The organism is Terasakiispira papahanaumokuakeensis (genome assembly GCF_001709345.1).
GTDB classification, from domain to species: Bacteria; Pseudomonadota; Gammaproteobacteria; order Pseudomonadales; family Halomonadaceae; genus Terasakiispira; species Terasakiispira papahanaumokuakeensis.
In genome coordinates, this window is record NZ_MDTQ01000001.1 from 3,980,765 (window position 1) to 4,038,435 (window position 57,671).

Annotated in this window: 49 protein-coding genes (1 of these 49 cut by a window edge); 25 read left to right on the forward strand and 24 right to left on the reverse strand. The window is 51.3% G+C overall.

Annotated features, from left to right (window positions below; translation table 11 throughout):
* Both BFW38_RS17295 and BFW38_RS17300 read left to right on the forward strand, forming a co-directional pair.
* Positions 1-5,257, forward strand: a 5,257-nt coding sequence (locus BFW38_RS17295) for a DUF5801 repeats-in-toxin domain-containing protein (protein ID WP_218186451.1), incomplete at its 5' end; no start/stop codon positions are given.
* 127 nt (positions 5,258-5,384) lie between these two features.
* Entirely contained in the window at positions 5,385-5,723 is a 339-nt protein-coding gene (locus tag BFW38_RS17300) for a tryptophan synthase subunit beta like protein (RefSeq protein WP_069000049.1), read from the forward strand.
* 59 nt (positions 5,724-5,782) lie between these two features.
* On the opposite strand, the gene BFW38_RS17305 is transcribed toward BFW38_RS17300, so the two are convergent.
* The 4 genes from BFW38_RS17305 to BFW38_RS17320 form a co-directional block, all read right to left on the reverse strand.
* Entirely contained in the window at positions 5,783-7,684 is a 1,902-nt protein-coding gene (locus tag BFW38_RS17305) for an EAL domain-containing protein (protein ID WP_069000050.1), read from the reverse strand.
* An 11-nt stretch (positions 7,685-7,695) separates the two neighbouring features.
* A complete protein-coding gene (locus tag BFW38_RS17310; RefSeq protein WP_245686187.1) occupies positions 7,696-8,418 on the reverse strand; it encodes a transglutaminase-like cysteine peptidase in 723 nt (240 codons plus the stop codon).
* A gap of 202 nt (positions 8,419-8,620) precedes the next feature.
* A complete protein-coding gene (locus tag BFW38_RS17315) occupies positions 8,621-9,199 on the reverse strand; it encodes an acyl carrier protein phosphodiesterase (RefSeq protein ID WP_069000052.1) in 579 nt (192 codons plus the stop codon).
* Between the two features lie 56 nt (positions 9,200-9,255).
* Positions 9,256-10,176 (reverse strand): hypothetical protein, encoded by a 921-nt coding sequence (locus BFW38_RS17320; protein ID WP_069000053.1) that lies wholly within the window; start codon positions 10,174-10,176, stop codon positions 9,256-9,258.
* Between the two features lie 205 nt (positions 10,177-10,381).
* Here BFW38_RS17320 and BFW38_RS17325 point away from each other — a divergent pair, with 205 nt between their 5' ends.
* Positions 10,382-11,236, forward strand: a complete 855-nt coding sequence (locus BFW38_RS17325) for a M48 family metallopeptidase (RefSeq protein WP_245686188.1) — start codon at positions 10,382-10,384, stop codon at positions 11,234-11,236.
* Between the two features lie 40 nt (positions 11,237-11,276).
* Here the strand turns inward: BFW38_RS17325 and BFW38_RS17330 are convergent, their stop codons facing one another.
* Complete coding sequence (locus BFW38_RS17330) at positions 11,277-12,611, reverse strand: MATE family efflux transporter (protein WP_069000054.1); 1,335 nt, start codon at positions 12,609-12,611, stop codon at positions 11,277-11,279.
* Positions 12,612-12,883: 272 nt separating this feature from the next.
* On the opposite strand from BFW38_RS17330, the gene BFW38_RS17335 reads away from it, so the two are divergent.
* Positions 12,884-13,192 carry a DUF4190 domain-containing protein gene (locus tag BFW38_RS17335; RefSeq protein ID WP_245686189.1) on the forward strand — a complete coding sequence of 103 codons (309 nt, stop codon included), beginning with the start codon at positions 12,884-12,886 and terminating at the stop codon, positions 13,190-13,192.
* A 49-nt stretch (positions 13,193-13,241) separates the two neighbouring features.
* Here the strand turns inward: BFW38_RS17335 and gabT are convergent, their stop codons facing one another.
* Positions 13,242-14,519 carry a 4-aminobutyrate--2-oxoglutarate transaminase gene (gene gabT / locus BFW38_RS17340; RefSeq protein WP_069000056.1) on the reverse strand — a complete coding sequence of 426 codons (1,278 nt, stop codon included), beginning with the start codon at positions 14,517-14,519 and terminating at the stop codon, positions 13,242-13,244.
* Between the two features lie 641 nt (positions 14,520-15,160).
* Between gabT and BFW38_RS17345 the strand changes: the two genes are divergently transcribed.
* The gene (locus tag BFW38_RS17345) at positions 15,161-15,742 is read left to right on the forward strand and encodes a cupin domain-containing protein (protein ID WP_069000057.1); all 582 of its coding nucleotides are present in this window, start codon (positions 15,161-15,163) and stop codon (positions 15,740-15,742) included.
* Between the two features lie 185 nt (positions 15,743-15,927).
* On the opposite strand, the gene prlC is transcribed toward BFW38_RS17345, so the two are convergent.
* Positions 15,928-18,018 (reverse strand): oligopeptidase A, encoded by a 2,091-nt coding sequence (gene prlC / locus BFW38_RS17350; protein ID WP_139116664.1) that lies wholly within the window; start codon positions 18,016-18,018, stop codon positions 15,928-15,930.
* Between the two features lie 502 nt (positions 18,019-18,520).
* Between prlC and BFW38_RS17355 the strand changes: the two genes are divergently transcribed.
* Positions 18,521-19,900, forward strand: coding sequence for a sodium-dependent transporter (locus BFW38_RS17355; protein ID WP_069000058.1), 1,380 nt, complete (start codon positions 18,521-18,523; stop codon positions 19,898-19,900).
* A 55-nt stretch (positions 19,901-19,955) separates the two neighbouring features.
* Positions 19,956-20,498, forward strand: a complete 543-nt coding sequence (locus tag BFW38_RS17360) for a gamma carbonic anhydrase family protein (RefSeq protein WP_069000059.1) — start codon at positions 19,956-19,958, stop codon at positions 20,496-20,498.
* 83 nt (positions 20,499-20,581) lie between these two features.
* Here the strand turns inward: BFW38_RS17360 and BFW38_RS17365 are convergent, their stop codons facing one another.
* Positions 20,582-21,190, reverse strand: a complete 609-nt coding sequence (locus tag BFW38_RS17365) for a LysE family translocator (protein WP_069000060.1) — start codon at positions 21,188-21,190, stop codon at positions 20,582-20,584.
* A gap of 158 nt (positions 21,191-21,348) precedes the next feature.
* Here BFW38_RS17365 and BFW38_RS17370 point away from each other — a divergent pair, with 158 nt between their 5' ends.
* Together BFW38_RS17370 and BFW38_RS17375 are read left to right on the forward strand one after the other, a co-directional pair.
* On the forward strand, positions 21,349-21,822 hold the full coding sequence (locus BFW38_RS17370) for a YbhB/YbcL family Raf kinase inhibitor-like protein (RefSeq protein WP_069000583.1): 474 nt from the start codon (positions 21,349-21,351) through the stop codon (positions 21,820-21,822).
* Between the two features lie 150 nt (positions 21,823-21,972).
* Positions 21,973-22,617, forward strand: coding sequence for a YjaG family protein (locus tag BFW38_RS17375; protein WP_069000061.1), 645 nt, complete (start codon positions 21,973-21,975; stop codon positions 22,615-22,617).
* Positions 22,618-22,773: 156 nt separating this feature from the next.
* Here BFW38_RS17375 and BFW38_RS17380 read toward each other — a convergent pair whose 3' ends face one another.
* Both BFW38_RS17380 and BFW38_RS17385 read right to left on the reverse strand, forming a co-directional pair.
* Positions 22,774-23,757, reverse strand: coding sequence for a homoserine kinase (locus tag BFW38_RS17380; RefSeq protein ID WP_069000062.1), 984 nt, complete (start codon positions 23,755-23,757; stop codon positions 22,774-22,776).
* Positions 23,758-24,001: 244 nt separating this feature from the next.
* Complete coding sequence (locus BFW38_RS17385; protein ID WP_069000063.1) at positions 24,002-24,283, reverse strand: DUF2782 domain-containing protein; 282 nt, start codon at positions 24,281-24,283, stop codon at positions 24,002-24,004.
* Between the two features lie 160 nt (positions 24,284-24,443).
* Here BFW38_RS17385 and polA point away from each other — a divergent pair, with 160 nt between their 5' ends.
* Positions 24,444-27,194, forward strand: a complete 2,751-nt coding sequence (polA, locus tag BFW38_RS17390; protein WP_069000584.1) for a DNA polymerase I — start codon at positions 24,444-24,446, stop codon at positions 27,192-27,194.
* A 63-nt stretch (positions 27,195-27,257) separates the two neighbouring features.
* Here the strand turns inward: polA and BFW38_RS17395 are convergent, their stop codons facing one another.
* Together BFW38_RS17395 and BFW38_RS17400 are read right to left on the reverse strand one after the other, a co-directional pair.
* Entirely contained in the window at positions 27,258-28,061 is an 804-nt protein-coding gene (locus tag BFW38_RS17395; RefSeq protein WP_069000064.1) for a hypothetical protein, read from the reverse strand.
* A gap of 222 nt (positions 28,062-28,283) precedes the next feature.
* Positions 28,284-28,994, reverse strand: a complete 711-nt coding sequence (locus BFW38_RS17400) for a class I SAM-dependent methyltransferase (protein WP_069000065.1) — start codon at positions 28,992-28,994, stop codon at positions 28,284-28,286.
* An 83-nt stretch (positions 28,995-29,077) separates the two neighbouring features.
* Here BFW38_RS17400 and BFW38_RS17405 point away from each other — a divergent pair, with 83 nt between their 5' ends.
* On the forward strand, positions 29,078-29,692 hold the full coding sequence (locus tag BFW38_RS17405) for a DNA-3-methyladenine glycosylase (protein WP_069000066.1): 615 nt from the start codon (positions 29,078-29,080) through the stop codon (positions 29,690-29,692).
* A 48-nt stretch (positions 29,693-29,740) separates the two neighbouring features.
* On the opposite strand, the gene BFW38_RS17410 is transcribed toward BFW38_RS17405, so the two are convergent.
* A complete protein-coding gene (locus tag BFW38_RS17410) occupies positions 29,741-30,445 on the reverse strand; it encodes a 2OG-Fe(II) oxygenase (protein ID WP_084004751.1) in 705 nt (234 codons plus the stop codon).
* Between the two features lie 447 nt (positions 30,446-30,892).
* Here BFW38_RS17410 and BFW38_RS17415 point away from each other — a divergent pair, with 447 nt between their 5' ends.
* Complete coding sequence (locus tag BFW38_RS17415; protein ID WP_069000067.1) at positions 30,893-32,335, forward strand: MFS transporter; 1,443 nt, start codon at positions 30,893-30,895, stop codon at positions 32,333-32,335.
* 108 nt (positions 32,336-32,443) lie between these two features.
* Here BFW38_RS17415 and BFW38_RS17420 read toward each other — a convergent pair whose 3' ends face one another.
* On the reverse strand, positions 32,444-33,250 hold the full coding sequence (locus BFW38_RS17420) for a FadR/GntR family transcriptional regulator (RefSeq protein WP_245686190.1): 807 nt from the start codon (positions 33,248-33,250) through the stop codon (positions 32,444-32,446).
* Between the two features lie 150 nt (positions 33,251-33,400).
* On the opposite strand from BFW38_RS17420, the gene BFW38_RS17425 reads away from it, so the two are divergent.
* The 3 genes from BFW38_RS17425 to BFW38_RS17435 all read left to right on the forward strand — a co-directional run bounded on the left by BFW38_RS17425 (position 33,401) and on the right by BFW38_RS17435 (position 37,862).
* Complete coding sequence (locus tag BFW38_RS17425; RefSeq protein WP_069000587.1) at positions 33,401-34,585, forward strand: acyl-CoA dehydrogenase; 1,185 nt, start codon at positions 33,401-33,403, stop codon at positions 34,583-34,585.
* A 102-nt stretch (positions 34,586-34,687) separates the two neighbouring features.
* Positions 34,688-35,989 (forward strand): CaiB/BaiF CoA transferase family protein, encoded by a 1,302-nt coding sequence (locus tag BFW38_RS17430; RefSeq protein WP_084004752.1) that lies wholly within the window; start codon positions 34,688-34,690, stop codon positions 35,987-35,989.
* A 235-nt stretch (positions 35,990-36,224) separates the two neighbouring features.
* Positions 36,225-37,862, forward strand: coding sequence for a methyl-accepting chemotaxis protein (locus BFW38_RS17435; protein WP_069000068.1), 1,638 nt, complete (start codon positions 36,225-36,227; stop codon positions 37,860-37,862).
* 73 nt (positions 37,863-37,935) lie between these two features.
* Here BFW38_RS17435 and tcdA read toward each other — a convergent pair whose 3' ends face one another.
* Both tcdA and BFW38_RS17445 read right to left on the reverse strand, forming a co-directional pair.
* A complete protein-coding gene (gene tcdA, locus BFW38_RS17440; RefSeq protein ID WP_069000069.1) occupies positions 37,936-38,778 on the reverse strand; it encodes a tRNA cyclic N6-threonylcarbamoyladenosine(37) synthase TcdA in 843 nt (280 codons plus the stop codon).
* A 14-nt stretch (positions 38,779-38,792) separates the two neighbouring features.
* On the reverse strand, positions 38,793-39,572 hold the full coding sequence (locus tag BFW38_RS17445) for a pseudouridine synthase (protein WP_069000070.1): 780 nt from the start codon (positions 39,570-39,572) through the stop codon (positions 38,793-38,795).
* 539 nt (positions 39,573-40,111) lie between these two features.
* Here BFW38_RS17445 and BFW38_RS17450 point away from each other — a divergent pair.
* From BFW38_RS17450 to BFW38_RS17465, 4 genes are all read left to right on the forward strand, one after another.
* Positions 40,112-40,342: a hypothetical protein gene (locus BFW38_RS17450; protein WP_069000071.1), complete on the forward strand. Its 231-nt coding sequence runs from the start codon at positions 40,112-40,114 to the stop codon at positions 40,340-40,342.
* Between the two features lie 630 nt (positions 40,343-40,972).
* Entirely contained in the window at positions 40,973-41,443 is a 471-nt protein-coding gene (locus BFW38_RS17455; protein ID WP_069000072.1) for a Dps family protein, read from the forward strand.
* A gap of 180 nt (positions 41,444-41,623) precedes the next feature.
* The gene (locus BFW38_RS17460) at positions 41,624-42,778 is read left to right on the forward strand and encodes a glycerate kinase (protein WP_069000073.1); all 1,155 of its coding nucleotides are present in this window, start codon (positions 41,624-41,626) and stop codon (positions 42,776-42,778) included.
* A gap of 118 nt (positions 42,779-42,896) precedes the next feature.
* Positions 42,897-43,424 carry a DUF501 domain-containing protein gene (locus tag BFW38_RS17465; RefSeq protein WP_069000074.1) on the forward strand — a complete coding sequence of 176 codons (528 nt, stop codon included), beginning with the start codon at positions 42,897-42,899 and terminating at the stop codon, positions 43,422-43,424.
* A gap of 41 nt (positions 43,425-43,465) precedes the next feature.
* On the opposite strand, the gene BFW38_RS17470 is transcribed toward BFW38_RS17465, so the two are convergent.
* The 5 genes from BFW38_RS17470 to BFW38_RS17490 form a co-directional block, all read right to left on the reverse strand.
* Positions 43,466-43,825, reverse strand: a complete 360-nt coding sequence (locus BFW38_RS17470) for a hypothetical protein (protein WP_069000075.1) — start codon at positions 43,823-43,825, stop codon at positions 43,466-43,468.
* A gap of 227 nt (positions 43,826-44,052) precedes the next feature.
* On the reverse strand, positions 44,053-47,154 hold the full coding sequence (locus BFW38_RS17475; RefSeq protein WP_069000076.1) for an efflux RND transporter permease subunit: 3,102 nt from the start codon (positions 47,152-47,154) through the stop codon (positions 44,053-44,055).
* Positions 47,142-48,242, reverse strand: a complete 1,101-nt coding sequence (locus tag BFW38_RS17480; protein ID WP_069000077.1) for an efflux RND transporter periplasmic adaptor subunit — start codon at positions 48,240-48,242, stop codon at positions 47,142-47,144. Before BFW38_RS17480 ends, BFW38_RS17475 begins: the two co-directional genes overlap by 13 nt.
* A gap of 79 nt (positions 48,243-48,321) precedes the next feature.
* Entirely contained in the window at positions 48,322-49,254 is a 933-nt protein-coding gene (locus BFW38_RS17485) for a LysR family transcriptional regulator (RefSeq protein ID WP_069000078.1), read from the reverse strand.
* A 166-nt stretch (positions 49,255-49,420) separates the two neighbouring features.
* Positions 49,421-50,425: a cytochrome-c peroxidase gene (locus BFW38_RS17490; RefSeq protein WP_069000079.1), complete on the reverse strand. Its 1,005-nt coding sequence runs from the start codon at positions 50,423-50,425 to the stop codon at positions 49,421-49,423.
* Between the two features lie 374 nt (positions 50,426-50,799).
* Here BFW38_RS17490 and BFW38_RS17495 point away from each other — a divergent pair, with 374 nt between their 5' ends.
* The 6 genes from BFW38_RS17495 to BFW38_RS17520 all read left to right on the forward strand — a co-directional run bounded on the left by BFW38_RS17495 (position 50,800) and on the right by BFW38_RS17520 (position 55,200).
* Positions 50,800-51,402: an FMN-dependent NADH-azoreductase gene (locus tag BFW38_RS17495; RefSeq protein WP_069000080.1), complete on the forward strand. Its 603-nt coding sequence runs from the start codon at positions 50,800-50,802 to the stop codon at positions 51,400-51,402.
* 326 nt (positions 51,403-51,728) lie between these two features.
* Positions 51,729-52,322, forward strand: coding sequence for an imidazoleglycerol-phosphate dehydratase HisB (gene hisB / locus BFW38_RS17500; RefSeq protein ID WP_069000081.1), 594 nt, complete (start codon positions 51,729-51,731; stop codon positions 52,320-52,322).
* Positions 52,322-52,993 (forward strand): imidazole glycerol phosphate synthase subunit HisH, encoded by a 672-nt coding sequence (gene hisH, locus BFW38_RS17505; RefSeq protein WP_069000082.1) that lies wholly within the window; start codon positions 52,322-52,324, stop codon positions 52,991-52,993. The genes hisB and hisH overlap by 1 nt, the downstream gene beginning before the upstream one ends.
* A 123-nt stretch (positions 52,994-53,116) precedes the next feature.
* A complete protein-coding gene (gene hisA, locus BFW38_RS17510; protein ID WP_069000083.1) occupies positions 53,117-53,860 on the forward strand; it encodes a 1-(5-phosphoribosyl)-5-[(5-phosphoribosylamino)methylideneamino]imidazole-4-carboxamide isomerase in 744 nt (247 codons plus the stop codon).
* Positions 53,861-53,869: 9 nt separating this feature from the next.
* On the forward strand, positions 53,870-54,643 hold the full coding sequence (hisF, locus tag BFW38_RS17515; RefSeq protein ID WP_069000084.1) for an imidazole glycerol phosphate synthase subunit HisF: 774 nt from the start codon (positions 53,870-53,872) through the stop codon (positions 54,641-54,643).
* A gap of 26 nt (positions 54,644-54,669) precedes the next feature.
* Positions 54,670-55,200 (forward strand): hypothetical protein, encoded by a 531-nt coding sequence (locus tag BFW38_RS17520; RefSeq protein WP_069000085.1) that lies wholly within the window; start codon positions 54,670-54,672, stop codon positions 55,198-55,200.
* Between the two features lie 47 nt (positions 55,201-55,247).
* Here the strand turns inward: BFW38_RS17520 and BFW38_RS17525 are convergent, their stop codons facing one another.
* The 3 genes in view from BFW38_RS17525 to ydiJ are tightly spaced (at most 50 nt apart) and all read right to left on the reverse strand, a layout consistent with a single transcriptional unit that may run on beyond the window.
* Positions 55,248-56,390 carry a GNAT family N-acetyltransferase gene (locus tag BFW38_RS17525; RefSeq protein ID WP_069000086.1) on the reverse strand — a complete coding sequence of 381 codons (1,143 nt, stop codon included), beginning with the start codon at positions 56,388-56,390 and terminating at the stop codon, positions 55,248-55,250.
* Positions 56,391-56,401: 11 nt separating this feature from the next.
* The gene (locus BFW38_RS17530; RefSeq protein ID WP_069000087.1) at positions 56,402-56,965 is read right to left on the reverse strand and encodes a DUF1415 domain-containing protein; all 564 of its coding nucleotides are present in this window, start codon (positions 56,963-56,965) and stop codon (positions 56,402-56,404) included.
* Positions 56,966-57,015: 50 nt separating this feature from the next.
* On the reverse strand, positions 57,016-57,671 hold the 3' portion of the coding sequence (ydiJ, locus tag BFW38_RS17535; RefSeq protein WP_069000088.1) for a D-2-hydroxyglutarate dehydrogenase YdiJ. Its footprint extends 2,449 nt past the window's final position; 656 of the gene's 3,105 nt are visible here — the last part of the coding sequence; its start codon lies beyond the right edge, outside the window; its stop codon occupies positions 57,016-57,018.

Below are 57,671 nucleotides of genomic sequence, written 5' to 3' on the forward strand. Positions count from 1 at the left end.
GATCGCTGTCGATAACAATGGCGAAGACGTCACCGCCCAGGATACCGAAGTGGTACTCAATACCAATGAAGCACCTAGCTCGTTGGGCGGCAGTGTCGAAGGCGCTGAGGATCAAGCGCTCTTACTGGACTGGGACGATCTGAATATCTCGAACCGAGAAGCGGATCAGTCTCTGAGCATTAAGGTTACGGCGTTAGCGGGTGGCGGTGAGTTACAAGTGCAAGATGATTCGGGGGCCTGGCAATCAGTGGCGGTAGGTGATCAGCTGACTCAGGCCCAGTTTGAGGCGAATCAAGTACGCTTTGTCCCGGATGAGAATGAGTCGGGTGTCGATGGTTATGGCGGTAATGGGGTTGGCAATCAGCAAGCCAACTACGCAGAACTGAAATTTACACCCAATGACGGCATTGCTGATGGGCAAGAAACTTCGTTGGCCATTGATATTCGACCGATTGCTGACAGGCCTGATCTGTCTATTTCAGTCGGTGAGCAAGTCAGCAGTGAATCGTCTTCTACTGTGGTTGTTCATGGTGACATCACCATTACGATTGGCCAGGGGGGTATTGAAATCTCTGGAAGCGGTGAAGTGATTACCTCCATTGCGGGCTCTAGTGGGAATTTACATGGCGATGCGGATGCGGATGTCATTGTGCTGGATGGGCCTTTCAGTGAAATCAAAGACGGCACTCAAAGCTTGCACTCCGTGGATGGTGGCAATCTGGATTACTTGTATCTGACTGGTTCAGCGAGTGATTACACCGTTGACTGGTCTGAACAGCATCTCGGTTCAGGGATTGACGGTGCGATTACTGATAGTCAAGGCAATACGCTGTCATTCAATAATGTGGCAGGCATTATCTTTGGCGATGGCACTTCACTGTACGATGACTTGGATATTTCCACTTCCAATGGTAGTGAAACGTATGAGCTGAATCTGGCCGCCGCTTTGACGGACACCGATGGCAGTGAGGTACTCAGTGGCGTGACGTTGTCGGGCGTTCCTGACGGCGTGACGATCCAAGGTGATGGGGTGAGCCAGCTCGACAATGGGGATTGGTATGTGGATAACCCCACAGGCCAAGATCTGGACAGCCTGGATTTGTCGATGACAGTCCCTCAAGGGACCGATGAATTCACGATTACCGCAGAAGTGACGGCCAAAGAAATCGTGGGTGAAGATGAGGTCGTGGTGAGTACGAAAAATGCATTGGCATCGGCTGATTTTGTCGATACCGATACCACGCCAACGATCACTGTCGACCAGGACACCTTGTCTGGGCTGGAAGTACAGACGGATGAGTCTGGCTTGCGTACGGCTGACAGTGTGACGTCGACCACTGATTTCTCGCAAGCCTTGGGCTTTGATTATGGTACTGACGGTGCGGGACAGGTGACTTATCAGCTTTCTTTGGCAGGGACTCAGCCGGTTTCTACCGATTTGACCGTGTCCCAGACCGGAGAGGCGATCAGTCTGGTCATGCAAGATGGCCACCTGATTGGGCAAACGGTGAGTGGCGAGAAGGCCTTTGAGGTCTCTGTCGATCAGAATGGCCAAGTGTCGATGACGCAGTATCAGGCGATGTCACATCCCGATACGACGCGTGCCGATGAAGTCAACTCGCTGGATGGATTGGGTATTAAGCTGGTCGTCACAGCAACCGATGCCGATGACAACACTTCAGCCGGTGACATGGGTCGTACCGAAATTGACTTAGGGGCTCATCTGAGTGTTGAAGATGATGGTGTGACCTTGTCTCAAACGCCGCCTGCTTCCGGTTATCAGGCCGTGACGGATGGTATTCCTGAAGCTGTGACTGGTAGCTATGGGTTTGAGACTGGGGAAGGGTGGTCTTCCTCATCCAGCTTCGATCCTTCTCATGTGATTTCAGGTTCTGAATACTCAAGTGCCGGGTTTACAGTGCAAGCCATTGGGTTGAATGCGGATGGCTCCGGTCAAGTTCCGGGCCAAGTATATCAATCATGGCGTGGGCTCTCGGTTCGCAGCAGTGAAGCCGATGGTTCAATTGAAGAGTTGCCCCAAGAAATTTCTTATCGAAATGGCGCCTCAGAAGAGCTCGTGTTCAAGCTTGAGCCTGGTCATATCGCCTATGGGTTAAAAGCGGAGCTCAGTTCTCTGTTTGTCGATGGTGTGATGGGTGATGGTGATAATGAAGTCGCCAAAATGGTCTTCTATCGCGACGGTGTGAAGATTGCGGAAAGTGATGACATCGTCTCTTTCTCTCAAAGTCCAAGTGGCGATTGGCAGGCCGATATGGCCTCGGTTCCTGGTGGCTTTGATGAAGTGCGCTTTATGGCCGTTGATAATGGCGCAGGTTCAAATGCTCAGAATAGTGATTTTGCTGTGAAGGCAATTGAGTTCCTGGGCAGTGAGGATGGCGATTCGACTGAGATTGCTCATTCTACAGGGCAAGTGGATGCGCAAGCGGCTGACGGCGTGACGTTTGAACTGACCGGTCTTGAGAGTCATCCTGAGTATGCGGTCACCCTGGCGGATGATAATCATACGTTGATCGCCCGCGATGCTGAGGGCAATAAAGCCTTTGAAGTGAAATTGAGCCAGAACACCGGCACCTGGGACTTCTTGCAGTACCAAGCATTGCCAGAAGATGTGAAGTTTGGGGTGAAGGCGACCGATGGTGATGGTGATACCGCCAATACGACAGTCGCGTTAGATGCCTATAGTGGCGTAGAGCCCTCTGTTACGGTTGATGTGGAAGCCGCGACCCATTACGACACCATTGTTCAAGGTGATATTGATGACCTGGGCTTTGATAAAAATGGGACTGGCTACATCAACGATCCCCTGCCACCGGCTTCAACCCAGACCGTCACGTTTGATTATGGGGCTGAAAATGCGAATAAAGTCATCACCGTGACCTGGAACCAGCAAGCCTTTGGCGGTTGGGAGGATGGCCGTTGGGCCAGTCAAGGCTATACCGAAGACACGTTTGCGGTGTATGTGAATAATGCGCTGTTGCAGAAGTACAACTTCCAGTCCGATCCCTTTAATGATAATAGCTGGGTGTCTGACGTGTATGGCCAATCCTTCCAGGTTGTGTTGGATGCCAATGGCCAAGCGACACTGCGCTATGAGGTACGCTCGACCCATCCGGAAGAAACCGTTTCAATCACCGACTTACAGGCCGCATTGCCGACCTCGGGGACTGATTATCCTGTGACCATAGAAGGCACGATTGAAAGCGGTCATATCGCCAGTTACCTCGTGACGGTTGAGGGCGGGACCCTGCTGCATAATGGGACTGCGCTGACGCCTAATGACGAAGGGCAATATGAGCTGACCCCCGATCAGTTGTCTGGTTTAAGCGTTGATCCTGCTGGCGAGGCCAGTGACATTCAAGTCTCCGCCACAGCTGTGAGTGATCTAGGGGTTGAAAGCCCATTAGCCACCGATGCTGTCGCCGTGGAGACTTCGAGTGCCCCCACACCCGATGTCAGTGTTGATATTCATGGTCAGGGCGACATAACTGTATCGGGTGATGATATTAATGATCTGGGGAATGGGCATGGTGGGAATTATGTTTCCCATTATGAGAATGATGTAAGTAGCGTACAAACGCTCGACTTTGGTGCTGAGCATGCCGGTGAAACCGTGACACTGAGCTGGTCCCAAGTGACGCAGGGCGGTTGGGATTCATCGGGCCTGGGCAAAGATACTTTGCAAATAAGTGTGAATGGCTCGTCTTATGAAGTGAATGCAGGTGTTAGCCAAGCCTCGTTAGACATTACGCTGGATGCTAATGGACAAGCGGTTGTTCAGTTCCAGTCGACCACAAACTGGTCTGATGAGCGCATTAGTATCAGCAATCTTCAGGCTGTGCTTCCTGGCACTTATGATGTTGATGTGAATGGCACCATTGATGCGTCTAGTCAGATTGTCAGTTATGTGGTGACGGTTGAGGGGGGGACTTTGATGCACAATGGTCAGGCCGTGCCTTCCAATGGGCATGGCGCCTCGGTACTGAGACCTGACCAACTTTCTGGGTTGACGATTGAGCCTAGTGGCGGTGCGGATCAAGTTCAGATCACTGCCGTTGCGGTGAGTTCTGAAGGCGTTCGGAGTGCTCCGGCGACGGATACCGCTTATGTAGACGGCTCGGATCCGGCGATGGCCGAAGCGCCTGTGTCTGCGCTGGCCCTGGACGTTGATTTGAGCCTAGACAGTGACGGGTTAGACGCCTCCTTGTCAGTGGCCAAAACTGAAAATGGTGAAGTGACCCAAGAGTATCTTGATGTTGAGACTTCTGTGAGCGTACCTCAGCTGTCGCTCGTGACGTGGGATTCTATCGAAGGGGCCGGGGCTTCCTATGACTTAGAAGTGACTTTAGCTGATCCCGATGCGGATTGGTCTTATTCCCTGGATGGCGGCGAGAATTGGCTGGTGGGTAGTGAGACAGTGATCAATTTGCCTGAAGGCGAGTATGCCGCAGGTGATATTCTGGTCCAGCAAACCTTAAGTGATGGCTCGACGGTGACTGGTGAGTTGGCTTTGGACGCTCACTTAACGGTTGCGGGTGATAGCAGTGAAGCCGGGGCTGAGACTGTGGATGGCTCTGAGACAGATGGCTCTGAGACCGCAGATGGTTCTGAGACTACAGACGGTTCTGAGGCAACAGAGGGCTCTGAGACTGGCACGGGTACTAGCAGTGACAGTACTGGTGCGAGTGATGCTGATACCAGTGCTTCTGATACCAGTGCTACCGGCGACACGAGTGATAGTGAAACCGCTACGCCAGCCGATGGGGCCGGTACGAGTGACGTTACGGATTCCTCTGCTGAAGAAGCGCCTACATCATCGGGAGAAACCACGGATATCGCTTTTGGTGATGACACTATCGCGATGAACTTCAGTGATGATCCTGATGCGGGAACAGGTACGGGTGAAGGCCTCTTTGGTGAATCGCAAGTTGCCAGTGCCGATTCTGGTGCATCTAACTCTGATTCCTCAACAGCGGATGATAGTTTGAGTGATCTCTTGTCTGATGATGCCCAAACCCTTGAAGATGATGGCATAACGTTGCCTGGTAGTGAAACCGAAACGGCGTCTAGTGAAACGGCCAGCAGTGAGACATCGTCAGCTGATTCGAGTACTGAGAGCAGCGCCGATACCGAATCTCAAAATGATCCGGCGACGACTGACTCGGCGATCGATGCAGGCGGTACTTCAGTGGATCTGGTGCACATGCAGGACAGCTATAACACCACCAACTATGAGTAAGGTATCGGTCTGCCAGGGCGTGGTTTGCCATGCCCTGGTAGGTTGAGGGAGACCAAGGGATGATAAGGGTCGGCTCTTTGAGCCGGCCTTTGTTATGCTGCGAGTATGAATTAAAAGGAGATGTCGGATGTATGTGAAACGTAATGCACAGGGAGAGGTCCTGTTAGTCAGCCGTGAGCCGACCCCCGAGTGCAATGAGTACCTGGATGCTCAGGCACCAGAACTCCAAACATTTATGTTGGCAGGTGGCAGTGACGAAGAGCGTGCCTTACTGAAATCCGACTTAGAGTTTGTTCGAGTCTTGGAAGATTTACTGGACCTGCTGATGAATCAGGGGGTGATCAGTTTTACGGATTTGCCCCAACCCGCTCAAAAGAAACTGATGAGTCGGCAAACTCTACGTAAGCGTTTGGACTCGGTCGATCTTTTGGATGACGATAACCTGTTAGGCTCTGATGCGATTTGATGGCACCGTGATTGCCAGTCGGCTCATTGAGACGGGCCTGCAATCACGGCCAGAGCTTCTTAGGCTTTTTTATCCTGCCGTACGCCTGGGCCGGTGACCCCATCAACCCCTAGCTTGAACAGCTGTTCGCTGGTATCACTATTCTGTACGCCTTGAGCGATCACACGGATGCCTAATGAGTGTGCCAGTGTCGCCATGCCTCGCACGAGGCTTTGTTTGGTCGGATTGAGCAAAACCTCATGGCTGAGTGTCGCATCGAGTTTGATGTAGTGCAGGCCCATATCTTCGATTCCTTCAATTTTGCCAAATTGTGGGCCGACATGCTCTAACCCCACTTGGCAGCCGAGCTGGGATAATTGCTCGCATAAATGTTTAAACTCTGTCGGGAATTGTGTGGCGGCTGTTTCAGGCATTTCAAACCAAAGTCGATGGGCCCATTGAGAGTGTTGCTGAATCAGGTTGATCAGCCGAGTGAGATAATCTCCCTTATGTAAGGCCTGCGTGGACAGGTTGACCCCAACGGGATGTCCCGTTTGTGCTGTATCTGCCAGTGCCTGGGTGGTCACGGCTAAGTCAAACTCAGCATTCATCTCCAACCGCGAAATCCAGGGCATAAAGAGGCCTGCGGTTCGCCATTCGTCTTTGATTTTGAGGCGTGACGGCACTTCATCATGGAGCAGGCTATCTTGATTGGATATCACCGGATAATGGGCCAGTTCGATCCCATCTTGCAGGGCTGCCTGTAAAGCGGCCCGCCAATCGTCGTGAGTGGTGAAAAGCACGGCCTCTGCATCAGCTTGGGTGGTGATAATCCCGATAGGCTGATTTTCAGCCTGGGCCAAAGCACCATCCAGTTGGGCCAGTAGTTGGCCGCGTGACTGTCCTTGGTGGTAATGGCTAATGGCCGCGGGTGTCGTTAGGGCGATTTCTGTACTTTGATGCAGTTGCTCTAAACCTTGCTGCAACTGTGCGGCGAGTGCTTCAGATTGGTCGCTTCCCGGTAAGAGGAGCGCAAAATCACAACCTTTGAGGCGGCCCACATAACTGGGGGATGTTGAAAGCTGCTCGAGCATACGAGACAGTTGGTTCAACAATTGATCAGTGGCCTGATGCCCTAGATGTTGATTGACTTCTGTGAGATGAGTCACTCTGACCATGATCAATAGACCCGAAGCGATATCGCCTTCGCTGTCCAAGGCATTGGCGAGTCGGTCGAGGAAAGCTTCACGGTTGAGGGTATCGGTGACCGCATCATGTTGCAGCTGACGCCGCAATTGTTCCAGCTGGTCGGTCTCTTGATTGAGCATCTCGCGCACCGCAAGCGATAAGCGGTTCATGGATTTGACCAGCGTTTTTAACTCTAAAGTCCGCGGCTCCTTCGATGTCATGAAGCGTCGTTCACCCATCGCCTGGGCTTGCTGAACCACGTGATATAGCGGACGGCGGATCGTGTGAACTAACCAGCTTGTCAGTGCCAGACTGACCACGGCAATCAGGCCAAACAGCCCGGTTAGGCGCAATGTGCTTTGCCAGAGTGTTCGATAAGCGTAGCTGTGCTGGCTTTTGAGATGTAAGGTGCCGTACTGGCGCCAACCATCTTGGACAACAGCCGTACCGGCGGGAACGTCAAAGCTGACCAAGTGACGGAACCAGGCGGGCACATCGGAAACGGCTTCGCTCGCGGTGCGGCGATCAATGACTTCACCGTCCGGGCCAATTAATTCAATCAGTTGATAATGCCCTGTATCAAATTGAGCGGCCAACAACAGCTGAATGCTGATCGGGTCTTTATCCATTTGTGACATCGACAGGGCCAGTGCATTGGTGTTGTCGATATTCTTAATTCGAATTTCCTGCTCAATATATTGATGGCTGCTGGTGACGCCGACCAACAAACTACCGATAAAAGTTAAAAGCAGTACCCCGGTAATGGTCAGCCAAAGCTGTTTAATCAGTGACATATAAACTCCTTCTAGACCCCAAAACCTTGGGCCTGCATACGGCTAAGCACATTACGCCAGCGAGATAAACGGTTGACGGGGTTGGCTTGAGATTGACTGGCTCCACCGGTCCATAGTCCTTGACCATTAAAACTGAAGACAGGGGTCAAGTCATGGCGTTGAGAACCGGGTTGAATTTCACTAATGATGTTATCAAGAATCAGGGGGTCTGATGTTGGCTTGACATAGAACCCCAGTACCATATGGGCCTGACTGATATTACTGCGCCCTAGGCGGGCGCGAACGTAAATCATCCGAAGCTTATCCATGGGGACACCCAGAGTGAGTAGCGTGATGTATTTGGCAATGGCATAGTCTTCGCAGTCCCCTTGGCCATGGCCCATAGTTTCAAGCGGTGTGGCCCAGTAATCCTCTTGTCCCCAAGCTTCTGGGTCTTCCACCCAAAGCACCTGACGATTAAAAAAATCATTGGTATAGGTCAGTTTTTCGGCCAGTGAACCTTGACCGGCTTGATCCAGTAACTGGAACCATTGCTCAAGCACGGCTAGACCTTTTTGACCGTAAGCGCGCTGCATCGTTTGGCGCAGACGTGCTCGATCTGGTTGTAACCCCGCTTCGACCCGCCCTGCACTGCCAATGCCCCATAAAGATAAGCACAAAACACCGCCGAGCAGCCTTAAGCTCTGGCGTCGTGTCATCGAAGGCGAGTGTTTTACCTTATCTGGGTGAGTCAAGCGTTTCTTCCTGATAGCTTTTGGCGGATTAGCCCAGTGATTATTATTCGGATCAAGCCGCTTTTGTATCGTGCCGCCAGCGTTCTAGACCTTATAAACCTAATCATCAAATCATGATGCTTCATCTTGACGCTAATGATGCGTAGAAGGCTCCGGTGGCGTGTAAAGGCTTCCCTTGGAGTGTAGAGGGTTCCAGTCGGATTTAAAGGTGACGCCACTGTGTTGCTGCTTCCATCAACTCCGGGTATAGCCAGTGAAAGTCATCAGTGAGTTGATCATACTCCTGACGCAGGGTCGGGATAAGGGCGGTCAGCGAATATCGATGACCCAGGCGCCGTTCTAGGCCTTTAAACACCGGTTGAAGCTGCTCAAAATACTGATAATTCAATAGCCAATTATCGTTCACCATATAGGGCAGTATGGTCTGCAAACGAGCTGGGAGCTTCGTTTGAGATTGCAGGCGTTGGTAAACCTGCTGAATAAAATCGGGCAGAGGTTGTTCGGCGTATTGTGACCAATAGCGGGCCAGACAGTGATCAAAAAAAACATCTAATGCGATACTGGCCATTCTTCGTTGGCCTGGTTCGAAACGCTGTTTCGCTTGTTGAACGGCTGGGTGCTGATCCGTGATGACGTCGAGTCTGCGATGCAACGCAATGGCATGTTCGACTTCTTCCGGCCACTCGCCTTTGAGCGGCCCCTTCACAAAGTCACCGAATAGGCTGCCGAGTTGTTGTGCTTCACTGGGGCCGCCCAAGTGAAGGTGGGCCAGATAGTTCATCAGTGTTGTGCCTGTCTATGGGCGCTCATGCGTTCTATGTTCGCTCATGCTTTGCCTTACTGCTGGCTATTCAGTGAGGTGAGTTCAGGCCAGGGCGAGTGGCCTAATATTTCGATCAAGGCTGACTGTGTTTGTTGCAGTGCTTGTATGGGCTCGATCAGGAAATCGTTTTTGCTATTTTGGGGGATCATCAGTAGGGCGGTGGCCAGTAAACAAGTCGGCAATGCCAGCCAGCCTAAGGGGCCTGCTAATGTCAGCGGTAATAATAAAATATAACCCCAGCTCAATGTTGAAAGCCCGGACATCTCTGTAGGCCTTGTCGGGGCCAATAACTCTTGGTGTAAGCGGCCTTGATGCGCTAAACGATGATCAAAGGTTTGCCACTGCACGCTGTCAATCAGCCCAAGTCGCTGGGCGGTGACGGCTTCTTCATTGATCATATACTGGAGTTGCAATAATTGGTGTTGAGCTTGTCGTTGTGGCTCGATCAGGCTGTCTTCAGCGGGTTGATCGACGGCTAATCGTTTGCAGGAAAGGCTATCGAGCAACAGGTGAAGATCTTCACTTGCAGATGTGTGGGCCAAAGTGTGGCGAATGACCGTCACTTGAGCCAACAATAACGCGATGACACGCTCATGAAGGTTCTTGGCCACTCGTTGACGAGTATCCAATTGGGCCTCTAGCTGTGAGGCCATATCTTGAGTCTCTTGCTGCCAGTATCGCCAGTCCCAATGGTACTGACTCATGGTCTGCTGACGCTGCCGCCATTGGTGATTCACGTTGATCAATAGGCCTAGGCCGATCAAGGCCATTGGCCAGGCCATCGGGGTGGGTAGCCAGTCTGGTCGAACCGACTGTAACATCAATGCGAATAAGCTGACCCCGGCGACGAGTGCTAAGCTGGGAAGCAGTGCCAGCAGGCTCCCTAGCGACCGAGAGCGATGGAGATGTAAACGGTATGATGGCGCCACTTTCATGGAGTAATTCCTAATGCCATGGTGTGATTCCTAATGCTTCACCCTTCATCCTACACATGATATATCAGCATGTGCGGGCTTTGCGTGTGAAGGGGGCTTCGAGCAGAGGACTCGATTTTTTATAGGGGTTATATCGGTGCGTATGGATTCATCTCATCTTAGGGTGAATCAGCTACCAAGGATTTTACCTCAGGAGAGAATCAAAATGACGTTTATTATGGTCAACCCATGGCGACTTAATGACCAAGCTGAGCCGCGTGGCCTGAGCCTCCGCGTTAGACTGATGTTGGCCATACTACTGGTCAGTGCTTTTCTGAGTGGGTGCTCCGTGTCACCTACGGGGCGCAACCAGTTAACGCTCTACTCAGAAGACACGATGGCGCAACAAGGAAGCCAGAGTTTCGAGGAGATGAAGCAGCAGTTGCCGATCAGTCAAGATACCAAGATTAATCGTAATGTGCAGTGCGTGGCCGAGGCGTTGCTCAAAACCGCTGAGCTTAAACCCGTTGAGTGGGAAATTGTGGTATTTGACCAACCCGATACGGTGAATGCGTTTGCGTTACCCGGGCGTAAGATTGGGGTCTACACCGGATTACTGGATGTGGCTAAGACGGATGACCAGTTGGCTGCAGTGGTTGGGCATGAGATTGGGCATGTTTTGGCTCACCATGGGAATGAACGCGTATCAACGACCATGATCACACAGGCAGGGTTAGCCATTTTGCTGATTGGCCTGCAGACCCAAGATATGAATAGCCCCGAGCTCACCGCAGCCCTCACCGGAGGCGCACAAATAGGCATTATCCTCCCTTTTTCTCGTGCTCATGAGTCCGAAGCGGATACCATTGGTCTATTACTGATGGCGCGCGCAGGGTTTGATCCTAAAGCCAGTGTTGTCTTGTGGCAAAACATGAGTCAAGCGGGCGGTGATGGCCCTCCGCAGTTCCTGTCGACTCACCCGTCTAATGAAAGCCGGATCGAAGGGCTTGAGTCCCACATGGATGAAGCCATGGCGCTTTATCGTGAGGCGGCCCATCATCCTCAGTGTCCCGCGCGGTGATGGCGGTGTCGATCTGACGTAGGGGGCTCTGTTATTTCACTCACCCATTTGACTCAATGGGTGAGAGGCGTTTGATGCCTTGTTGGTAGAGGCTCCATGCCATTAAACCGGCGATTAGGTTGCCTAACAGGGCGCCCGTCATCAGCCCATTGAGACCTCCCCATTGGGCGCCGATCCATAAGGCAGGGAGAAAGCATGCAAACAACCTTAATGCCGAAATCAATGCGGCTCTAAGGGAGAGCCCGAGGGCATTACACACCGACACCATCAACATACAGAGTCCTAGCCCGGCATAGCTGAAGGGCACGCGATCTAGATAAAGCGACAGGACATGGCGAACGGCTTGCTCATCGGCAATCAGTGGAGCCAAAGTATCCGCAAGGGCCCACCAAATCAGTGCGACCGCCAGTTGCCACAGCAACACAAAACGGACCGCCAGTTTAATCACATGCTGGGCATCGTTAAGTCGGTTCGCGCCCAGAAGACGACCAATCATTGGCGGAAGTGACATCGTTAGTGCCAGCACTACGACAATGGAGAAAAACTCCAATCGACTGCCTAGGCCCCAGCCTGCTACAGCGGCACTGCCAAAACCGGCGACGAGGGCGGTAGCGAGCATGGCTGATAACGGCGGCATCCATTGGCTGGTCATCGCAGGCCCCATAATCTTGCCTAACTCCATAAGTGCCGGGCCTGGTGGCAGCGAGGCTAAATCATAGCGGGCCAACTGATGGCGCTGATTACGTGGGTAGACCCATAACATACCGATAGAAAAGCTGATGACGCTCGCCCAGGCCGCCCCTGCCAGCCCACCATCCAAGGTGAAAATAAATACGGGATCTAAGACGATATTGATGAGACTGGTGGCCACCATGACCAAGCCGGGCAAGCGTGTGTTGCCGTGAGCACGACAGAGACTGTAGCCGTAATACAGCATGGCGCCACACCAGGCGGACAGTAGCCAAGGGGCATAATAGGTATCAATGGTGGGTTGCAGTGAAGGTTCAGCGCCTAGTGCGGCGAAGATCGGGCGCCGAAAGAGCCAAAGCCCAATGACAAGAAGCCCGGTTAAGGCCCCTCCTGTGACCAAGACCAAGCCGCCTAGTCGCGTCGCTCTTTGGGTGTCACCTTGACCCAGGGTGCGGGCAATAATAGCGGTGGTCGCGATGCCTAACCCGACTTGTGTGCCAATAATGACTTGAGCCAAGGGTAATATAAAACCCAAGGCGGCGAGAGGGTCAACCCCCAAGCGGGCGATAAAGGCGCTGTCGGCCAGCTGAAAACTCATTAATGACAAGACGCCGAACATCATCGGCCAGGTCATATGGAATAATTGTCGGCCGAGCTGGGCTGTGGGTAGTGCTTCAATACGCATGCAGATTCCAGAAAGTAGGCAAGCGAGCAAATAGACAAGCAAAAAGTAGGCAAGCAGTTCAGGTTGAGCTTTGTCAGGCTAAATGGGGATGATGAACCTTATTTACAAATGGTACTTATGAACATGAGGATTTCTTGGTCCCACTGAGGGTATACATGACTAATGGTATACATGATCTATGGTATACATCATAGCGCCACCAGACAGACTGAGCCTGTCGACATCGGAGATGAGCTGTTAGGCTTATCAGGATACTGACGGATGGAATGGTGATGACTCAGCAACCTTCTCAGCAATCGCTCAACAGCTTGGCCTTGGCCGCTTTTATTCTCGTGCTGGCGAGCATCATGTTTCCACCCTTAGTTTTACCGGGCGTGGTTTGTGGTCATTTGGCTCGGGCTCAAATTCGGCGCGGTAAGGGGAGTGGTGATGGTTTTGCCTTGGCGGCTTTAGTGACCGGTTGGTTATTTCTCGGTGTCTTTATCGTCATGATGTTACTGATTGGCGGTTTGATCTGGAATGCCGATCAGCTGCACATGATGTGGTGGCATGATATGCCGTCAGGTGGGCAGATGCTTTGAGACAGGCCGACCCAGGAGGTCGACCTGTTGAGATGACCTAATGCATCGCTTAGCGCAGTTTGCGCAAGCTTTCGGCGATGATTTCTAGACCGCGATCTAAGTCTTCGAAATCAACGGTCAGCGGGACCAGAATACGGACGACATTGCCGCGAGGACCGCAAGAGAGTAAGACCAGCCCCATCTCCAGTGCAGTGCTGAGCAGGTTGCGTGTCAATTCGGCGGCCGGACGTTTCGGGTCGCGATCTTCACACAGTTCCATGGCTAACATGGGGCCCATACCCCGAACTTCAGCGATACAGTCAAACTCTTCAGCGAGTTTATTCAGCCCTTGGCGCAGGTGCTCACCGACTTTTTTGCCACGTTCGAGCAGTTGCTCTTCTTCGAACACGTCCAATACGGCTAATGCGGCCGCACAGGCCAGAGGATTACCCGCGTAAGTGCCCCCCAAACCACCAGGACCCACGGCATCCATGACCTCTGCACGGCCGACGACGGCCGACAGAGGGAAGCCGCCCGCCAGGGATTTAGCTGTTGTGATCAAATCTGGCGCAATACCACTTTGTTCAACGGCAAAGAAAGTGCCTGTGCGACCTGCACCGGTCTGTACTTCGTCACAAATCAGCAGAATACCGTGCTCGTCACAGAGTGTGCGAAGTGCCTGCATAAAGGCTTTGGGGGCAGGGCGGAATCCCCCTTCACCTTGGACCGGCTCAATAATGATCGCCGCGACATCTTCCGGGCCGATATCACAGTGGAAGATCGCATCAATAGATTCCAGTGCATCTTCAATGCTGACGCCTTCTAATTCACTCGGAAAACGTGCATGGAAGATTTCTGCCGGGAAAGGACCGAAGCTTGCCTTATAAGGTCTGACTTTGCCCGTGAGGCCCATGGTCAGCAAGGTGCGTCCATGATACCCACCCTGAAATGCAATAACGCCGCTTCGGCCTGTGGCCGCACGAGCGATTTTGACTGCGTTTTCAACGGCTTCAGCGCCACTGGTCAGGAGTACTGTTTTTTTCTCAAAGTCTCCAGGAGCCAATGTATTCAATCGTTCTGCCAGGGTGATGTAGTTCTCATACCCAAAAACTTGGAAACAGGTGTGAGACACATGGTCTAACTGGGCTTTGACGGCTTCAACCACGCGCGGGTGACGATGACCGGTATTAAGCACCGCGATGCCGCCAGCAAAGTCAATATAGTCCCGTCCATCGACATCTGTCATATGGCTATTCAGTGCTGATGCGGTATAACGTGGATGGGCCTGCCCAACCCCCTGAGCCACAGCCTTTTGACGGCGACTATGCAGGGACTGATTGTTATTCATTGTTCATCTCCTGAGCGAACCAGGCCGCTAAGGCGGCTCTGAAGCTTTATTGAACGTTAAACATTCAAGTGCTGATTGCACTTGTCATTGGGAATACAAGGTCTTGAGCAACGCTTTGCGCTCTAATCCTTGAGACTACACACTTCTGTCAGCAAGCGAGCAAAACAAACCTGTTCGGTTAAAATCAGCCCGTTTACTGGCTTCAAGCCAGACTGCGATCACTTGAGACACGCTGTGCCTGACTATCGTTAGATCCGATCGTCGTTATATCGGGTTTTCGTTAGATCTGGTTTTCGTTAGATATAGTGATCAGTGTCTGATTTATTAAACATTATGCGCGTATCTCTTCGCGTTTGCCAAGCCCCTCGACCATGATTAATACGTAGGTTTATGGTGTTGCGACCATTCTGTTCGTGGTGATTGGATTTGGAGGGTGGGGTGAGGCGATGTTAAATGATAAAACCGGCGTTTTGTTCGTCTGCCCTTATGCCCATTTTGTGTTGGACGCCAGTCAGGTTAAGCTTGTTAACTATTTTGATCGCTCGTGTCGATCCACCTGACTGGACACTGAACGACAAATTAAACACAGCTGAGCATACAGTTGATTACGTGGCGGAGAGCGTTGTGGAGAGAGTGGCAGGATGACAGCATCGAAAAATGAGGACGACACCCAGGTACTTCCCTTTGATCTTGGTTTACGTTTAAGAGCCATCCGTGAATCACGCGGTTTATCGCAGCGTGAATTGGCTCGGCGTGCAGGCGTGACCAATGCCACGATCTCTCTGATTGAACATAATCAGTCGAGCCCTTCTGTTGCCTCTTTGAAAAAGGTGCTGGATGTGCTACCGATGACGTTGGCAGAGTTCTTTTCATTGGAGATGCCGGAAGAAGATCCGGTGTTTTTCAGTGCCGATGAGTTTTATGACATCAGCCGTGGTGAGGTCAGTTTCCGCCAGGTCGGTGATGCCAGGCGCCATAATTTACAGGTGCTTCATGAGCGTTATGCCCCTGGTGCGGATACCGGCAGGACGATGTTGCGGCATGAATCTGAGGAAGGGGGCGTGGTGATCGAAGGCGAGATTGAGCTGACCGTGGGCCACCATCGGCGCCGCCTTGGCCCTGGAGATGGCTATCTCTTCGATAGTCGTCAACCCCATCGCTTTCGTAATGTGGGTGATCAAGACTGTGTCATTATCAGTGCCTGTACCCCGCCTTATCTCTAATGATTCATCCGGTGTGGCTTGGGATGGGTCTGAATGCCACCGGTCTACGCTATGACCTTGTGATCACAAGGTCATAGCGTTTTAAAGTCATAGGGCTACTAGACGATAGGGCTTCTAGACCACAGCGCTACTAGACCACAGAGCCACAAGACAATGGGGCCCAAGGTCTTATTGAGTCAAAGGGGTTATTGAATCTCAGTAATCCCGCTGTGACGCAGCAATGCGTCGACTTGAGGTTCACGCCCCCTAAAAGCGACGAATAAGTTCAAGGCATCATCTGAACCGCCTTTTTCTAAAATGCATTCCCGGAAGCGGCGCCCGGTATCGGCATTAAATGTCCCTTCTTCTTCAAAGGCGCTATAGGCATCGGCGGAGAGCACTTCGGCCCACTTATAGCTGTAGTAGCCCGCGGCATAGCCGCCTGCAAAAATATGCCCAAAGCTGTTCTGGAAGCGATTAAAAGAGACCAAGGGCACAACAGAGATATAGGCCCGGACTTCATCCAGTAGGGCTTGTATATCCTGTGTTTTAGGCGCTTCCAACTCATGATGAAGGCGGAAGTCAAACAGTGAGAACTCAAGCTGCCGTACCATTTGCATGGCAGATTGGAAGTTCTTGGCAGCTAATAACTTGTCGACCATTTCATCTGGCAACGGCTCACCGGTGTCAATATGACCGGCAATTTTGGCCAGACCCGCCTGCTCCCAACAGAAATTCTCCATAAACTGGCTCGGTAACTCAACCGCATCCCAGGCCACACCATTAATCCCTGCCACATCGGCCACATCAACCTGTGTCAGCATATGATGGAGGCCATGCCCAAACTCATGGAATAGTGTGGTGACCTCATCATGAGTCAGTAGGCTGGGCTGTCCGGAAACCGGTGCGGTAAAGTTACAGGTGAGGTAGGCGACCGGTAATTGAATGGTCTTGTCTGCGGTCAGGCGTCGTCCTCTACAGCCATCCATCCATGCGCCACCACGCTTGCCTTCTCGCGCATAGAGGTCTAGATAAAAACCGGCAATGGGCTGACCGGCACGGAGTACCTGATAAAAACGGACATCTGGATGCCAGGTTTCGACATCATCTAGGGCTTCAAAGCTGATCTCAAACAAGGTGCTGGCCACATCAAGTAAGCCTTCAATCACCTTGGGCGCTGGGAACCAAGGGCGTAGCGCTTCTTGGCTAATGGCATAACGTGATTCGCGCAGCTTTTCTCCGTAGTAGTTGATGTCCCATGGCTGTAAGTCGGTCAGCCCATAGGTTTCTTCAACCCACTGTTGTAACGCATCAAATTCTTGGCGAGCTTGCGGTAATGACCGTTTGCCTAAATCTTTCAGAAAGCCGAGCACTTCTTCGGGTGAACGCGCCATTTTGGTCGCCAGAGAGCGCTCAGCATAAGTTGAAAAACCAAGCAGTTTGGCTTGCTCTTGACGTAGTGCCAGTATTTCTTCCATGACCGGGCCGTTATCATGAGCACCGGCTTGAGGGCCGACTTCTGAGGCTCGCGTAATATTGGCGGTATACAGCTCTTCTCTCAGCTTACGGTTATCACAATACGCCAGTACCGGGAACAGGCTGGGGAAGTCGAGTGTAAACAGCCAGCCTTGTAGGTTTTTGCTTTCCGCTAAGACGCGCGCTGAAGCTTTGGCTGACTCGGGAAGACCGGCCAGCTCCTCTTCATCAGTGACCAGTCGTGTCCAGCCTTGGGTGGCATCCAGCAACTGATTGGAGAAGCGGTTGGACAGTTCTGAGAGACGCTGGCTGATTTCGCCATAGCGTTGTTTTTGCTCGTCGGGCAAATCAACCCCGGCCAGACGGAAATCACGTAGGCTGTTCTCGACCATACGTTGTTGTGCAGAAGAGAGCTTGGACCATTGTGGACTTTCTTTTAAGGCTTGATAGGCTTTGAAGAGCCCTTCATGTTGCCCCATCCACGTCGAAAACTCGGATAAAGGGGCCAGGCAGGCTTCGTAAGCCTCGCGCAGCGCGGCCGTATTGGCGACACCATTCAAGTGCGATACTGGCGACCAGGCGCGCTCCAGTCGATCGCCTACCGCTTCTAGTGGCATCACTAAGTGGTCCCAGTCGTATTGGCCTTGGGCGACGATTGTTTCCACTGTTTGCTTGTAGGCCTCTAGCAGGTAGCGAATAGCGGGCTCAACGTGAGCGGGTTTGATCGCGCTAAAACGGGGCAGTTCAAAGGCCCCTACTGGGCTATCTTTCAATAGCGGATTATCGGCCAGCGCCTCAGGAAGGGTCAGAGTCTCAGACATAGCAAACCTTTTTGATCAAAATGGAGGCTTCTGCTGTTGCCAAAATGTGGGATAAAGACAGGGGCTGAATAGCGACAACATGTTTTGCCTTCAGCCTTTATTCCATCTGTGAAGACAATCTTCAGCAGCCGTGAAGATAAAATGCGCCCTCTTTTCTCGGGTTTCAATCCCTGAGGTCAGATCTCGTCGCGAAAGAAAGCCTTTCTTGCTCATGATGAATCACCTGAGCCATGAATCACCTGAGCCATGAATCACCTGAGCCATGAATCACCTGAGTCGAGGGTGATTGATCCTGAATAGGGTGCTTTTCAGCGCGTAGCGCTTTGTCGGCGGTGTTGGCTCTGCTAGGCTAAGCGGCTGATTGATAATGGCCTCTAATTGTTGGCCCGTCATTTGCTATAGCACCATACAACGTACTGGCAACTGTTAAGTCGTACTAACTGTTAAGTCGTACTGGTAACCATTAAGTTAAGCAGCGCTGAATCGCGCGGAGAACTGATCAATGACCAGCAAAGCTCAGCAATGGAGCTCTCAACGAGCCTTTATTCTGGCCGTGACCGGGGCCGCAGTCGGCCTGGGCAATATTTGGCGATTCCCTTATATGACAGGAGAAAATGGCGGTAGTGCCTTTCTTCTGCTTTATATCCTGTTCGTATTGATCCTGGGGCTGCCTGTCATGATGGCGGAGATCATGGTCGGTCGTGCGGGGCGTGCTGGCCCTATGCAGTCGTTGATGAATATGGCGCGCGAGAATGGGGCCAGTCCACAATGGCGTCATATCGCTACATTGGGAGCGGTCACGCTATTTTTGATCCTATCTTTTTATGGCGTGGTGTCGGGATGGTCGCTGGCGTATATCGGTAAGTCAATCAGTGGCGATTTTGCTGGCCAGCCCCCCAATGTTATTGGTGGCATCTTTGGTCAGTTCCTTGAAAATGTGCCGCTATTGCTGATCTGCCATCTCATTTTCATGGTGTTAACCATGGCCGTTGTCGCACGAGGTGTGACTCAGGGCTTAGAGCGCCTGAATAACCTGTTGATGCCATTACTGTATTTATTGTTGCTGCTGTTGGCGGGGTATGCCGTGACAACCCCTGGGTTTGGCGAAGCGATGAAGTGGCTGTTTCTGCCGAATCCTGAGGCGATTACCTGGAAAGCAACGTTGGATGCCATGGGGCATGCGTTCTTTACTCTGGCGATCGGGGCCTGTGCCTTAATGGCTTACGGCGCTTATATGCCGCCCGAGCAAAGTTTGCCCAAAGCGGTGATTGCCGTGGCCATTCTGGATGTGGGCGTTGCCTTGCTCTCGGGGATTGCCATTTTTTCTGTGGTGTTCAGTCATGGTATGGAACCCGCCGGAGGCCCAGGCTTGATGTTTGTCACCTTGCCCATTGCCTTCAGTGATATCACCGGAGGCACTTGGTTGTCTGCCGCTTTCTTTGTGTTGTTGCTACTGGCCACCTGGACCAGCTCAATCAATTTAGCCGAGCCGATGGTGGCGATGTTGATTGATAAGGGGTGGCGCCGAGGGCAAGCCGCATTTGCCGTAGGGGTTGCGGTGTGGGCGATGGGGGTACTGTCTGCCTTGTCATTTAACGTCCTGTCCGATGTCTTTCCTTTACAAGCGTTAGGTGGAATTTTTGCCGGTAAGACAGTGTTTGATCTGGTCAGCTCAATTCCTCCGGATATTTTCTTGCCTTTGGGTGGCTTGCTTATTGCGATTTTCGCAACACGGGTGATGCCTGCCTCTGATGGGCGAGCGGCTTTGGGTGGCGGCGAGGCCTTTTATCGACGCTGGCGCAAAATTACGGTGATGATTTCAGCACCGTTAGTCGCATTGGTGCTGTTCGTTTCTCTGTTGAAGCTTTGGGGCGTATTCTGAATCGAGCCGTCGTACTCGACCTCAACAATCAGTGAAAGCGATAAGGGGATTTGCAATGCCAGTAAGAGAGTATCAGGGTAAGCAGCCTGTGCTGGGCGAGCGCGTGTTCGTTGATCCCACGGCAGTGGTGATCGGTGATGTCACCTTAGGTGAGGATTGCTCGGTCTGGCCGATGGCTGTGATTCGCGGCGATATGCACCACATTCGTATTGGGGCTCGCACCAGTGTGCAAGATGGCTGTGTATTACATATCACCCATGCCAGTGACTTTAATCCAGGAGGATTTCCGCTGGAAATTGGTGATGATGTCACGATTGGCCATAAAGCGCTTTTGCATGGCTGTACGATTGGGAGTCGTGTATTGGTCGGCATGGGCGCCATCATTATGGACGGCGTGGTGGTCGAGGATGAAGTCATTATTGCCGCAGGTGCTGTGGTGACACCGGGTAAACATTTAGCCAGCGGCTATGTTTATGGGGGGAATCCGGCTAAGCCATTGCGCCCCCTTAAAGAAAAAGAGCAACGCTTTTTCCCCTATACCGCCGCCAATTATGCCCAGTTGAAAGATCTACATCGGGCTGAAGGTTGGGAGGCGTAATGCCTCTGGGGGCCTGGTCCTAGCCGTCTTACCATCGAAAAGCGCCTGACATCAGGAGGACGTCTCACATTAGGGGAGACGTCTTACAGTAAAACCACGCTTAACGCGATTGCGATGAGAACGATACCTGTGATTCGGTCAATCCAGCGACTATGCGCTTGTAGCCAGGGCAGAAGCTGTGAATGAGAAAGCCCTAACGCGACCAGTAAGTACCAGCCCGTATCAATCCCCCAAGCGGTTAAGGCAATAATGATTTTGCTGAGCATGCCCTGGTCGGTGCCCACGAAAGGGGCAAATAAAGCAATGAAAAAGATCGCGATCTTAGGGCTCAAAAATGCCGTGAGAAAGCCATCCCGTGCGGCTTGTTTCATATTGACCGCACTGTATTTTAGCGGCGTTAATACGCTACCGGATGAGCGTAATGCTTGTCCGCCAATCCAGGCCAGATAAGCGGCTCCCGCCCAGGTCAGCCCTGTTTCTAACGCGGGGAATTGATGGAGCAAGGTGGCGACGCCAGCCACGGCTGCCAGTGCATACAAGCCAATACCGATGCCATGAGCGAAAGCGGCGACTATACCGTGGCGGCGTGATCCTTTGACGGTATGACGCAAAATCATGGCGAGGCTGGGGCCTGGAGAGATCGCCCCCAATGTGCACAAGGTGGCGATGGAAAGCCAAGCGCTAAATGTCATACTGAAATCCTTGTATCGTATGTGAAAGGCCCTCATGCTGAGGCCTTGTCGAAGGCTGAAAATATCAGCCCGTCTCAGTGGCTCCCAGTCTGCTGAGTATGCCTTATATTGTGGTGTTTATATTAAATGAGTTGTGTTTAATCAAACAAGAGGTGGCTATGGCTTTTGCACCATCTAGCATGTCGTTGACGAGCCCTCAGTTCTCGGCGATGGGCGCGATTCCTAAAGCAAACTCGGCTGAGGCCGAGGATCGATCTCCCGCGTTGAGCTGGACCGCGGGGCCGGAAGGTACTCAGGCGTATGCCGTGATATGCCATGACCCGGATGCCCCTTTGGTCCAGAATGGTACTTATGGGTATGTGCATTGGGTGTTGTATAACCTGCCCGCTGAGACGATGTCATTAGATGAAGGGACTCAGGTGGGGACATCCGGTGTTAATGACGGTGGCCGCCTAGGGTATGGCGGGCCGATGCCGCCAGAAGGGCATGGGCCTCACTGCTATTATTTCTGGGTCTTAGCGCTGGATCAGGTATTGGATTTGCCGGAAGGCTTGACCTTGCCGGAATTCCTGACGCAAATAGAGCCGCATTTGCTGGGGATGAGCCGTCTGATCGGGACTTATGAGCGCTAACCCTCTCAATACTCATGAATGTTTGTGTGGGCGGGTGTGGTGCACGCCTTCTGAGTGATCTGCACTGATCTCAGCCCTGCAGCATGTTGTTCACTCGCCGAGCGCTATGGGACGATCGGCGAGTGGATCTACCGTAATATGGATTGTGACATGAAGACTCAAAGCGGTAATTCAGCGCCCCCGAGTACCAAAAGCTTTAATGCCCGTTTACGTGAACTACGCCACTGGCAGCAAGTGGCCTTTGCTGCGGCGTTGGCACAACGTAGTTTGATTAACTACCGCTTATTCAGTGAAATGACCGATTTTGGTGATGCCCAAGCGTTACACCATCTCGTTGATTTGTTGTGGGAGTCTGTTTTAGTCCCTGACGCTAAAATTAATTTTGCGGTGCAGCAGGAAAACCTACAGCCCTTGATCCCCGATCCTGAGCAGTTTGATATGTATGGGGTTTATCCAGCGATTGATGCTGCGATGGCGGTTGATATGGCACTTGAGTTGGCGCAAGAGGCTGATTCCGAGGCGGTGATTAGGGCCAGCAAACTCTCTCGGAGCACGGTACGTCAGTACCTTGAGCTGACAGCAGATGATGCGCTGGAAGGTGCAGAGTTGGCGCAATGGGTACGCCAGCAACCTTTGATGAGTGATGAAAATGACTTTCAGGATGAAGTCTTATTACAGGTGGCCGCTCATAAAAAACCGCCCAAAGACGCAATGAAGGCTCTCCGCCAACTGGCCCGAAATGAAGGTTTTAGCAATCTCGGTTTATCTCTGGCGGAGGAGAGTGACGAACACTGAATCGTCCTGACCGGATGTCCGTCGATACAGATTAAGCGCTTAGCCGTCACTGGGGTTGCTTCATACCTGACCGGCACCCTACCTAGGCTATGAGGGCAGGGGGGCCGGCGCTTCAACTTTAGTCTGCATGGCCCTCAAGTCAGCATGGCCCTCATCTTAATAACCAAAGTGGCGAATATGGTGATGCAATATACGCCGATAGACTTCGGGGTCTTTGGCGATACGTTGATGGGCTTGAGGTTCTACATGGACAACGAGCAACCGTGAGAGCCAGTAACGCAGAGCGGTCATGCGTAGCATCCAGGGCCAAGCTTCTCGTTCTGCGGGTGAGAAAGGGCATATGGCCTGATAAGCGGCCAGCATGGTGTCATAGCGCTTTTGATCCAGTTGACCATCATCTTCTACACACCAGTCATTGATCAATATGGCCAGATCAAATAAACGCTCCCCAACACAGCCGTTATAAAAATCAATCACGCCGGTCAGGCGACGACCACTGGGTAATGAGCGAAATAGCGTGTTATCGCGAAATAAATCCCCATGCAGTGCCGCTTGCGGCAGCGGTCCGATGCGATCAAAAACCTCACGGTAACGTGTGATCTCGCCTTGCATCATATCCTTCAGCCCCATACTCAAAAAAGGCAGGACCTGTTCATGGGTTTGCTCCAGCCAATTCAAGTCACGAGCATTGGGGCGTGGATAGGGAAAGTCCTTATCCGCAAAATCGGCCGTGGCTTGATGCTGGCGTGCTAAGTAATCTGCGGCCTGTTGGCAGAAATCTAAGGCCGGTGTATTGGGGTGCTCGCCTGGAAGGCGTGGAAATAATAATGCGGGTCGACCTTTGAGTGTATGTAATGCTTCGCCCTGTGGATCATGCAGTGGACCAGGAACCGGGAGCCCTTGAGCATCCAGTCGGTCCAACAGGGCAATCACGAAGGGGAGATCCTCGGCTTCGCCCTGTTCAAACAGGGTTAATACCAGTGTCTCTTCGCCATTGGGTGCAGGGCTTTCAAGGGTGACAAAAAAGGTCGAATTTTCTGTGCCGGCCGCGACTTCTTCGATTGCACTGGCTTTGGGCAGCGCAAAGTCATCAAGTAGCGTGCCGATTTCGTCAAGCGATACCGGAGTAAAAACGGCCATGGGGCAGTTGTATTCCTGAATTGAGGTTGTGCAAATGCCATTCGTGACCGATAAGTGAGCCACTTATCGGCACGGCTTTATCATGACAAGATGTCAAAGTTCAGTGGTCATGTTCAGATGTGGTGAGCTGAACGGTGTCGCACTCGGTCAGGATGCGATCACACTGGGCTCGGTGATATTGAGCTTCCAGCATAGTGGAGTCTAAGGCTTAATGCAGTACGCGAAAAGAGGGGCGTTGCAAAGACTACCATTCAAAAATCACCCAGCTGGGGATTTTCAATTCGTGACGCTTATCCTGAGAGAACTGACCACTGCCATCACTATCGACCAGATAGTAAGGCTCCCCATTCTTGGGAATAATCTTAATGGCGTAAAGTTGGCCATTGATCCGGTATTCCTCAACCGTACGACCTTGTTCTTGTCGAATGGTGACTTCGGGTTCAGGATTATCCGCCTGTGCCTGCTGGACTACAAGCCCTAGGCTAACAGCCAGTAAACCCGCCTGTAGATAATGACGCCAAGTCATAATGTCTTCTCCTTAACGGATGCGGCAGATCACGGGCTTGCGTATCATGAAGCTGAACCCGCTTGATCATCTTGATCAAGGTGACAGTCTACCCCAAACCTTGGCAGGCAGCATGCCTTCTGTCACATGTCTTCTGCCAAGTGTAAAACAGGATTTTGACATGAGTGATCAATCAGCCCAAGACCTTACACCGTTGGTCCTGGTCGATGGTTCTTCTTACTTGTATCGTGCTTTTCATGCCCTACCGCCGCTAACGACCTCTAAGGGTCAGCCTACAGGGGCCATTAAGGGCGTACTGAATATGCTGGACAGCTTGTTGCGTCAGTATCCTGATAGCACCCCCGTGGTGGTGTTTGATGCCAAGGGCCCGACATTTCGTGATGAGCTCTTTGCTGATTATAAAGCCCAGCGCCCGCCTATGCCGGATGATCTGCGTAGTCAAATTGAACCACTGCATGCGTGTATTAAAGCCTTAGGGTTGCCGCTTTTATGTATTGAAGGCGTTGAAGCCGATGATGTGATCGGCACCTTGGCGCATCAGTATGCGGCGAAAGGACATGAGGTGGTGATCTCCACTGGCGACAAGGATATGGCTCAGCTGGTCGGGCCTAACGTGACGCTGGTGAATACCATGACCAATACGGTCATGGATATTGAAGGGGTGAAAGAGAAATTTGGTATTGGGCCCGAGCTGATTATTGATTACCTAGCACTGATGGGGGATAAGGTCGATAACATTCCTGGCGTGCCTGGCGTCGGTGAGAAAACCGCCAAGGCCTTGCTTCAAGGGATTGGTGGGCTCGATGCGCTCTACCAGCGACTCGATGACATTCCCGCGCTGACCTTTCGGGGCGCGAAGACGATGCCGAAAAAGCTCCAGGATAATGAGGAGCAGGCGCGTTTATCTTATCGGTTGGCGACGATCAAACTGGATTGTGAGTTGGACCTGACCGAAGGTGATCTTCAGCGCCAGGCGCCCGATCAAGCGGCACTGCAAACGCTTTATACGGAGTTGGAATTCCAAACGTTGTTGCGTCATTTGCTCAATGAAGTCGATGCGACAGCGAGTGATGATCAGGCCGCAATCGCAGAAGTCGCTACTGAGGCCAATTATCAGGTGGTGACTGATCGTGTTGAGTTTGAGGCTTGGGTTGAGCGTTTACGGCAGGCCCCTGCCTTTGCATTTGATACAGAAACCACCAGTCTGAATTATATGGAAGCCGAGATTGTCGGTGTTTCATTTGCGGTGGAGGTTGGCGAGGCTGCTTATGTACCGGTCGCTCATGATTACCCCGGAGCGCCCGATCAGTTGGATCGAGACGATGTTTTGGCCGCCCTTAAGCCGTTGCTGGAAGACCCTAAGATTGGAAAAATTGGCCAGAACCTCAAATATGATATGAGTGTGCTGGCGCTTTATGACATCCATCTTCAGGGGATCGCCGCCGATACGATGCTGGAATCCTATGTGTTGGATAGCACTGCGCGCCACGATATGGATTCAATGTCGCTCAAGCACCTGGGTCATAAGACGGTCAGCTTTGAAGAGATCGCCGGGAAAGGTGTCAAACAGCTGACATTTAACCAAATTGCGTTGGAGCAAGCCGCGCCTTATGCCGCAGAAGATGCTGATATTACGCTGCGACTACATGAAACTTTATCCGCTCGTTTGAAAGACGAAGCACAGCTGACGCAAGTATTGTCTGAACTTGAGTTACCCCTGGTGTCCATCCTTTCAGGGATTGAGCGCAATGGTGTCAAGTTAGATATTGAACACCTCAAGGCGCATTCCGATGAAATGGCGACACGGATCCATGAGCTGGAACAGCAAGCTTATGAAATGGCGGGGCGCCCTTTCAATCTTGGTTCTCCCAAGCAGTTAGGCCAGATTCTGTATGAAGAGCAGGGGGTTCCTGTACTTAAAAAAACCCCTAAGGGGGCGCCCTCAACCGCAGAAGCCGTGTTAGAAGAGCTGGCCTTGGATTATCCACTCCCGAAGCTGATTATGGAGCATCGGGGATTGTCCAAGTTGAAAAATACCTATACGGACAAACTGCCTCAGTTGGTCAATTCAGACACAGGCCGGGTCCATACCAGTTATCACCAAGCGGTCACGGCGACCGGTCGTTTATCAAGCTCTGATCCTAACCTTCAGAATATTCCTATTCGTAGTGAACACGGTCGGCGTATTCGCCAGGCGTTTATTGCTGAGCCCGGTTATGTGTTGGTTGCCGCCGATTACTCTCAGGTCGAGCTGAGGATTATGGCCCACCTCTCGGGGGATAAAGGGTTACTCAAAGCCTTTGCTGAGGGCGAGGATATTCACCGGGCCACAGCGGCGGAGGTCTTTGGCCTCGATCCCGAGCATGTCAGTGCCGATCAGCGTCGTAGTGCCAAGGCGATCAATTTTGGCTTGATCTATGGCATGAGTGCATGGGGATTAAGTAAACAGCTACACCTGGAGCGTGCTCAGGCTCAGTTGTATATCGATCGTTATTTTGATCGCTATCCAGGGGTGAAACGTTATATGGAAAACACCCGTGAGCAGGCTCGCGAGCAAGGCTATGTTGAAACCTTGATGGGACGTCGTCTGCGCTTGCCAGAAATTAAATCGCGCAATCCTGCTCAGCGGCAGGGGGCGGAACGAACCGCAATCAATGCGCCGATGCAGGGCACGGCAGCGGATATCATTAAAGCGGCCATGATTGGTGTCGATCACCATCTGCGTCAGCATCCTGAACTTAAAGCACGAATGATCATGCAGGTGCATGATGAGTTGGTGTTCGAAGTGGCGGAAGGTCAGGCCGAGTCCTTGATTGAGGCGATTGTTCCGGTGATGTCTGGCGCCGCCTCACTGGATGTACCGTTGGAAGTTGAGGCGCGCCAGGGGCGTAACTGGGATGAAGCTCACTGAGCGTGATCATTCAAGGCGCTGATAATTAAAAACTCGGATCACTCAAGACGATGCGAGGCAGCCTTAGCGGGCTGCCTTCATTTTTTGCGTGGCGTCGGCTTTAGCGCGCTCAATGTCCGACATAAACTGTTCTTCTTTTTCCATGTCGTTCAGCCCATCTGCCAAGGTGTTGGCGCCTTTTGTCTCTTGGTTGTCGGCTTCTTTTTTGAGCCGCTCAATCGTGTGACGAGCATCTTTGACGATTTGACGATAAGGATGATTGGGCTCGTTTTTGAACTTGTTGAGTTCTTTGATCACCCGTTCGAGATGGATGATGGCCAACCGAGGTTTATCATCTTCAATCGCTTGGGCCGCATTTTGTTGATACATCTCGACAATGACGCGCGTTACGGTCTGATGGATATGACTACTAAATTGTTGAGTGACGTTTTCCGGTAATTTCTTTTCACGGTAAAGCTGCATTACAAAGGTGTGTAGATCTTTGAGTGCATGAGAGATTTGCTGGCCCTGTTCGATATTACTAATCGGATCGCCGGAGAGTTCACCACTGGCTTGCGTTTGGGCCAGATATTGGTTGGCGCGATTAAATGTTCTGACAAACTCGGGGTCCTGCTCGCCTAAATCCTGCTGGGCTTGTAGCCGGTTTTGCCATATTCGCGCGAGCATGAGACGAATGGGCTGTGTCATCAGGTGTTCTGGGATCTCGTCAATAAGCCGCTGAACCCGTGTGGCTTCACTTCTGAGCAAGCGTAATTTGCGCTGGCGCTCGACTTCTTTGTCTTGTTTGTCTTTGGTCTGATACACCACATAACCGATCACAAAAGCCAAACAAGCAATAAAGCCCAAAAATATCAGTAACGTTGTCATTGGCGTCTGCTTTCCCCGGCAGCCTTTTAAGGTCGTGCAGGCTCCCTTGATCGGCGGGAGCCTTACTGTTGAGTCGTGTCTTATTGATTGGATCGAGGGCTCATCAAGGGCTAGGTTGTGGCCTCTTGGGTTGAGTCTTCGATGAATCCGTACGGCAGATTAACCTATCTACATTAGCAGATTCCATGCTCAATGAGACTTGTCGGTGACAGCATACGTCGATTACATCGGTATGCTGTTGTGGTTGTGTTGCGAGCTGTCATAAAAGTAACAGGCCACATGAGCGTGAATCGTATCTAAGTCAGGCCAGGTACGGCCTTTCAGCGTATGCATTTGATAGCCATCAGGAGCGGTTATTCCGGCGCTATGAGACTCGGCAAGGAGTACTTGAGGAGCGAGTTGAGGGAGTTGTTGAAGTAGCGGCTGGTTGTCAGCGGTATACAGCAGATCTGCGGCGACAATGAGGTCTATGTCATCCTTTAGGGCAGCCTCCAGATCATCGATGATCTGGAGGTTAACTTGATTTAATTGTGCATTGGCGCGACAGGCTTCGAGTGCGTCTAGAGCCGTGTCACAGGCGGTCACGCTGCGTGCGCCTGCGCGCAACGCCGCGATGCCGACGACGGCTGACCCGGCCCCCAGATCTAATATGTTGCGGCCTTCGACCCATTCCGGCCGACTTATGAAAAGATGGGCCAGAGCCCAGCCGGCAGGCCATACCAGTGACCACATCGGGCATTGATCAGCTAATCGAGTCATTTCCTCTTCGCTGAAAGGGCGATCGAGTGGACCATCTAGCAGCCACAAATCACAACCTAATGAATCGATGGTTTGTGGTGACAGATGTGCGCCAATCTGTAATTGATCGATACGTTTGACCAGCCTTTCAGGGGCATGGTGCGCAGAATGGTTTATGGGGGGCGTGGCAGGCATATGATAAGGATCTTGAATCAAGGTTAGGGGGGGATGGTACGGTGCATTAAATTAATGGTGTTTTGAATGACGGGAGTGGGTTGATGGATGAGACAGCGCGACGTCCCTTGCCGCGTTCTTTTTTTGCTCGGGAAACGTTAGTTGTGGCGGAAGCCTTGTTGGGCTGCTTGGTCGTTCGTGAGTTAGATGATGGCCGCATATTGGTGGCCCGTATTGTTGAAGTCGAAGCCTATTGTGGCCCAGACGATTCAGCCTGTCATGCTGCAAAAGGACGAACCCCGCGTACTGAAGTCATGTTTGGGCCGCCAGGACATGCCTATGTCTATTTAATTTATGGCATCCATCATATGCTGAACTTTATTACCTGGCGGGATGGGTTCCCTTGTGGTGTGCTTATTCGAGCGCTTGAGCCGGTTGAAAACATTGGGGCCATGCGCACATTGCGCCCGGTCTCCGGGCGGGCCTTGTGTAATGGTCCGGGTAAGTTAACGGCAGCATTAGGGGTCACTCGGACCTTGTATGGTCATGATCTAACGCAGGGCTCATTCCTGTGGGTGTGTGAGCGCGATATCGAGTTGAACGCTGAGGAAGTGGCCCGTGGGCCACGCGTGGGTATTGACTATGCTGCCCCCGTCGATCGAGACGCGCCTTGGCGCTTTTGGCTCAGAGATAATCCTTGGGTCTCAAAAGCGCGTTGATCACCGTTTTCTAGACGGATCGATATGAGTGGCGACGAGGCTCGTGGATCAAAGGGCGGGATCGATCACGGGCCCCAGTGATGCATTGATTCGGAACCACCCGGTAATACTGGCTCGATCTGCTTGAGTGGGACGTACCTCATGTGGCATCAGTTCTGACATAAAGCAGGCCAGCGTGCCTTGTTGCGGCGTGACCCGTGTCACGGTCTGGCCTGTATTTGGATCATACATCACCATTTCACCGCCATTGCGTTCATCCCATTGAGGGTTGAGATACAAAATCGTAGTGACTACCCGGTTACTGCGTCCTTTTAAGCTGTCTAGGTGCTTGCGGTAAAAAGTCCCGGGTGGATAAAGCGCATAGTGGCTTTCATACTCAAATAATCCGAGAAATAACGCTCGATTGAGCGCATCTTTCAGCTGACGCATCATCTCAAGATAGTCTTTTTGTGGCGCTGTCTGGCCTTCTAACCAATGGGTTCTGTCGCCACGAATTTGCTGATTGAGCTGGTGTTGCTGTTGCCGGCCGATCCCTGCTTCTGTCAATACATGGGCTTGATCTAACGCTTTAAGATCATCGTAGAGTCGTTGGCAAAGTGATGGCGGTACAAAGTCGGGGGCGACAAACCAATAATCTTCAGCTAACCCATCAATCAAGGTGGAAAAATCCCACTGAATGGCATCGGGCTGGGCTTGTTGCTGTAGGTCCGGCCTAGGGGGTGGGGATTGAGTGGTTTGATTCAGCAGGGTCATCGGCAGCTCCTTAAGGCCTCTGAGTCTCAAGGCCGCCGAGCCTGTTGAGTCTCAAAAATCAGTGTGTTTGAAAAGAGTGTGTTTGAAAACGCGTGCGTTTGAAAATAACCCGGCGGTTTAGATGCCGGGCGTCACAAAAGCATGCTTAACCAAAACGCTTTAATTGCAGGTCACGCTTAAAGCCCATTAGTGCATGGTCGGATTATTAGCGCCCGATCATTTTTCAACAAGTCTTTTTTATGGTCTGTTTTTGGCTTCTAGAGTATGCCGAAAGAGGTGTTCATAACGTAAAATTCTTGTTTTGGTTTTTGTCTATAAAATCTGGGAATGTTCGTTATTTTGCCTTTAAAAAACATTAATTTTATCATTTTTATGTCTTGTAAAAAGGCGGCTGAAGCGTAAGATGGCGGCGTTCAAAACAACCACTTCTTTGTGATTATTACGCCCATGTCTCGCACACTTTTGGCTGCGGTTTTTGCACCGCTGGCCGGCTTATTTATTCTGACACTTGGTAACGGTTTCTTTAGTACTTTAGTCACTGTTCGATTGGATCATGAAGGCGCTTCAGCTACTGCTGTGGGCTTGGTGTCAGCCGCTTATTATGCCGGGCTGGTACTGGGGGCTTTTCGCAGTGAACGCCTGATTGCGCGTATTGGTCATATTCGTGCTTATTCGACATTTGCCAGCATGATGGCCGTGGCAGCACTCGGGCACGCTTTATGGATGAATCTGCCCTTTTGGGGCCTGCTGCGGTTAGTGGCAGGGTTCTGTATGGCGGGGTTGTTCGTCGCGGTGGAAAGTTGGTTGCTTGCGGCCGCAACAGCGGGTACACGTGGGCGTGTCCTGGCGCTTTATAATATTGCTTTTTTTGCCGCGACTGGGGCCGGTCAGTTTTTGCTCGAAGTCATGGATACCAACAGCATCATGCCGTTTTTACTCTTGTCGGTGACGTGTTCATTGTCGATTTTGCCGATGGCGTTAACACGTGTTTCTGCCCCGCAGATTGAAACGGCCATGCCGCTCTCTTTATTCAGCTTGTTACGTCTGTCTCCTACTGGTGTTGTGGGGTGTTTAATTGCGGGAGGCATGTTGGCCGCACTTTATTCACTGTTGCCGTTATTCCTTAAACAAACTACCGATACGTTGGCCATGGTGGCCCGAATGATGGCGGTGACTATTGCCGGTGGTCTGTTGCTACAGTATCCCATTGGTAAGCTATCTGATCGGTTGGATCGCCGCATTGTGCTGTTGGGATTAGCCGGAGTGGTTGTTCTTTGCTCTATTGTGGCGGCCTTGGGTTATCACAACCTGCGGGTATTGAGCTGTACTTTATTCCTGTTGGGGGGGGCTGCCTTTACGTTATACCCCGTAGCGATCAGTCATGCCGCGGATGGCTTAGAGCCCAATCAAATGGTCGGGGCCACCCAAGGTCTGCTTTTGTCTTATTCGGTGGGGGCGGCGTTATCACCGGTTTTAGCTGGGCCTGCGATGGGGCAGGTTGGACCGACAGGGTTCTTCCTGTTTACCGGATCGATCAGTCTCGGGTTGGTGTTCTTCTTCCTTTGGCGCTTACGTGATGGCCATGCGGTCGCCGTGGCGGATCATCAGGCTTATGTGGTCAGGCCTGCGGTAACCCCAGTTGGTGCTGAGCTAGATCCGATGGCGGCTCGGCAAGCCACACTGGATTTAACCGCAAAAGCTGATCTGCCAGAGGCACAAGTGTGGGAAGGCCAAGTGCCCGAGCCGATTATCCATGAAGTGCTGCAAAATGCTGATGCGAGCGCCGAGAGTGGTGCCGTCAATGACCGTGTGGTGGATGAGTTACAGGCAGCGAACCAAGCGCGCTGGCAACAAGGTGCGGCCAACTCTGAGTCATCGATGACGACTTGATTGGCCTATTGGCCTTATTCAATCAACTACCGCCCCAACTTAAGCGTACTGAGTTGGGGCGGTTTTTTTTGCTTAATCCCACCTTGATCACAGGGATTAACTCGCTTCTTAACCCGTGCCAGGGGAGAGCAGGTGTTGGTTGAACTGCACTTCCAATTCTTCGTTGAATCGGTTGGCTGATGCCATATGTGCTGCCATCTCGGCTCTAGCGGCTTGTGCATCTCTCGCTTCAAAAGCGGTGATCAACTGACGGTGGTACATCAGATTGGCGCATGAAAAATCTCTCTGCTCGGGTAAGCGTGATTTCTTGAACATGACCAAATCTCGAATCAGGTCAGTAATGAAGCGACCCATGAACGCCAGTAACGGATTAGGGCAGCGTTCTGCTAATAGCGCATGAAAGTCTAATTCGGCTTCTCGCTGTGCCAGACGAGTCTCGAAATCCTCGGGAGGGGTTGCGCAAGACTCTGTGAGGGCGCGTAGCTGGGCTAAATCCTGAGGCGTTAGATGCGGGGTGGCGAGTGCCGCAATTTCAGGTTCAACCAAGCTTCTCAAGGCATAAATATCGGGGCCATTGAGCTGTTCGAAATGGAGAAAGTTACGCAACAGCTGACTGGCTTTTGGGTAGGGAACGCGTTCAAGTATGGCACCCCCGTTGGGCCCCGTACGGATGGAGACGAGCCCTTGCACTTCGAGGGATTTCAACGCTTCGCGTACCGTTCCCTTGGCGCAGTCGAATTGGGCCATCAGTGCCTTTTCGTTCGGCAGTCGATCGCCGGGCTGTTTACCATTGAGTACCACCCACCGTTTGACCGCTTCAACAATCTGATCAGCCCGTTTGATGCGCTTTGGCGCCTCCATTTTCATGTCACTCAAAGATGTGTCCAGGGGTAAAGGCGGATCACTCAGTGGCATAAGGGTCTCCTTTGTCTTATCCATTGCATTTTAACTGAATTTGGACTAAAAGGTGTATTGATTGTATTTATAGTAATAAATAGACTGAATCAGCCAATACATCACACTGGATGAATTGGTGTGCTCGCTTATGACCAAGAGGATGGGATGATGTCGCGCTTTGCATTTAACTGGGACGACCCTTTTTTACTGGATCAGCAATTGACTGAAGAAGAGCGTCAGATTCGTGACGCTGCACAGGCTTATTGCCAGGATCAGCTGCAGCCTCGGGTATTGAAGGCTTTCCGAGAAGAGCGCTTTGATCGCGAGATTATGACTGAAATGGGAGCGCTTGGTTTATTGGGGCCGACCGTTTCTCCCTCATATGGTGGCGCGGGCGTGAATCACGTGGCTTATGGTCTGATTGCTCGAGAGGTCGAGCGGGTGGATTCAGGTTATCGCTCAGCCATGAGTGTGCAATCGTCGCTGGTGATGTATCCCATTGAGGCTTATGGCTCAGAAGCTCAGAAAACAAAGTATCTGCCCAAGTTGGCCACAGGGGAATGGATCGGATGTTTCGGGCTGACTGAGCCTGATCATGGTTCTGATCCCGGTGGCATGATCACCCGGGCTGAAAAAGTAGCGGATGGTTATCGGCTGACCGGACAAAAAATGTGGATTACGAACAGCCCGATTGCCGATCTGGCGGTCGTTTGGGCTAAGTCCGATGCGCATGACGGCAAAATCCGCGGCTTCATTGTTGAGCGTGGTACCCCTGGATTCAGTACGCCAGAGATTGAAGGCAAGGTATCGCTACGGGCGTCGATCACTGGAGAAATTGTGTTGGATGGGGCGGTTGTGCCGGAGGAGAATCTCCTGCCCGAGGCGGAAGGTCTGGGCGGGCCCTTTGGTTGTTTGAATAAGGCCCGCTACGGCATTGCTTGGGGCACGATGGGGGCGGCTGAATTTTGCTGGCATGCGGCGCGTCAATACACCTTGGACCGTAAGCAGTTTAAGCGACCTCTAGCCGCTAACCAGCTGATCCAAAAGAAATTAGCGGATATTCAAACCGAAATTACTCTGGGGTTGCAGGGTGCGCTTCAAGTCGGCCGTTTAATGGATTCCGGCCAGTGGGCGCCGGAAATGATTTCACTGATCAAGCGCAATAACTGCGGTAAAGCGTTGGATATCGCCCGGATGTCGCGAGATATGCACGGCGGCAATGGTATCTCTGACGAATATGGTGTGATTCGACATATGGTCAACCTGGAGTCTGTGAACACTTACGAAGGCACTCATGATGTACATGCCTTGATTTTAGGGCGTGCGCAGACAGGGATTCAGGCGTTTTGTTAAGCCTATTTTTGTTGTTTGTTGGGCGAAAATCGCTTTGTGAAAATCTATTGGGATGCCCCCGTTTGTTGGGGGCGTTGATCTCCCGGTGATACAGAGGACGTTATGGTGACAGCATCGGATTATTCATCGCAGGCCTCATCAGAGTCATCGACTGCAGGTGCATCACCGGTGACCTCAGAAAAGCCGCTTGCAGGCATTCGGGTTCTCGATCTATCCCGTGTATTGGCCGGCCCTTGGTGTAGCCAGCTTTTGGCTGATATGGGGGCTGAAGTGATTAAGATCGAGCGTCCAGGTCGTGGTGATGACACGCGTCATTGGGGGCCTCCTTGGGCTGGTGATTCCCAGGAGGCGGCCTATTATTTAGCGGCTAACCGAGGTAAGCAATCGGTGGCTGTCGATATCAGTCGACCTGAGGGGCAGGCGCTCATTCGTGAATTAGCCGCACAAAGTGATGTCGTGTTGGAAAATTTCAAAGTCGGTGGCTTAGCTAAATATGGCTTGGATTATGATGCTTTGAAATCACTGAATCCTCGTTTGGTGTACTGCGCCATTACTGGGTTTGGCCAGGATGGCCCTTATGCCCATCGAGCGGGCTATGACTTCATGATTCAAGGAATGGGCGGCATCATGAGTCTGACGGGTGAGCCCGATGAACAGCCGGGTGGTGGTCCGATGAAAGTAGGGGTCGCTTTTGTCGATATCTTCACCGGTCTTTATGCGGCGAATGCCATTATGGCGGCGTTGTGGCGGCGTCAACAGACGGGGCGTGGCGGCTATATCGATATGGCGCTTTTGGATGTTCAGGTCGGTGTGCTGGCTAATCAGGCATTGAATTACCTGACATCCCATCAAGTGCCGCAGCGCTTAGGGAATGCGCATCCTAATATCGTCCCCTATCAAGCGTTTGCCTCTTTGGATGGCAATATTATCTTGGCTGTGGGCAATGATGATCAGTTCAGTCGTTTTTGCGAAGTCGCAGGGCGTGCTGATTTGGCGCAGGATGAGCGTTTCAGTACCAATCGAGCAAGGGTCGCGCATCGTACCGAACTGGTGCCTCAAATTGCAGCCCTGATGGCCTCGCGTACGACGGATGAGTGGCTGAATGTGCTGGAATCTGTAGGCGTGCCCTGTGGTCCGGTGAATACGCTTGATCGAGTCTTTGACGACCCACAAGTCTTGGCGCGGGAATTGGTCCAACATCTACCACATCCAACCGCCGGAGAAGTGCGTTTAGTGGGTAACCCCATCTGCCTTGATGGTCAGCGCTTGAATGCCAATGTTCCGCCACCCTTATTGGGAGCCCATACCCGTGCGGTGATGAAGCAGTACCTCGGGCTTGATGATGCCACATTACAGTCATTGGCTCAGGCTGGCGTATTGGGATTCTCAGATGAAGCAGACTAATTTTTTGGTGAGATATTGACGGCTGTCCTTTTGGACATCGTCGCTTTTTGCCCCTTTTATTGGCGTATTTGGCCCGCACTTAGCGGGCTTTTTTTATTGTTAACAGGGCACTTCTTGATAACTAAAATTGATTATGAGTATTGTTTAATATTAATTACTTTAATCCTCTGGATGGTGCATTATATTTGAATCAAATTGGCGTAATCGCTTGATTCATAATGATAGGGTGACTCTCATGTCTCGTAAGCTGACTTTAGCCCAACGCTTGGCGCTGGGTTTTTCGCTTGTCTTAGGCTTAATGGTGATCATTGCACTGATTGGTGTTTTTCGGGTGAATTACATTGAGCGGACTTTAAGTGAGGTCGAAGATCAAGCGACCCAAAAACAGCGCTATGCGATTAATTTTCGCGGCAGTGTGCACGACCGTGCGATTGCCATTCGAGATGCGGTGCTGGTGAATCGTGATCAGGAATTTCAGCGGCATTTGCAAAATATTGAGCGCCTGAAAGCTTATTATCAGGATAATGCCGTGCCGATGGATCAGATGGTGGCGGCTAACTCCGATGTTCAAGAGCAGCGGTTGTTGGCATCCATTCAAGAGATTCGGACTCAGGCATTGTCTTTGACCGATGAGTTAGTCCACTTGCGTCAGTCGGGTCAGCACGAAAAAGCACGCGTTTTATTGCTTCAACACACTGCGCCAGCCTACCGAACCTGGTTGAACCGTATTAATGCGTTTATTGATTACCAGGAGCAAGCCATTCGCCAGGATGTCGCCGCAGTTCGAGATGTGGCGGGTGGCTTCCAATCATTGATTATCGGCTTGACGGCTGTTGCGATTGTCTTGGCCGCCTTAGTGGCTTGGAGAATCATCTACTACATCCGCTCTACTTTGGGGGGCGAGCCTGATCAGGTGGCGGGGATTATTCAAGAACTGGCACAAGGGAATTTGTGTCAGGAGATTCAGACGCCCTACCCGGACAGCGTGATGGGAACGCTGATACAAACATTGCGTCAATTGCGTGGGATTATTCAAGAGGTTCGCCAAGTGGGGGATGCGGTGACGGCGTCTTCCCATGAGCTTTCAACGACCGCAACACATAATCAAGAGCAAAGCCGTGTGCAGACAGATCAGTCTGAACAGATGGCGGCCGCAGTGAATGAAATGGCACAAACGGTCAGTGAAGTGGCTTTGCATGCGGCCAACGCCGCTGAGGCGACTCACTCGGCCGATCAACAAGTGGATCAGGGCAATCAGGTCACCCTGCAAACGGCCGATTCCATTGGCCGATTGGCTGAAACATTAGAATCAGGAGCTAAAGCGATTCAGCAGTTATCCACGAACAGTCAGGATATTGAGCGCATTATTCAAGTCATTAATGAAATTGCGGATCAGACCAATTTGCTGGCGCTGAATGCGGCGATTGAAGCGGCCCGAGCCGGAGAGCATGGACGAGGCTTTGCTGTCGTTGCGGATGAAGTTCGCTCTCTGGCGGCGAGAACTCAGGAGTCGACCCGTGAAATTCAGTCTATGATTGAACAGTTGCAAGAAGGCGCTGAACAAGCCGTCTCCGTTGTTCAACAGAGTCGTACTTTGGCACAGGAAACCGTCGCTGAAACACAGCAGTCGATCCAAGCATTAACGTTGATTCGTGAGGAAGTCAGTGCCATTAATGATATGAACACACAGATTGCAACAGCCTCTGAGCAACAAAGCACCGTCGCGGAAGAGGTGAATCAAAATATTCTCAGTATTCATGATGCCATTCGGGTGACTTCAGCGGGCACTGAGCAAGTGGCTAGTGCCAGCCGTTCATTGGCAGGGTTGGCACAACAGCTGACAGAGCAGGTGGCCTTTTTCCGCTTGAGCTAATGTCTTGTTGAGCTAATGTCTTGTTGAGCGGATTGCCAATAGAACGCGTTTTCAATAGAGCAAAGCGGATCTATCAGCACTGGGGTTTTGGCGAGCGAGTAATTTTAGCTAAAGCCCTTTGTGCGGCAACAAAACCAAAGGTGCCGGTGACAAAGGTGGCAGCACCGAAACCGCTGCTACAATCCATCCGCATCGATTCTCCTGACCCTGGTTTTTGAGCACAGGTGGAACCATCGGGTTGTGGATAAGTGAGTTGTTCTTCCGAATAAACGCATTCAACATCAAACCGGCGTTTAGGGTTACGGGAAAATCCGTACTCACGACGTAATAGGTTTCGGACTTTAGCCAGTAAAGGATCTTGTGTGGTGCGCGCTAGATCGGCGGTTTTGACGGCGGTGGCATCAAGCTGCCCCCCGGCACCGCCCACCACAACCAGACGTTGCTTATGGCGCTTGCACCAGGCAATCAGGGCCGCTTTAACAGGAACGGTATCGGTGGCATCAATAATGACATCGAAGCCCTGGTCCAGTTGTTCTGGCAGCTTTTGTGGGGTCACAAAAGCAATGGCCTGATGAACTTGTATTTCGGGATTGATGCGCTGTAGCCGTTCGGCCATCACGGCGACTTTCGGTTGGCCAATCGTCCCCTCTAACGCATGGAGCTGGCGGTTGACGTTACTGACACAGACATCATCAAGATCAAACAGGGTGAGTTGGCCGACGCCTGAGCGTGCTAATGCTTCTGCGGTCCAGCTGCCAACACCACCAATGCCAATGACTGCAACATGGGATTTGGCGATTTTGACAAGCCCTTCTTCTCCATATAAACGCGCAATGCCACCGAAGCGAAAGCGGTAATCATCGGATAACGGGACGTGAGCTAAGGTCTCTTCATTGGGGTGTGGCTGGCTATTCATGGGTATTCTCGCTGTCATTCAGGCGGGCAGTTTAGCGGGGGGAGCCCCAAGGCGGCAACGGCTTGTTGCCATCCCCAACTGTTCACCAACATCTGTAGGTGCGGTGCCAGTGGGGCGGAGAGCGTCATCCGTTCACCCGTTGCTGGATGGGGAAATGTCATACGGCTGCATGCGAGCATAAGGCCGCGCTCAAAGTGATGTTCGATGAGTCGGTTATGGGTGCCTTTCCCATGTTTGATATCGCCCAGAATGGGGTGGCTGATGTGCTTCAAATGACGGCGAATTTGATGTTTGCGGCCTTCATGGGGATGCAGTGCCATGAGGGCATAACGTGTTTGAGGATAACGGTCGACCGCAATGGGCAGGCATATCCGGGCCAGTGTTTGATAATCCGTTGTGGCCGTTTGCACCGGAAGTGTCCGTGCATCGTGGCGGTCTATTGATTCTAGTTGTAGCGGATGATCGATGTGTCCCCTGGGCTGTGGCCAGCCACGAACGATCGCCAGATAAGTTTTATCCACTAAGCGTTGACTGAAGGATTGGGCCAGTTGGCTAGCCATTTCTGGACTTCGGGCAAATATCAAGAGGCCTGAAGTCGGGCGATCCAGGCGATGAACGGGGTAAACATAGCGTCCACCATTAAGCCCCCGCGCATATTGCAAGGCAAAAGCGGTCTCGTGGCGGTCTATGGGGCTGCGGTGAACGAGAAGTCCTGCGGGTTTATAAACGGCGAGTAGCGCCTCATCCTGATAAAGGCGAATCAATGGATTATGAATGGGGATAGCTCCTAGCATGGGTCGGTCGACTGAGCGTAAGCGAATGTTACTGCTTCGGTGGCATCAGGTCGAGCTTATACTTTCGCATCGTGTGGCACCCAGGTGTCATGGGTGTCGTCGTTAGCTAACAGCGGTTATCGCCTTGTTTTATCACTATATTTTTTCTTTAAATTTACATTATTTTTATTAGCTGTTAGTGAATTGCAACAGTATACAGGGGCAAACCGGCTGCTATGATTTATTTCATTAAGGTTTGGTGGTGATTGAACATCTGAGACATCAATCATCATTGTTTTTCAATGGCGCTCTTTGTGTTCAATGAAGTGTATCAAATGAATTAAAAATGAGTTGGCTTTTACTTTGGTTTGATCTTGAGCATGTCAGTAATTTAAGTGGTGATGGTGTCGATAATGCTCTCATGATTGGCCTGTTAAGCCATGTTTTTGTCAAAAAGTGTATTTGTTGAATTGTGTGTTGACTAAGTTGATTGTTCTAAACGAGCCGATGCGCTTATTCACTTTGATTGTGCTTATTCATTTTGATGAGGAGGTTTGATCATGACTCACACAATATATGCCGCTCATATGGAACGTCAGGTTCGCTTACCTTTAGCCCCTGCGGCCTATTCGTCCGCGCCTGATGAGCGTGCAGAGCTGTTACCGGGGGTTCGTCATTTGTTGAGCCTGCGCCAACAAGCCTATTTGGAAGTAGCGCGCATGTCTGAGCCAGTTGAGCATGTTTGTGAAGATGAAATAATCATTGATGTGATGCCGATGATTGATCATTAATCGTTTGAGTTTCAGTATGAGGACTTTATTCGATATTGGCATTAAATCGCTATGTTCGATTATTTGATGAGCTGGTTTGTTGAGGGTTTTCTTGTCGAATGATATTAAATAATGAGATTGATTAAATAAAACTTTAATTGCTTATTTGTAATGCATGTTTGAGGTTGCTGAGATGAAGTTGTGACAGCGCTTTTTTGTTTTGAAGTTTGTTTTTTTGTTAAATGTTTCTTAGTGTAACTGACTGATACACCTTCCGGTGTCCCCTCTTCTTATTGTTTTAGTGCTTTTATCTATTTCGAGTGCTTTATCTATTTCGATAGTTTTGTCTGTTTAGATCGTTTTGTTTTTTTGGATAGCTTTTAACTATTGATGGGATTGCTGGATTCATTTGGCATTCAATGAAGACAAGTCGCATCATGAACCTATCGGTTGCATGGAGTGTGTTTGTCGCGGGTTTCTACTGTCCCTTGCCATTGTCTGATCCCGTATGGCCTGATCTCGTATAGAGGGATCGCCTCAGCGCATATAACATGACTTCAATGCATTAGATTTAGATGTGAGAATTGACCTCAAGATGGTGCTTGTGAGGGCCGTGGCTAAAGTGAATTCCACACAATCAGGAGGTGACATATGACGACTAATCGTATTGGTTTGGATACACAACAGGCTCAAGCTCTGGCGGACGCGTTGAATACGCTGCTGGCGAACTACCAGATTTTTTACATGAATACTCGCGGTTTTCATTGGAACATCAAAGGTGAGCAGTTTTTTGAACTCCATGTAAAATTTGAAGAGCAATACACCGATTTATTGACCAAAGTTGATGAAATTGCTGAGCGTATTTTGACATTGGGTCATCAGCCGCTGCATGCATTCAGTGACTACCTTGCACGCAGTGAGATTGAAGAAGCTAAAGGTGTGACGCAAGGGCGTGACTGCGTTGAGAAGTTGGTGGATGGTTATGGTCGCCTATTACTGCAGCAACGTGAGCTTATGGCACTTGCGGATGAGTATGGTGATGAGGGCACGAACGCATTGATGAGTGACTATATCAGTCAGCAGGAAAAAACGGTTTGGATGCTAAGTGCTTGGTTGGGCTAACGCTCTTGTTGGTATGATTACTGAATCGCGATAAGCCGATCCATAGAGGGTCGGCTTTTTTTGCGTTTACGTTATAGCACTGAGCCCTTTATGCTTTGAGTGATCATCACTTTGCTTTTGCCTGTGATCTGAAAGCGGTTATCTGATCCGGCACAGACCGTAATCAATGGAGAGAATACAATGCGGATCGTGGTCGCACCCGATAGTTTTAAAGATTGTTTATCAGCGCTTGCTGTCGCGAAATCTCTCAGAACTGGGATTTTACGCGTATTGCCTGAGGCCTCTGTGGTGACCCTGCCATTGGCGGATGGCGGCGAAGGCACGGTTGATGCTCTCCTGGCCGCCTGTAGTGGTACTCGTATGCATCACGCGGTGACGGGTCCATTGGGTCATCCTCAAAGTGCCGATTGGGCACGTTTGCCGGAAGGAACGGCGGTGATTGAAATGGCCCAGGCTGCCGGGTTACAGCAAGTGCCTGATGCTCAGCGAGATGTCCGTATCACGACCAGCTATGGCGTGGGAGAGCAGATTTTGGCGGCACTCGATGCAGGTTGTCGCCGTCTGTTGATTGGTATCGGAGGAAGTGCCACTCATGATCTGGGGTTAGGATTGTTGCAAGCGTTAGGTGGGCGCTGCCTGGATGCGTCAGGAGCGGATATTGGTCTGGGGGCGGCCGGGATGGCGAGTTTGGCTTCGGTTGACTTATCCAGATTGGATAAGCGGTTGTCTGATGTCCAGATTGATGTGGCTTGTGATGTCGATAATCCCTTGTGTGGCCCTCGTGGTGCGGCGCACGTTTTTGCGAGTCAGAAATTGACCGGGGCCGTGACACCTATTGGGTTGGATGAACTGGATGAGCAAACGGCTCGGGCGGCCGATTGTCTGGAAGCGGCTTTTGGTCAGGCCATACGTGAGCAACCGGGCACTGGGGCTGCCGGTGGTGTCGGGATGATGTTGCAGCTTTTGGGGGCACAGTTTTGTGCGGGTATTGAGCGTATCAGCGAGCAGGTAGGCCTTGAGGCACAATTGGCCGGGGCTGATTTGGTCATGACTGGAGAAGGGCGGATGGACGCACAAACGCTCCATGGCAAAACGCCGATGGGCGTACTCAAGGCCGCTCAGCGTCATGATGTCCCTGTGTTAGCCTTTGCTGGTGCTTTAGGCCCAGGTCATGAAGCCTTGTTTGATGTCGGCTTTGCAGGCGTTTTTTCGATTCAAGAAGCGCCCGTCAGTCTGGCTCAAGCATTGGAAGAGGCGCCCGAGCTTTTGGCTCGTTCGGCCTATAGGGCCTTATATAGCTGGTGCCAAGCTACGGCGATGGCGACGTCGCGTTAATGCGGGGAGATGGTGGGGTTGTCTCCCCCCTTCTCTATACAGCAGGGGTGAGCCCGGTATAATTCGCCGCTGTTGGTCAAGGCGAGTGAACGCCTGGGCCTTAGCGATGGGGGATAGGATGTACCACACCACACACATGGTGCCGACAGCGGAACAACGCGCATTAATCACCGAACAATTAGGCCGTGCACCCCGTGGGTTAGAGGCGATTGTTGCGGTTGATGGTGAAGACACGCCACTGGTGCTGCAAGTTGCGCCCTTGGTGGATGATAAACCGTTTCCAACTTTTTACTGGTTGAGCTCTCCACTGTTGATCAAGGCACTATCGCGTCTAGAGGCTAAAGGGGTGATTAAGTCTTTGGAGGCGGAGCTTAAAGATGATGACGTCTTGATGACCGCTTATCAGGCCAGTCATCAAGACTATGTGGCTCGCCGTTGGGCAGCCATGTCCGAGAAGGATCGCCAGCGAATTGATCAACTGGGGTTCACGGCCGTGTTTGAGAAACGCGGGATCGGGGGGATTGAAAACTGGCAGCAGGTGCGATGTTTACATACCCAATATGCACACCACTTAGCCAGTGGCGGACAGAATGCCATTGGGCAGTGGGTGGATACTCACTTCGGTATTGTGGATTTACTGCCTTAAGTCGCTAGCCGGGTATTGGTACTGGAGATGCTGAATGTGTGTCAGTAGCTGAAGCGTAAGTGAACTTCATGCTTGCTGCGAAGATATTGCTCCAGGTACTCGCGATCATCGTCAGGCATTTCCAAGACTTTCAGGTCTATACCGTACATATTGCCTGATGAGAGCAAAATGCAGCTGAGCACTTCACCTTTGATATGCAGGTGTTTACGATCTTCATTATGGATGGCCTGTATTTGCAGCAGTACCTTTTCCCGTTCGTGGAGTAGTTGCTCTGACTGGAAATGAATTTCCTCAAGCCCTACTGACTGGGTATAGGCCCAATAATGGCGATGCTTGGAATGTGTGAGGCGAGCCTTCCAATAAGTCGGTATTGGCGCCAGATCTGGATCCACTTTACTCATAAATACATCTCACAATTCCCCAACCGGATGTCGATATATCAATATCTAGTTAGGCGGTTGTATTGGATAATCAATACCCTATCTTAAGCCTAACGGCTGATAGGTCAATCGTCGTCTCTACGATAAAGCCTCAGTGGCCGATTGCAAGACCTGGTGTTGACCACTGAGACCGCTTTCTTTTGATGTCCAAGCTTGATGTAATGCTCAATATTCTGGGGTGTTTAATGCTAATGCCCGTGTTGATCCCTGTTTTGATGTCTGTTTTGATCCCACTGCTGCCAGCGGTGATGGCATTGTGCACCAAGTAACAGCATGCACGGTGTGACGAGTAATGTCAGGCCTGTAGCGAAGGCAAGGCCACCGGCAATCGCACTGGATAACTGCGTCCACCACTGGGTCGATGGGGCTCCCCACCCAATCATCGGGCTCAATAGGTCAATATTCATACTGAGCACCATAGGCATTAAGCCGAGTACGGTCGTGATCGCGGTCAGCAAGACCGGGCGCAACCTTAAACAACCCGTTTCCAGTGCAGCCTCAAAAGCGGTGCTACCCGCTTGTCTGAATTGATTATAGGTATCAATTAAGACAATGTTGTTATTCACCACGATCCCGCCCAGCGCAATAATGCCCATGCCGACCATGACCACACCAAAAGGTTGTTGGTTGATCAGGAGCCCGAGTAATACACCGGCGGTTGAGAATACGATGGCCGAGAGCACCAGTAAGGTTTGATAAAAGCTATTGAATTGCAGTGTCAGTACCCAGGCCATTAGCAACAGTGCAATGATAAAAGCAGTGCTGAGGAAAATGACCGATTCCTTTTGATCTTCATCTTGTCCCGCCAAACTCAGTTGAACACCTTTAGGTAACTCGGGGTCCTCTGCCAGTAAACGTTGCAGTTGGTTTTGAACTTGATAGCCGGGGGCGACATCCGCCTTCAGGGTAAATGTTCTGTCGCCATTAACGTGATGAATGCTGCCAACCCTCGGTGCGGGTTTAAGTGTGACAAAGTTGCGAATCGGGACTTCTCCCCGAGAGGTCTGAAGGGTCATACGATCGAGCTGGTCGAGCGTGCGGTGGCGGGGAGGGACACGCACTCGAATATCGACTTCATCATCGGCATCTGCTGGGCGGTAGGTGGCCAGTAGCAGGCCATTGCTGACCAGCTGGATAGCACTGCCGACACTGTTAATGTCGGCTCCAAAGCGAGCCGCTGCCTCGCGATCGACGGCTAGTCGCCACTCAATTCCGGCAATATTTCGATTATCTTCAATGTCGATAAAGCCGCCTAAAGTTTCCATGCTTTTGCGGAGTTGATCAACGGCACGAGACATGCTCTCTGTATCCTGGCCACTGATCCTTATCTGGATCGGTTTACCTGAAGAGGGGCCATTATCTGGTTTTCGAAAGTCTAGCTGTACGCCAGCGACATCGGCTGTTCGTTGACGCATGTCTTGCAAAATCTGATTGGCTGGGCGGCGTTGATACCAATCCACGAGCTGGAACTTAATTTCACCAATCACATCCTCCCCTTCATCACGGTTTCCCTGGCTGTACGAGCGGGCATAAAATGATTTCACTTCGCTCATGGGGTAAAGACGTTGCTCAATTTGTTGCAATAAGGCATCGCTTTCGTAAATGGATAAATCACCGCGCGCATGGACAATCAATTGGGCTGATTCAGGCTCTGTATCCGGGAAAAATTCAGTACCGTAATTAAGGCGTTTATAGGCCATGTAAATGATCGCTGTTAGTGCAAGCATCGCTAATAAGGTGGTACCGGGATGGCGTAGCAGATACGTCAGCAGGTGCCGATATCCCCGGGCCCAAGGGTGGGGTGATGTGGCTTTAGGTGGATGCTGATTGCCCAGCGCTTGACCCATGACGGGCAGGAACACTAAGGCCATTAACAATGAGGCGAGTAAGCAGACAATGACGGTGGCGGGAAGATACTTCATGAACTCCCCAGTGACCCCTGGCCAAAAGAGTAGCGGCAAAAATACCGCAATAGTCGTTGCGGTGGAGGCCGTTACCGGCCAGCCCATACGGCTTGCGGCCTGTGCCCAGGCTTCAAAAGGGGATAACCCTTGCTGGCGGTGGCGATCAGCCAGCTCTGTGACCACAATGGCGCCATCGACCAACATGCCTGCAACCAGAATCAGGGCAAATAAAACGATAATATTCAGTGTAAAGCCGAGCGCCCAGATCATGAGAATGCCGGCCAGAAAGGCGCCCGGGATCGTTAGCCCCGCGAGGAATGCGGAGCGAGCGCCCATTGTGGCCAATAAAATAATCATCACCAGGACCACGGCGGTGAGGACATTATTCAGCAAGTCCGAGAGCAGGTCCCGGATTTCATGGGATTGATCCATGATATAGCGCACTTTCAACCCTTCGGGCCATTGCGGTGATGAGGCTTCAATTAGGGCTTTAACCTGATCAATGGTTTCAATAATGTTGGCCCCCGCCCGCTTGGAGACTTCGAGGACTAAGCCCGGTTGGCCGTTAATACGGGCAAACCCTGTCGGGTCTTTAAAGGTTCGATGAACCGTGGCAATGTCTTTAAAGGTGACGACAGTGTCACCATTCACCTTGACTGGAATGTTCAACACATCATCCAGAGACTCAATCAGCCCTGGCACTTTGAGGGGGAGGCGGCCTGCGCCACTATCGAGGCTTCCTGCCGCCACTAGCCGGTTATTATTATTGACCAATTGATACAGTTGGTCGTAATCCAGGCCGTAGCTTTGCAAGACCTGCGGGTCGACCACAATTTCCATCAAGTCTTCTCGATCGCCTCCGATATCGACTTCTAAGACCTCTGGGATGCTTTCAATGGCATCTTGTAGCTGACGTGCTGTCGCGACGAGCGCCGCTTGGGATAGTGGCCCAGATAAGGCCACAGACAGAACTGGAAATTGAGCGACGTTGATTTCATGGACCTGAGGGTCATCGGCTTCGTCTGGCAGCTCTGTGCGGGCAGTATCGACCTTATCACGGACATCCTGGAGCGCCTTATCGGGATTAAAGCCAGCATCAAATTCGAGTGTAACCGATGCGTGGCCTTCGCCAGCAATGGCTTTCATCTCTTTAACACCTTCTAAAGCGCGTAGTTCTTGCTCCATCGGGCGGACAAGCAGACGCTCGGCATCTTCCGGACTGATGCCTTCGAGGGTCATAGAGATATAAATCCAAGGCACGGTGACATCCGGATTGGCCTCTTTGGGTAGACTGATATAAGCCCCAAGACCGCCGGCGACAATAATGGTTAAAAGCAATAAAGCTGCACGGCTGCGCAGCATGGCGGCTCTAATTAAGGACTCCATCCGTCTGCCTCCGTGCTGACCTTTTGTCCTTCATGGACAAACCCTCCTCCTAATGTGATCAGGTCGAGTTGTTCGGGCAGCCCTGCAACCCAAACGCCATCTGTCTGGGTGTCGATAATCTGTACGGGCAAGAAACCGGCCGTGTGCTGCTCAGTGACATACTGCACACCTAGACGACCTTGATCATCCAGCGTTAGAAATGCGGGGGAAAGTTTGTGTGCCGTGACTTGCCCTGTCGCTAAGGTCAATGTTGCGCTGACGCCTGCAAGGGGTCGTTGTTCCGGGTTGGGCACAGTGGCTTCCACTCGAAAACTGCGTGTTTCGGGGTCCGCCTGAGCACTGATAAAGTGCACATGACCCGGTAATGTGTCGCCATTCAACAATGTGACCGTGACAGCATCGTTCAGGCTCACTTGTTCGATTTGTTGTTGGGGGACTTGGGCGGTTGCTTTCAGTTGGTCCAGATCGACCAGTTCACCCCAGGTCTCGCCTGGGCTTAATAGATCGCCAAGGTCGACGCTAATCTGGTTGAGAATGCCAGAAAAAGGCGCTCTGGGCGTGAGGTCAGCCATTTGTTGCTGCCGATTAGCCAAGGTGGCTTGAGCGTTAGCAAGATCTCGTCTGCGGCTGAGTACTTCTGTTCGCGCACTGAGGTTCTTTTGTTGTAACCGTTCTGATGCCGTGAGTTGCTCTTGGGCGAGGGCAAGATCTGCTTGTGCTTGGGCTAACTGAGCGGGCCGATCCTCTGGCGCTAGTTGCAGTAGAATTTGACCGGCTTCGACCCTTGAACCTTCTTTGACAGGACGCGCAGAGACAGGCGCATCTAGCCGCGCTTTCAACTCAACGGATTGCCATGCTTTTAATTGCCCCTGGAGGATTAAATTCATGGGGTGTTGCTGGGCTTGGATCCGGCGAACTTTGACCTTGGGGGTGTCTGGCGCATTAGGGTTTTGCGCTTCGGATAAAACGTGATCATCGGGCGCTTGTTGTCGTGCCTGTTGTTGCGTTCCGGTGATTAACCAAACAGCCAGACTCAGTGCTAATAAGGCTGCGATCCATAGCGGAGTGATAGTGATGCGTCGTTGCATTTGCCTCATTCATCCTGATGGAGGTGTGATCTGCCATCTTATCCTGATGTGGGTAGGGTGTGTCGGTGTCAATTTAGTCTCAATTTTGTGACGACCCCGTCACAGACTCGACACCTGCGAGTACATATTGAGAGGTTTGGCGTGCAATCTCGATAAATGCTTTTAGGTAAGCCAGCGGCTGGGCCTGATCGCGATAAGCTGCGTATAACGTCCCCCAAGTCCCCTGCTCTCCTAATCGACAGGCCGCTACATAGCCGCGTTGCAGGTACTCATCCAAGGCCCAGTTGGGGAGCGTGCAGACACCGCGGCCAGAGGCGACTAGTTGCATCATTAAGATAGTGAGCTCTGCTGTTCTGACTGAAGCTGGTTCAACCCCGGCCGGGTCGAGAAAATGGGTAAAGACATCCAGTAAATTCTTCTCGACAGGGTAGGTGATCAGTGTTTCCTGACTGAGAGCATCTGGCGTGACCCCTGTTTCTTGTGCAAAAGGATGATCTTTCGCGACCGCTAATAAGATTTCGTAGCGAAATAAAGGCGCATAGACAATCCCCTCAATGGGCCTTGGGTCTGATGTAATGACGAGCTCGAGCTCCTGACGTTTAAGTGCCGGTAGCGGGTTAAAACTATGTCCGGACGGAATGTCGACTTCCACTTCGGGCCACTGACTACGAAATTGATCGAGTGTCGGCATCAGCCACTGATAGCAGCTGTGGCACTCGATGGCTAGGTGAAGGCGTCCTGCCTGGCCGCTAGCCAGTCGCTTGAGATCACGCTCTGCCGTGTCGATACGAGGTAGTATCTCATCTGCTAACTTTAGGAGGCGTTGTCCCGTGGGGGTGAACTGTAAAGGCTTGCTTTTGCGTACAAACAGCTCGGCATCTAAAAGGTGCTCTAGGGCTTTGAGCTGATGAGACAGCGCTGACTGCGTTAGATGCAGGCGTTCGGCTGCCTCCACTAGGCTGCCTGTGGCATTGAGCGCAACAAGTGTTTTGAGATGACGAAGTTCAATCATGAGGCTTCTTCATGTTGGCCTTTTTTATGTTGAGATTAATTCAATTATGGGTGGGCTTTTCAGTGGACTCAAGCCTTTTGGCCAACCTCGGATCGATTCATTCATGGCGTGGATCAGGCGCCTTATCAGGCCCCTGATCAGTTAAACACGTGGGTTTAAATGGTTTTTAATTTTCTGGGAAAGGCTCGGGCCGTGGAGTCTCCGGTGTTGAAGGGGGAAGAATCGGCAGTTTAAAGTCAGGCTGTTGGCCTGTAAGCGTTTTCAAGAATGCCACAATACGTGCGTTTTCATCGTCATTTAGCTGCCGCCCTAGTTGTAGTCGAGCCATGACATCAACGGCTTCACTTAAGTTCCAGTAAGCACCATCGTGGAAGTAGGGGTAGGTTAAGGCGATATTGCGCAGTGTCGGCACTTTAAACATAAAACGATCCGCATCTTTGCCGGTGACGCCTGCTCTTCCTTGGGCCGGGTTGTTTGTTTGGTAGGCTTCTATTAACCCCATCTTCTGAAATGATTTGCCGCCTATGGCAGGGCCATAATGACACGCTGTACAGCCGATCTCTTTAAACAGTGCGTATCCTGATTGTTCTTGTTCAGTGAGCGCGTCATCATCGCCTTTGAGCCATTGATCAAAACGAGCGTTCGGGGTGACCAGTGTTTCCTCAAAGGCTGCGATTGCGGTCGTTACTTGATCAATGGTGATGGCTTCATTACCAAAACGTGCTTTAAAGCTAGCACGATACTCTGGAATTGAACGCAAGACTTCGACAGCCAGTGTATGGTTTGAGGCCATTTCTTTGGGGTTTTCAATCGGGCCGCCCGCCTGTGCTTTTAAGTCAGCGGCACGACCATCCCAAAATTGAGCCAGGTTCATGCTGGCATTAAGCACGGTGGGCGAGTTGATCGGACCTTGTTGCCAGTGATCGCCAATTGAGGTGGGTAAATTGTCTGTGCCGCCCATACTCAGATTGTGACAAGAGTTACAAGAAATAAAGCCCGACCGGGATAAGCGAGGGTCAAAATATAATTGTTTGCCCAGTTCGACCAATTCAGGGTTACTGACTTGGGCTGGGGAAATAGGTGTTATGGGTTCATCGGTGGCTCGGTCAGCCCAGGCGGGTAGGCACAGGCTGAATAGAACACCGGTGACCAAGCTTTGTGTCAAGTTCATGGTTCACTCCTCATTATGATGCCCTGTTTCAATGCTGACCACGGCCTATTTTGCTGGCCTCAGACGCCAGGGCTTATTGCGTTATGCACGGCCGACTCGCGGCGTTACGCCTCTCGTCGATACGCTTTATTCATCCTGAGGGGTGGTAAAAACCCTGTTTTGATTAGGGTCATTATTGCGATCGAACTTCGTTTGAATCTCGCTATAAGTGCAATAGCAGCAGACTATTATTGAGGCGATATTCGTTTTATTAGAAAGGTTCGTCCGCATAAATGTGATTTTCATACGACAGAATTTGTTGAGAATAAAACTATGGTGGTGACCCCGTCATTTATCGGGCACCCGCAATCGGTTAGGCGTCTTAAGGAGACATAATGAAAATTTTACTGCTGACCTCTTCTATTCTGGGTGACAATAGCCAATCCAATCACTTGGCTAATCACTACAAAGCACAATTGAAAGCTCAAGGCATTCAAGTGGAATGGATTGAGCGTGATTTGGCTGAGAATAGCTTGCCGCACCTCACTGCAGAGGAAATGGGCAGCTGGATGGCCGAAACGCCGACTGAAGCGCAACTGCAATTGCGTCAGCGTTCTGATGATTTGATTGATGAAGTTAAAGCGGCTGACCGTATTGTGCTTGGGGTACCGATGTATAACTTTGGCATTCCGACACAGTTAAAAGCATGGTTCGATCGCGTTCTGAGAGCGGGTTCGACTTTCCGTTATACTGCCGAGGGTCCTGAAGCCCTGTTAGAAACCAAACCCGTTTTAATTTTGGCGGCGCGTGGTGGTCTGTATGCGGGAACTCCGGCGGATAGCCAGACGCCACACTTGAAAAGCCTGCTGGGTATGATTGGCCAGACGGATGTCGAGTTTATTTATGCCGAAGGTGTCAGTATGGGCGATGAAGCTAAACAAAAAGCCATTGCGAATGCTGAAGCCGCCATTGATGCTCACGTCAAAGCGATGGTTTAATCATTTGTCGTGACTTTCCTATCAGTAACTTTCCTGGCAGTGACTTACCTTTACGGCCCATGATGGGCTTGTAAAGTTAGTGGTCTGTATACGCCTTGATCCAAAACCGCCTTTGACAGGCGGTTTTGTTGTTTTTAATGTGCATGCGCCATGAACTGAGTGTCGGGTCAGGGTATAATCGAGCCCGGACCGTTGAGCGGGTGATCGGTGGTGTGACGTCAGTATTACAGCTTATGGTTACTTGTTGTTGAGTGCCTTGACGGGAGTGATGCTGCTTTCATCCGTGAATGGTTTCTCAAATCGATAATAATTCAGTGGAGATATCCATGACTGCACGTATCGCCAGTGTGCGCCGTGATACGCTGGAAACTCAGATTCAGGTTGAAATTAACCTGGATGGTGACGGGAAATTTGCCAGTAACAGTGGCATTGGCTTTCTTGATCATATGTTAGAGCAGATTGCACGTCATGGCCTGATCGATATGAAACTGGATGTTGTGGGTGATCGCCATATTGACGATCATCATACGGTTGAGGATCTAGGCATTACGCTGGGACAGGCTTTTGCCCAAGCGGTTGGTGATAAAAGGGGCATGACCCGATATGGACACGCTTATGTCCCCTTGGATGAAGCGCTCTCCCGTGTTGTGATTGATTTTTCAGGGCGCCCTGGCCTGAGTTTTCAGTGTGAGTTTACCCGAGCCTCTATTGGTGGCTTGGATACCCAGCTTTTCTGGGAGTTTTTTCAAGGTTTTGTGAATCATGCGTTAGTCACGCTGCACATTGATAATCTCAAAGGTTTTAATGCCCATCACCAGGCTGAAACTATTTTTAAAGCCTTTGGTCGAGCACTACGTATGGCGTTGTCTGAAGACCTCAGGATGGCCGGCCAGATTGCCTCAACAAAAGGAGTGCTCTGATGTCGCTCTCTGATCGTTCACAAACCGCTGATATCGTCATCATTGATTATGGTATGGGCAACCTTCACTCTGCTCATAAAGCCTTAGAGAAGGTGGCGAATGGGCGAAAAAGTGTCGCAATCTCAAGTAATCCTGATGTTATCCGGTCGGCCGAGCGTGTTGTGCTCCCCGGTGTGGGCGCTATTCGAGATTGTCTCGGCGAGATGTCTCAGACCGGGTTGGTGCCGGTGATTCAGGAGTGTTTGGCTAATAAACCTTTTTTGGGTATTTGTGTCGGTTTTCAGGCTTTAATGTCTCGCAGTGAAGAAAATGGAGGCGTGACGGCCTTGAATCATTTTCCGGGCGAAGTGCGCTTTTTTGGAGATGATTTAACTGACCACGAGGGGCAGCGCTTGAAAGTCCCTCACATGGGGTGGAATCAAGTGATGCCGACGCGTCCAGATCATCCCTTGTGGGCCAATATTCCTGCGGGAGAGCGCTTTTACTTTGTGCACAGTTATTATGTTCAGGCCAATGACCCTGACGCCGTATTGGGTCATTGCCAATATGGACCTGTGCAATTTGCTGCGGTGATGGCTGAAGACAATGTGGCAGGGACTCAGTTTCACCCAGAGAAAAGCGCTCAAGCAGGGTTGCAGTTATTGAGTAATTTTGTGGACTGGCGACCCTGAGACCCCGAGGTATGGCCTCGGTGGGCTTTAGCGAAAATCTCTTCGGCGGGTATACCGCCCGGCCCAATTGAATAATAATTTTGACTGCTGAAGCTTGGCTTCAGCCTGACGATGGATACTTCAATGCTTGTTATTCCTGCAATCGATCTTAAAGATGGTCAATGTGTGCGGCTGAAGCAGGGGCGCATGGATGATGCAACTCACTATGGCAGCGATCCCGTTGAGATGGCTGCACGTTGGGTTGAGGCTGGCGCTCGTCGTTTGCATTTGGTTGATCTGAACGGGGCTTTTGATGGTCAGCCGGTGAATGGCGAGGCGGTTACCGCGATTGCACAAGCGAATCCTAACTTACCCATTCAGATCGGTGGGGGCATTCGATCGGCCCATACCATTGAGCATTATCTAACCGCGGGTGTGCAGTGGGTGATTATCGGCACCAAAGCGGTGAAAGAACCTGAGTTTGTGACTGAAATGTGTCGCCTGTTCCCTGGCCATATTATTGTGGGCCTAGATGCTCAAGAGGGTTTTGTGGCGACGGATGGTTGGGCGGAAGTGTCCACGATCAAGGCCACTGAGCTGGCTAAGCGTTTTGCTGATGATGGTGTTTCAAGCATCGTTTATACCGATATTAGCCGAGATGGCATGCTGCAGGGCGTTAATGTTGAATCGACCGTTGAGCTGGCGCAAGTCGGCGGGATTCCGGTCGTGGCGTCTGGTGGGGTCACCAATATGGACGATATTGACCAACTGGCCCAAGTCTCAGACCAGGGGATCTTAGGCGCGATTACGGGGCGTGCTATTTATGAAGGCACTTTAGACCTTGCCGAGGCCCAAGCATTGGCAGATCAGATTACTGGACAAGCGTAAGGAGTCCTTATGGGGTTGGCCAAACGTATTATTCCTTGTCTGGATGTGGATAACGGTCGCGTCGTTAAAGGGGTCAATTTTGTTGATATCCGCGATGCCGGTGATCCAGTCGAAGTGGCTAAGCGTTACAATGAGCAAGGCGCCGATGAAATTACTTTTTTAGATATTACGGCGACGCATGAAGGGCGCGGTACCACCATTGATATGGTTGAGCGGATTGCCGGAGAGGTTTTTATCCCGCTTACCGTGGGTGGTGGGATTCGTACTTGTGATGATATTCGCGCCATGCTCAATGCCGGTGCTGATAAAGTGGCGATCAACTCAGCGGCAGTGACGCGGCCGGATTTTGTACGTGAGGCCGCAGAACGCTTTGGTAATCAGTGTATTGTCGTGGCCATTGACTGCAAACAAGTCTCGACTGAAGGTGATGTCGCGCGTTGGGAAATATTCACCCATGGTGGCCGTAAGCCAACGGGTCTCGATGCGGTGGAGTGGGCCAAAAAAATGGTCGCATTAGGGGCGGGTGAGTTATTGCTCACCAGCATGGATCGAGATGGAACGAAAAATGGTTTTGATCTCGCGGTTACCCGAGCCATTAGTGATGCGGTCCATGTACCTGTTATTGCTTCTGGCGGAGTGGGGAATCTGGATCATCTCGTGGAGGGGGTGACACTCGGCGGCGCTGATGCGGTATTGGCCGCCAGTATTTTCCATTTTGGTGAATATTCAGTCCCCCAAGCCAAGCAGCATTTGCAGCAGTGTGGTATCGAGATGCGCCTTTAAATGATGAATTTTAAATAGGATATCTGATGAATTTGCGGTGGCGCAGCAAACTTTTGGGATTGGTGGCCCTTTCTTTTTTTGTCTCTCCTGCTTGGGCTACGGCATCGCAGTCACCTCAATGGTTATTAATGACCTCTTTTTGGACGAAACACTTTGACCCCAAGCCAGAGCATAATAACCATCAAGATATGATTAACCTTGAATACCAAACGGCGCCTAGTGAGGCGCCGTTTGACTGGTTGCCTGCTCAACCTGACATACGTTATTTAGCGGGTGCCGCCACTTTTCGTAACTCTTTTGCCCAGCGTAGTGAATATGCTTATGTGGGGGTTACTCAACGTTGGTGGGGCAGCGACCAGTGGGATATTTATGGCAAGTTGACGATGGGCTTATTACATGGCTATCGCGGTGAATATAAAGACAAAATTCCCTTAAACGGTTGGGGGACTGCGCCGGCGGTGTTGCCCGGGGTAGGGGCCAGCTGGGGGCCCGTGTCGACTGAGGTCATTCTCTTTGGTTCTGCCGGAATAATGTGGACTGGCGGCGTGCGCTTTTAAACGGCAGTTTGACGGTATAGGCTTAAGCCTCGCTTATGCCTTTTCTTTCAGCCCGACTTATGAAATGGCAGCCTTTGACGCAGTTGCTCGATGTGTTGAGTCATTTGCTGTTGCTCGGTTTCAACATAGTGCTTAATGGCTTGGCGGAACATGGCGGTTTCGATCCAGTGTGCTGACCAGGTGGCAATGGGTTCGAAGCCGCGTTGAATCTTATGCTCTCCCTGGGCGCCAGCATCAAAATGTTGAAGGCCTTGATCAATACAGTAATCAATGCCCTGGTAGTAGCAGGTTTCAAAGTGCAGGCTGTCATATTCATCAAGACATCCCCAGTAACGCCCATATAGATGGTGTTGATCTCGGAATGATAAGGCGGCTGCTACGGCCTCTTGGTGATGATAAGCCATGACTAATACCAGCTGTTCAGGCATCGTTTGTCGTAATTGCTGGAAGAAGTCCTGATTTAAGTACCCTTGTCGTCCACGCTTGAGGTAGGTGAGTTGGTAAAAGTGGTAGAAATGAGTCAAGTGCGCTGCCGTAATCTCATGGCCCGCTAGGGTTTGTAATGTGATTGCTTGTTCGATACAGCGGCGCCGCTCACGTTTGACGGTTTTACGGCGCTTTGCGGTCATGGTGTTGAGAAAATCATCAAAGCTGTGATATCCCCGGTTGTACCAATGATATTGGCAACCTTGCCTGAGCAGTAATGATTGAGCTTGATAGTGATGGCGTGTTGCGGGGGGCATAAATAATGTGTGCCAGCTGGACAAACGGTGTTCTTCACATAATTGCCTGATGGCTTGGGTCATAGCGCTAATGCTGTGATCCAAGCTGATCTGTGTGGGGTTATATAACAACCGTGGCCCTACGCTGGGTGTGAAGGGTATAGCGGTGACTAATTTGGGGTAATAATCTTCGCCATATTGTGTCCAAGCCTCTTCCCAAGCCCAGTCAAATACATACTCTCCCCACGGGTGGTACTTTAAATATAGCGGCATCGCCGCAACCCGTTGGTCTCCCTGGTGCAATGTTAGATGTAAGGGTTGCCAGCCGCTGTCGCCACCAACACAGCCGCTACTTTCTAAAGCTTCAAGAAATGCATGGCGGGTAAACGGATTATCATCGCAACGTAATCCATCCCATTGTGAGGCAGGGATCTCTCGAATCTGAGTATGAATCGTGACGGTTTGCATCGGGTTTCAGATCATACTTTGAAGCAGTTTTCACGTAAGGCCTCTACTGCGGGCCGTCCCATTTGCGTCAGGTGCTCAATATTGCGCTCAGGGATCTTTTGTGTCTCTCCATAATGTGCGATTGCTTTTTCAACACTCGATTCTCGGAGCAAGTGCAGCATGGGGTAAGGTGACCGGTTAGTGAAGTTGGCCGCATCATCTGGGTCACTATCAGCAAAGTAATATTCGGGATGAAAAGTGGCTAATTGATAAATACCTTCATAGTCGGCATCAAATAAAAAATCTTCTGCACGGGCGACAAACTCAAGATAAGATTCGAAGCTTTTGAATAGTTCAGGCATGACGATAAGTGAGGTTTCAATCTGTGGATGTTGCTCCATCCACAGGCATTCATCCTCTAGGGCGCTCAAAGCTTCTCGGGCTTTTCGGGCCCGAGTGACCTGAATCCTCATGTCTGGCCTGGCTAATTCATAGCGGGCGAATGGGCAGATGTTATGGGCCACAATAAAGCTTCGCACCCAGTTCAGGGTATGCGCTGTGATCAGAGCATCTGTCTGTGAAGTTTCTGTGGCCATACGTTAACGCACTCTCATATTAAGTTTAAAAGCGATGGTTCCGGCGTTCTTTAGGCCGCTTGGCTGGCTTCGACTTGTTGGCTCATCACATGGAGCAATGCTTGAACGGGATGCTTAAGCCCTTGGTCATCGCCTTCCATTCGCTTGACTTGTGAGCGGCATGAGTAGCCCGTAGCCAGTAATTGTTCAACCCCTTCTTGTTGAATAATTTCACCCCAGCTCTGTCGGTAAATAATTTCGGACGTCTCACGATTTTGAGCTTCATGGCCAAAAGTCCCCGCCATACCACAGCAACCGTTATTGATCACTTCTAGTGGTACACCCAATGCGGAAAACACTTGCTGCCATTGTTTAACCGCATGAACTGCATTGGTTTTTTCTGTGCAGTGGGCCAGTAGTTTAAATGGTTGGCTATAGTGAATCGCTTGTGGAGTTAATAAGTCGAGGCGCTCGACGAGCCACTCTTGTAACAGCATGACATTGGGGGTCTGCGACTCGCCAAGCAACTTGGCATATTCTTGTCGGTAAGTCAGCGTCATGGCGGGATCTAACCCTGCTAATTGTACGCCAGTGTCACTGAGTGTTCGAAGCAACTGTGCATTGCGTCGCGCTGCGCGATCAAAGGCCTTCATAAACCCTTGAACATGGAGCGGTTTCCCATTAGGTCGATAAGGCGCTATCAAAACGTTAAAGCCGAGCTTACGGA

Excerpts from the sequence above, each read along its gene's own strand:
- BFW38_RS17520 (WP_069000085.1), top strand. The coding sequence starts at position 54,670 with ATGAATTTGCGGTGGCGCAGCAAACTTTTGGGATTGGTGGCCCTTTCT.
- BFW38_RS17525 (WP_069000086.1), bottom strand. The coding sequence starts at position 56,390 with ATGCAAACCGTCACGATTCATACTCAGATTCGAGAGATCCCTGCCTCA.
- BFW38_RS17460 (WP_069000073.1), top strand. The coding sequence starts at position 41,624 with ATGCGGATCGTGGTCGCACCCGATAGTTTTAAAGATTGTTTATCAGCG.
- BFW38_RS17375 (WP_069000061.1), top strand. The coding sequence starts at position 21,973 with ATGAAGACTCAAAGCGGTAATTCAGCGCCCCCGAGTACCAAAAGCTTT.
- BFW38_RS17465 (WP_069000074.1), top strand. The coding sequence starts at position 42,897 with ATGTACCACACCACACACATGGTGCCGACAGCGGAACAACGCGCATTA.
- BFW38_RS17330 (WP_069000054.1), bottom strand. The coding sequence starts at position 12,611 with ATGCGTATTGAAGCACTACCCACAGCCCAGCTCGGCCGACAATTATTC.
- BFW38_RS17470 (WP_069000075.1), bottom strand. The coding sequence starts at position 43,825 with ATGAGTAAAGTGGATCCAGATCTGGCGCCAATACCGACTTATTGGAAG.
- BFW38_RS17320 (WP_069000053.1), bottom strand. The coding sequence starts at position 10,176 with ATGAAAGTGGCGCCATCATACCGTTTACATCTCCATCGCTCTCGGTCG.
- prlC (WP_139116664.1), bottom strand. The coding sequence starts at position 18,018 with ATGTCTGAGACTCTGACCCTTCCTGAGGCGCTGGCCGATAATCCGCTA.
- BFW38_RS17315 (WP_069000052.1), bottom strand. The coding sequence starts at position 9,199 with ATGAACTATCTGGCCCACCTTCACTTGGGCGGCCCCAGTGAAGCACAA.
- BFW38_RS17435 (WP_069000068.1), top strand. The coding sequence starts at position 36,225 with ATGTCTCGTAAGCTGACTTTAGCCCAACGCTTGGCGCTGGGTTTTTCG.
- BFW38_RS17305 (WP_069000050.1), bottom strand. The coding sequence starts at position 7,684 with ATGTCACTGATTAAACAGCTTTGGCTGACCATTACCGGGGTACTGCTT.
- BFW38_RS17475 (WP_069000076.1), bottom strand. The coding sequence starts at position 47,154 with ATGGAGTCCTTAATTAGAGCCGCCATGCTGCGCAGCCGTGCAGCTTTA.
- BFW38_RS17300 (WP_069000049.1), top strand. The coding sequence starts at position 5,385 with ATGTATGTGAAACGTAATGCACAGGGAGAGGTCCTGTTAGTCAGCCGT.
- hisA (WP_069000083.1), top strand. The coding sequence starts at position 53,117 with ATGCTTGTTATTCCTGCAATCGATCTTAAAGATGGTCAATGTGTGCGG.
- hisH (WP_069000082.1), top strand. The coding sequence starts at position 52,322 with ATGTCGCTCTCTGATCGTTCACAAACCGCTGATATCGTCATCATTGAT.
- BFW38_RS17410 (WP_084004751.1), bottom strand. The coding sequence starts at position 30,445 with ATGACCCTGCTGAATCAAACCACTCAATCCCCACCCCCTAGGCCGGAC.
- BFW38_RS17530 (WP_069000087.1), bottom strand. The coding sequence starts at position 56,965 with ATGGCCACAGAAACTTCACAGACAGATGCTCTGATCACAGCGCATACC.
- BFW38_RS17450 (WP_069000071.1), top strand. The coding sequence starts at position 40,112 with ATGACTCACACAATATATGCCGCTCATATGGAACGTCAGGTTCGCTTA.
- BFW38_RS17380 (WP_069000062.1), bottom strand. The coding sequence starts at position 23,757 with ATGGCCGTTTTTACTCCGGTATCGCTTGACGAAATCGGCACGCTACTT.
- BFW38_RS17490 (WP_069000079.1), bottom strand. The coding sequence starts at position 50,425 with ATGAACTTGACACAAAGCTTGGTCACCGGTGTTCTATTCAGCCTGTGC.
- polA (WP_069000584.1), top strand. The coding sequence starts at position 24,444 with ATGAGTGATCAATCAGCCCAAGACCTTACACCGTTGGTCCTGGTCGAT.
- BFW38_RS17485 (WP_069000078.1), bottom strand. The coding sequence starts at position 49,254 with ATGATTGAACTTCGTCATCTCAAAACACTTGTTGCGCTCAATGCCACA.
- BFW38_RS17370 (WP_069000583.1), top strand. The coding sequence starts at position 21,349 with ATGGCTTTTGCACCATCTAGCATGTCGTTGACGAGCCCTCAGTTCTCG.
- BFW38_RS17455 (WP_069000072.1), top strand. The coding sequence starts at position 40,973 with ATGACGACTAATCGTATTGGTTTGGATACACAACAGGCTCAAGCTCTG.
- BFW38_RS17405 (WP_069000066.1), top strand. The coding sequence starts at position 29,078 with ATGGATGAGACAGCGCGACGTCCCTTGCCGCGTTCTTTTTTTGCTCGG.
- BFW38_RS17325 (WP_245686188.1), top strand. The coding sequence starts at position 10,382 with ATGACGTTTATTATGGTCAACCCATGGCGACTTAATGACCAAGCTGAG.
- BFW38_RS17495 (WP_069000080.1), top strand. The coding sequence starts at position 50,800 with ATGAAAATTTTACTGCTGACCTCTTCTATTCTGGGTGACAATAGCCAA.
- BFW38_RS17400 (WP_069000065.1), bottom strand. The coding sequence starts at position 28,994 with ATGCCTGCCACGCCCCCCATAAACCATTCTGCGCACCATGCCCCTGAA.
- BFW38_RS17345 (WP_069000057.1), top strand. The coding sequence starts at position 15,161 with ATGACAGCATCGAAAAATGAGGACGACACCCAGGTACTTCCCTTTGAT.
- BFW38_RS17415 (WP_069000067.1), top strand. The coding sequence starts at position 30,893 with ATGTCTCGCACACTTTTGGCTGCGGTTTTTGCACCGCTGGCCGGCTTA.
- hisF (WP_069000084.1), top strand. The coding sequence starts at position 53,870 with ATGGGGTTGGCCAAACGTATTATTCCTTGTCTGGATGTGGATAACGGT.
- BFW38_RS17425 (WP_069000587.1), top strand. The coding sequence starts at position 33,401 with ATGTCGCGCTTTGCATTTAACTGGGACGACCCTTTTTTACTGGATCAG.
- hisB (WP_069000081.1), top strand. The coding sequence starts at position 51,729 with ATGACTGCACGTATCGCCAGTGTGCGCCGTGATACGCTGGAAACTCAG.
- BFW38_RS17480 (WP_069000077.1), bottom strand. The coding sequence starts at position 48,242 with ATGCAACGACGCATCACTATCACTCCGCTATGGATCGCAGCCTTATTA.
- BFW38_RS17385 (WP_069000063.1), bottom strand. The coding sequence starts at position 24,283 with ATGACTTGGCGTCATTATCTACAGGCGGGTTTACTGGCTGTTAGCCTA.
- BFW38_RS17445 (WP_069000070.1), bottom strand. The coding sequence starts at position 39,572 with ATGCTAGGAGCTATCCCCATTCATAATCCATTGATTCGCCTTTATCAG.
- BFW38_RS17360 (WP_069000059.1), top strand. The coding sequence starts at position 19,956 with ATGCCAGTAAGAGAGTATCAGGGTAAGCAGCCTGTGCTGGGCGAGCGC.
- BFW38_RS17430 (WP_084004752.1), top strand. The coding sequence starts at position 34,688 with ATGGTGACAGCATCGGATTATTCATCGCAGGCCTCATCAGAGTCATCG.
- tcdA (WP_069000069.1), bottom strand. The coding sequence starts at position 38,778 with ATGAATAGCCAGCCACACCCCAATGAAGAGACCTTAGCTCACGTCCCG.
- BFW38_RS17420 (WP_245686190.1), bottom strand. The coding sequence starts at position 33,250 with ATGCCACTGAGTGATCCGCCTTTACCCCTGGACACATCTTTGAGTGAC.
- BFW38_RS17355 (WP_069000058.1), top strand. The coding sequence starts at position 18,521 with ATGACCAGCAAAGCTCAGCAATGGAGCTCTCAACGAGCCTTTATTCTG.
- gabT (WP_069000056.1), bottom strand. The coding sequence starts at position 14,519 with ATGAATAACAATCAGTCCCTGCATAGTCGCCGTCAAAAGGCTGTGGCT.
- BFW38_RS17395 (WP_069000064.1), bottom strand. The coding sequence starts at position 28,061 with ATGACAACGTTACTGATATTTTTGGGCTTTATTGCTTGTTTGGCTTTT.
- BFW38_RS17365 (WP_069000060.1), bottom strand. The coding sequence starts at position 21,190 with ATGACATTTAGCGCTTGGCTTTCCATCGCCACCTTGTGCACATTGGGG.
- BFW38_RS17335 (WP_245686189.1), top strand. The coding sequence starts at position 12,884 with ATGACTCAGCAACCTTCTCAGCAATCGCTCAACAGCTTGGCCTTGGCC.